Raw genomic sequence first — 57,671 nt, 5'->3', positions numbered from 1 at the left:
CGTGATGATGCGCACCTCCAGCGACGAAGGGAAGACGTGGAGCGAGGCGCTGCAGATGAGTCCCGCGGGCAAGTACACCGGCCTGACCAACGGGCGGTCGCTGCGCCTGAAGTCCGGCCGGATCCTGCTGGAGGCCTGGGAGAATAACGACAGCTACTGCTACCTCTCCGACGACGATGGCAAGACGTGGCGGGAATCAGCGCGGGTGCGCCCGGGCGATGGCTGCTGGGAGCCGGCGGCAATTGAATTGAAGGACGGGCGGGTGCTGATGCTGATGCGCACGGGGCTGGGCGCGCAATACCAGAGTTTTTCGACCGACGGCGGGGAAACGTGGAGCGACCCGGAACCCTCCGGGCTCAAGGGCCCCGCCGCGCCGGTGTGCATCACGCGCACCCCCGCGGGCGGCCACCTGCTCGCGGTCTGGAACCACAATCCCGATTCGGACCGGCGCAACCCTTTCACCTCGGCGATTTCGACGGACGAAGGGGCCACGTGGACGCACTTTCGGAATATCGAAGAGGGCCCGGCGGGAAGCTGGGCCTACCCGGCGATTACCTGGGTGGATGGGAACGCGCTGCTCACGTATTTCAGCTACGCGGGCAACGGGCTCCCGCTGGAACTCAAGATCCTGCCCGAGGCGTGGTTCTACGAGTAAATAGATACCCTTGTCGCGCCATTTCCGTTTCGGTACACTACGCGCGTTCAATTCGCAGACATAAAAGGAGCAGCACGATGATCGAAACGTATGCGCCCGGGGTCCGGGCTCCGGAGGCCGGCGCGGCCTACTGGCTGGTGGGGCACAAGTACGTATTCAAGGTTCGCGGCGCGGACACGGGCGGCGGGATGGCGATGGTGCATGCGACCATCCCCCACGCGCCGGGCGCGCCACCCCACATACACACGCGGGAGGATGAAGTCTTCTACGTCCTGGACGGCGAGATCACGGTGATGCTGGATGGCCAGGTATCGAAGGCGGGCCCGGGGAGTACGGTCATGCTGCCCAGGAACGTGAAGCACACGTTCTGGAACGAGAGCGGCGAGACCGCGCACATGCTCATTCACTCGACGCCGGCCGGTCTGGAGGAGTTCTTCGCGGAGGCGGGGGCGCCGGTGGGGGCCGAAGATACGGGGCCGCCGGAAATGACGCCGGAGATGATTGAGCGGCTGTTCGAGACCGCGGAGAAGTACGGTATTATTATTGATCGCCCGGAGGGGCCGATGGGCTGATTGCTGCGCGATCGGGGTGCAGCCATTCATAACGCGTTGGGTCACCCGTTAAGGATGAAAATGGACGGCGGCTTCGCCGCCTGGCAGGCGGGGACGCCTGCGCTCCCAGCCTTGGACGCTTCCTTTTTTGGGCATGCTGTATCTTGGTTTGCATGAGGCGCCGTATTCATTACACCGGTGCATTACAAGGGCTATGGAGCGGGCCTTCAGCCCTGAATCCCTGACGACCCCCTATTCCTGGGCCTTTGGCCCAGGCTGGGATGAAGCAGGCCTTCGGCCCTGAATCCCATTTCTTCGGCGCCGAAGGCGCAGATCAAATCAGCCTGGGCCGAAGGCCCAGGTAAAAGGACGACAATCTCGGCCAGGGCTGAAATCCCGTATCATCCAAACCCATTCCATGTGGCTGCTGAGTGGAAGCCCGGTCGTGAATTCTCGACGCCGTCTGCTGGGGCGGTTTCGGCGGGTCAATCCGCCGTCTCCCCCACCACCGGCGCGATCTGTTCCGGGGTGGTGACGCCGGGCGGGAGTTCGAGTATCTGGATCTTGCGGAAATGGATCTCCGCGCCTTCGGACTCCAGGCAAAGATATCCTTTTTTCACCGAGGACTGGCTGACGCCGTTCACGAATTTCCCGTTGACCGAGAGTTTCACCACCCCGTCGACGGCTACGACTTCGTAGTAATTCCACTCGCCCTTGCCGAGGCAGCGGTTCTCGATGGATTTGCTGCGCTCGCCACGGGGGTTGTCGGGCACGGTTGTCAGGCCATTGGCGCCGAACAGCTCGCCGTGCACATAGGCTATCGGGCGCGGCGTACCGTCTTTTTCCGGATTCAGGAAGGGCCATTCGAGCTCCAGCATCTGCACTTCCATCCCCTTGGGCAGGCGGCGCCCCTCGGGCACCGTGCCCTCGCTCCAGATGAATACGCCAGAGTTGCCTCCGGCCTCCATGTGCCGCCACTCGATGCGGAGGATGAAGTTCTCGTACTGCTTCTCGCTCCGCATGACGCCGATGGGCTGGCCCGCGCAGATGAGCAGGCCATCCTCCACACGCCACGTTTCCGGGCTCGTGTTGACGTCCACCCAGCCGGTGAGATCCTTCCCATTGAACAAATCGACGAATCCATCCGCTCCGGTCGCCTCGGCAAGTGCGGGATTCGCCGCAAGTAGCGGCAGGGCAAGACAGATTGAGAACAATATTCGGTACATGGCGGGGAATCTCCGTGTTGGCTGCTATGTCGGCAGGGTAACACCGGGACCCCTCCCGAACCAAGCCCGCTCACGGCCTTCCGGACTCCCGGGCGGCGCGCCAGTGATCGAGCACGGCCTCCAGCGCGGGATCACGGCCGGCGCGGTAGTCCGCGAATGACGGAACCGCCTCCAGTTGCACCTCAATGCGGTCACGGGTGTCGAGTGCCTCTCCTTCCTGATGAAAATGCGTGGAAATGCTGCCTTCGAGCCCGGTTTCCGGTAACTTGAACGGGGTGTACTGCCCGTAGCTGTTCGGCTTGCCACTGCCCGGCTCGCCGGCCAGGACCACCCCGGTGTGGCGCTCCAGACGCGCCACGAGCATCAGGGCCGACGAGAAGGTCGCGCGCCCGGTGATGGCGTAGAGCCGACCCCGGCGCGCCAGATCGGGACGGCGCCGGATACGCTCCACGAGCGGATCGACCAGCGCGATCCGCCCGCCGACATTGTGGCGCACATCGAGGATGAGGCAGGCGTCCGGCCTTGAATCGAGATCCGCGAACAACCCGTCCAGAAACTCCTCAAAGGGCTCTCCGGGCATGTCGTCGAACCAGTTGAACTGGAAGAAGATCGCGTTTTCCGATGCGAGCGTCTCGTACCAGAAGAACTCGTTGCGCCTCCGCAGGTGTCGAACCTCTTCCTCCGGCGTCCGCTGGCCTTCGCGCCACGTCTTGTATGCAGCGAAATCCCGCCCGCGAAAGGTCTCCTCGAACGATCGGCCATCGGGGCCCAACAACGTGAACTCGGCGCGGTCGCGTTCGCGCGTGATTCCCGCCGCGTGGAGCACCAGGGGCTGCCGCAACATCAGCGGAACCTGGCGCAACACCTCCATCTCGTTGTCGAGGCTGATCCAGGGGCGAAGCCGCTCGCGGACTTCTTCCAGCGGGACACCGTCAATCGCCAGCACCCGCGCGCCCGCGGCCCGATCATGGCCCGCCGCGGCATGGGTCAGGTAGAGGCCGTCGCTGAATTCCCAGGCATCGAAGGGAAAGTAGCGCGAGAGGTCCCGGCCGTAGTAGGTAAGCCAGGAGTGGCCGTCGCCCAGGGACGCCATGATGCGGTGCATGCCGAACGCGATCTCGAAATCGGTCAGGGCCGGTATCCGCGCGTGGAGATCGTCAAAGGCGGCTTCCAGGGCCTGACTGTCGGCGGTGTGAAACGGGTTCTGGTGCGCCACGCGGACGACCTGGCGCAATACGCGCAGATCCTTGCGCCAGGCCTCGGCGGACCAGCGCGCGGGTTGCGCTGCGGCGTCCATGGCGGCGAGGAGCGCCAACGCCAGCGCGGCGGTCAGCGCCCAGGCCGCGCGCACGAATAGCGCCGCCCCCTCCCGGCCCGCGCGCGGCGGTCCGGAAGGGGGCGTGGTGTGTTCACAACAATCCATGCGCCCTACAGCCCGCGCACCTCAAAGCCGTCCCGGTAGGAGCGGCGCAGCAGCTTGTTCGCGTCGCTGTTGTTGCTGAAGCGGCAGCGCCGCGCGTTCCATTCCAAGGCCTGTCCCGGCAGGCGGTTGGCGATATTGCCGAGCAGCACGGCCTCCGCCATGGGGCCCGCGAAATCGAAGTTGGAGCCCGTCGTCTGCACGCGGCCGAGGCAGGCGTCCACGAACTCGTGGTAGTGGCTGCGCTCCTCCAGTTGCGGGACGGGGTAGTTCTCGAAGTCCGCCACGGGGTGCAGCTGGGGCTTGCCCACGTGCGGGATGATCAGCGTGCCTTCCTCGCCGACGAGCATCGAGCCGCTGGGCGGCAATTCGTAATCCTCCGCCAGGTGGGGCGAGAGCAGCTTGTCCGGCTTGAGCCCGCCGTCGCGCCAGGTCGCGCATATGGTGCCGTAGGCCGTCATGGGCGTGCCGGGGAAGGTGTAGTTGATTACCGACCACGCCGGGTGCACCTCGTCGCTGTAGCTCTCGGCGCGGCCCAGCACCTGGAGCGGGTTGGTGATGTCCAGCGCCGAATAAACGGGGTCGAAGATGTGGCAGCCGAAATCACCCACCGCGCCGCCGCCAAAGGCCCGGTAGCGGCGCCACCAGAACGGGTGGTACTCGCCTTCCTTGAAGGGGATCAGTGGTCCCGTGCCACACCAGAGGTTCCAATCGAGGTGCTCGGGGATCGCGTCCGTTCCCGCGGGGTATTTCTTGTCGTCCGTGGTGAAAATGGCGCCGGGCCCCACCCAGGAATGCCATTCCTTCACCTTGCCGATGGCGCCCTCGCGCACCCAGTGCACCGCGGTGCGGTAGTACTCGTGGGAATGGATCTGATTGCCCATCTGGGTCACGACGCCCGCCTTGCGCGCCGCCACAGTGACCTTGCGCGCCTCGTAGACCTCGTGCGTCAGCGGCTTTTCGCAGAAAATGTGCAGCCCCTGCTTAATCGCGGAATAGGAAGCGGGCGCGTGTGTGTGATCGGGGGTCGCCACGCTGACGGAGTCGATTTTCCCCTCCTCCTGCGCCAGCATCTCGCGCCAGTCCCGGTAGAGCCGGGCATTGGGATAGAGCTCCGCGGCGCGCTGGAGGCTCACGGCGTCAATATCGCACAGCGCCACCACATCGACCATGTCGTGGCTCGCGATATTGCCCAGGTCGTGCTTGCCCTGCGCGGCCACGCCGATGGCGGCGTGTTGCAGCCGGCTGTTGGCGGGTTGTGCGAAGCTCAGGCGCGGCAGCACGAGCGGGGCCGCGCTGGCGATCGCCGCCTGCTTCATGAAAGTTCTTCGGGAAACGGTCTTGCTCATTCGGTACACTCCGCGTCAATACGCTGTAAGCCGCGGGCCGCCGTTCACGGTAACTGCACCATATTGCCGGGGCCCGCTACTGAATTGCCATACAGTGTACTGCCGCCCTTCCCGAATCGCAACGTGCCGAATTGCCTCCATAGCGGGGGGAGCCCATACATTACCGTTGCGTCGCTGGCGCCAACTCCCCAACCCAACCTCCACTTCCACACCACAATCGAATCTTTTCTTTGCTGAACGAGTGTCGCGACGAAGCACGGGATCCAGGAAGGTCTGGCGGCAACCTGTGGCGGCGCGTCCCGTCCTGTACCAACCCCCGCGATCCGGCGGCCCGACGCCACCGAAGAATAACGACAATCTCATGCGCGCCTAACAGCGCCCGCGTACCCTGCACGCGGTTCGGCGGGTGCCCTGTGGGGCCTCCGCGCGATCGCCGCAATGATCTACGCTCTACGACACCGCGATTAATGTGTTGACAAATCTACGTAGAGATGGTTTAATGCTAGCACGATACGCAACGGGCGATCATAGTGGACAACATTACGACCGCCCGCGCCGACGTACCACCCGGCAGGAAAGCGAGGGCAGAACATGGGCTGATTCGTTTAAACAGGCATGCGGATCATGCGGCAGCGCGGCGGGGTGCAACCTGCATCGGCTCCACCAGGGCTCCCGGATACCCGCACGAATTCCATGTGTCCTAAAGACTAGTTTTTCGGTTTAGTAACTATGCTATCCCCACTTAATTTTTAAGGAGAATACCCATGAACCACCGACCTTTTACACCAGGCGGAAGGCGCCGGGGCTTTACGCTCATCGAACTGCTGGTAGTCATCGCCATCATCGGAATCCTGGCGGCGATACTGCTCCCCGCGCTGGCGCGCGCGCGCGAGGCAGCGCGCCGCGCAAGCTGCCAGAACAACCTGAAACAGCACGGCGTGATATTCAAGATGTTTTCGAGCGAGAGCAAGGGCGAAATGTTTCCGCCGCGCGCCGTCCGCTACGCGCAAAACTACCCCAACGGCGCGGGGATGGGCGTGACCCTCGAACGGGCGTACTCGACGGAAGACCTGTACCCGGAATATCTGACGGACTTCCACATCCAGTTCTGCCCGTCCGACGGCGATTTTCACCGCTCAAAACTCGATAACTTTCTCTGGAGCCCCGAAGGAGCCAATATGCACCGCACGATCGGGTCCGGCTGGGAGAACTCCGGCGATCCCATCATGCGGGGCAAAATCGCCCACCCGAATGGCGGGAACCGGAACTGCGATCCGTCTATTTATGACCCGGCACTGCACTGCTTCTACCACGGCGGATACTGGTCCTACAATTACTGGGCAATAGTTGTCGACGGCGCCTGGTTTCAGACCCCGGATGACGTCGCCCTGTTCTTCGGCCAGACCTACGCGGAAGGCGCGGGTGACCATGCGCTGAACACGAGCACGAGCGCCGCCGCGGGGACCCTCTCTCCCAATGCCCGCGGCCTCTATCAGAACCGCGGCCTCCCGGCCACGTTCACCATCAGCACGGGGCAAGTCGTGACGGCCCAGCCACTGCGCGAAGGCGTGGAGCGCTTCTTGATCACGGACATCAACAACCCCGGAGCCGCCGCCACCTCCCAATCCAACTCGGCGATAATGTGGGACAATTCGTTTACCACCGCGGGCGCCCTTCAAGGTTCGGGCAACTTCAATCACGTTCCGGGCGGGGCCAATATCTTGTACATGGACGGACACGTTGAATTCGCCAAGTACCCGCAGCCCGTAGGAAGTAAAGCGTATGTGATGACCACGGCGGTCCAGAGCAGCAATTTGCGCAACGCGCCGTGATCTCCTCTATAGCGTAAGCGCCGTTTTACAGCCGGGTCCGGATTTCGCCTTGATTGGCGCATCCGGGCCCGGCGGCGCGTTGTGCGGCCTGTCGCGTCAGCACCCCGGCAGCCCGCGACGATTCGCCGCCGCCGGGGTTCGCGGATTTTGATGCGTGGCCAACGGTTCCTGCCAACCCATCTGAGAACATTGAGGTGAGGCCCGCTTCGTCCACTTGCGACATCAGCCGGATCTGTCGTACGGTAGGGAGCTTAGACCGGCAACCCAACCCCCCTTTTGTGTAAGGACCCTATCGATGGCCCGTTTTACCTGCTCCTACGCCACGCTTCTCACGCTCCTGGCCGCCCTGATCGCGGGTCCGGCCTTCACGGCGGATACCGCCCTCGATCTGGCCGATTCCGCCGCCTGGACCTTCGGCAGCGACAGCGCGCGCATCGACAACGGCGAACTGGTGCTGGACGGGCGCCAGGCGATGGCCCGGGCGTTCTATCTTCCCCTCGAATGGGGCGACGGATCGCTGAAGGCGTCGTTTCAGGTCGACCCGCAGGATCATGGGGTGCTGGCCTGCGGATTTGTCGTGCGCGCGGCGGATGCGAGCCATTATTACTACGTGCATTTTGACAAGACCCAAGCCATCCTGTGCCGATCGGATAAGGGCCAGTCGTGGAACGAGATCGCGCGGGCTGGCGGCCTGGACAAGCCCGCCGGCGCGTGGCACACGGGCGAACTTCGGTTCGAGGGCGATACGCTGCGCGTTTTCCTGAACGGCGCGAAGCTTTTCGAGGCGAAGGACGCCACCCTGAAGCAGGGCCGCATCGGGTTCTACGCGAACCAGGGCCGCGCGCGCGTCAAAGACATCACCGTCAGCGGCGCGCCGGCGAATGCCGAACACGATTTTACCCTGCCCGCGCCGCCACCGCCCGATTTCACGTATGTTTGCACGGATGCCGGGGCCGGCGGCTACGAAGCCTTTCCCGATGTGTGCCGCCTGAGCGACGGGCGGCTGATGTGCGTGTTCTACGCGGGCTACGACCACGTGGCGCTGCCGAACGAACAGCTGCCGAAGGGCGGCCGGATTTCCTATTGCCTCTCCAGCGACGAAGGGCGCACGTGGACCGAGGCGCGCACGCTGTTTGATGGACCCGACGACGACCGCGATCCGTCGATTGTCCAGCTTGCCAGCGGCCGCCTGATCTGCAACTTCTTCTCGCTGCGCCGGGCCGATGGCGCCTCGCCGCCGTGGACCGGGCTGGGCACGTGGATGGTGTATTCGGACGATCTCGGCGCGACCTGGTCGGAATCGCGGCAAATCACCGCGGGCTATTATTGCAGCAGCCCCATCCGCGAACTTTCGGATGGCCGGCTGGCGCTGGGCCTCTACAAGGAAACGGATAGCCTCAGCCATGGCGCGGTCGTGTTCTCCGAGGACGGCGGGATGACCTGGGGCGCGCCGGCCGATATTGACAACAACGGGATGCCGCTCGACGCGGAAACCGATCTTATCGAGCTGAAGGACGGCACGCTGCACGCGGCCCAGCGGAGCGCGGGCGACACCATGGCCTGGTCGGAATCGCGGGACGGGGGAAAGACGTGGAGCGTCTCGGCGCCCTACGGCTTCCCGGGCCACGCGCCGTACCTGCACCGCACGCTGAACGACGTGATCCTCCTGGCGCACCGCCTCCCCCAGACCAGCCTGCACTACAGCCTGGACGAAGCGGACACCTGGAGCGAGAACGTGTTCGTGGACGATTTCATCGGCGCTTATCCTTCCATGGTGAACCTCAAGGATGGCACGGTTCTCATCGTCTACTACGAGGAAGGCGCGGGTTCCAATATCCGGGCGAAACGCTTTCTCGCGAATTCCAAAGGCATCCACTTCATGCCGGTGGATCGGGGCGTGGTCCCAGGCGCGACGCTGGTGGATTACGCGCGGATCTGGGATGAAGCGCCGCACAACGCCTTCACCAACCTTATCCGCTTCCAGGATCGCTGGTTCTGCGTCTTCCGCGAAGGCCAGGGGCACGTCTCGGCCGACGGCGCCCTGCGCGTCATCACCTCCGAAAACGGCGAAACCTGGACCTCCGCCGCGCGGATTACCTCGGAAACGGCGGACCTGCGCGACGCCCAGATATGCATCACGCCGGACAACCGCCTGATGCTCACCGGGGCCGCCGCGCTCCACCAGCCTGCGGACGCGCGGCACCAGACCATGGCGTACTTCTCCGAAGACGGCTTCACCTGGACCGAGGGCGTCCCCATCGGCGAGAAGGACCTGTGGCTGTGGCGGGTCACCTGGCATGGCGACACGGCCTACGGCATCGGCTATTCGACGGGCGACAAGTGGCCCAGCCGCTTCACGCGCCTTTACAAGAGTGACGACGGCGTGAACTTCGAGGTGCTCGTGGACAAGCTCCGCGACAACGAGTACACGAACGAGAGCCAGATCGTGTTTGCGGAGGACGGTACCGCCTGGTGCCTCCTGCGGCGCGACGAAAAGGCCCCGCGGGAAACCACGGGGCTCTTCGGAACGGCCCAGCCGCCCTACACCGATTGGACCTGGCGCGACACCGGCGCGCGAACCGGTGGCCCCGCGATGATCCAGATCCCGGATGGCCGCCTGGTGGCCGCGGTGCGCCTCTACGACGAGCGAACCCGCACCTCGCTCTGCTGGATCGACCCGGACACGGGCAAATTGACGGAGTTCCTGGCCCTCCCGTCCGGCGGGGACACCAGCTATCCGGGTCTCGTATGGCACGATGGCCTTCTCTGGGTCAGCTACTACGCCTCCCACGAGGGCAAGACGAGCATCTATCTCGCGCGCGTCCGGATCGACTGATCGCGGCCCGGCGCCGGAAAAATTGTGCTTGCGTCCGCGTTTCGGGCCGTGCTATACCCATGAAAAGCAGCGCGACAGGCAGCCCCCGGTTTGGCGGCGCCCGCTGGAGGGGCAGGCAGGTGTCCGCGCCTGGTCATGGAGGTTGCCGTTGACAACTCAGCCCTTTACCAGCGGATTCGCGCGGTGGGCCGCACTCGCCCTCCTCGCCGCCCTGGCGCTGCTCGGACCGGCGCACGCGCAGCCTCCCGGTTCGCCAGGCCGTATCAACCTGACGCCGGAGGAGCGCGCGTGGGTGCAGCAGCACCCCGTGTTGCGGAGCGCCGCCACGCCCGACTGGCCGCCCTTTGACTTCGTAACGAGCGGCGGCGAGTACCGCGGCATCGACGCCGATCTCCTGCGGCGTTTCGGGGAAATGGCCGGTTTCGAGATCGAGCCGGTCACCGCGCCGTGGCCCGAGCTTTACCGCATGCTGCGGGAAGGCGAGCTCGATCTCGGCCCCGGCATGCAGGCATCGCCCGAGCGCAGGCGCTTCCTGGCGTTCACCGACCCGATTCTGGATTTCCCGCACGCCATCTACCACCGCACGGGGGAAACCGGGATCCAGCGCCTCGAAGATCTGGCGGGACGCCGCGTGGCGGTGGAGCGCGAATACTACGAACACGAATACTTGCGCGCAAACCACCCGGACTTTCAGCTTGTCGAGGTGGACAACTCGCTGGCCGCGCTGCTCGCGGTTTCCCGGGGGGAGGCCGACGCGTACGTGGGCAACGTGGCCGTTTCGTCCTACCTGATCGATCACAATGTGCTGCCGAATATCGAGATAGGGCCGTACGCCGACCTGGGGCCGCTCCAACTCTCGATCGGGGTTCGCCGGGACTACCCGATCCTCGTCCAGATTCTGAACAAGGCCATCGCGGCGCTCCCCGCGCATGAAAAACGCGAGATTATCCGCCGCTATATCACCACCCCCGAGCGTATCCCCCTTACGGAGGCGGAGCACGCGTGGATCCGGGAACACCCGGTGATCCGGCTGGGCATCGACCCGGAATTCGCCCCCTTCGAGTACGCCGGGGAGGACGGGACCTATCTGGGCATGGCCTCGGACTATGTCCAGCTGCTCAACGCGCGTCTCGGAATCAATATGCAGATCGTACACACGGAGGGTTGGGACGAGGCTGTACGTTTGACCCGGGAGCGCGAACTGGATGTGCTTCCGTGCCTGGGCCGCAGCATCGAGCGCGATCAATTCCTGGAATTCTCGCGGCCCTACCTCGCCTTTCACCGCGTTATCATCACGCGCCTCGACAACCCCTTTGTGGGCGGGCTGGAGGACCTTCACGGGTTGCGGGTCGCCGTGCAGCAGAACACGTCGCACCACGCCTTTGTCACGGAGCAATCCAGCCTGTCTCCCGTGCTTCATCCGACCTTCCGCGAGGCGCTGACGGCGGTGGCGCGGGGGGAGGCGGACTGCGCGATCGGCAACGCGGCCACCACCGCCTACTGGATCAAGCGGCTGGGCCTCTCCAATCTCCGGCTCGCGGTGCCCGCGGGTGAGGGCGTGGAGGAGTTGCACTTCGGCGTGCGGAAGGACTGGCCCGAGCTCGCGCGCATCCTCGACAAGGGCATCGCTTCCGTCACGGAGGAGGAGGCCCTGGAGATCCGGCAGAAGTGGATCGACATCGAAATGCAGACGGGCCTCGACATCCGCCGCGCGATCGGCCTCCTCGCGGCCATCGTTGCGGTGTTCCTGCCGATACTGGGGCTCATTTCCTACCACAACCGGCGGCTCCACCGGGAAGTGGCGGCCCGTATCAAGACGGAATCGGCGCTCCGCGAGAGCGAGGAGAATTACCGGACACTGGTCGAGAATGCCCACAGCATTATTCTGCGGATGACGCCTGCGGGCGAAGTTCGGTTCCTGAACCGGTATGGCGAACAGTTTTTCGGCTATCCGTCGGGCCAGATTATCGGCCAGAACATCGTTGGCACCATCGTCCCGGCGACGGATCACCGCGGGCGAGATCTCGCTTCGGCCATGACGCAGCTTGGCCGGAACCCCGACGCCTTTTCCGTCCACGAGAATGAAAACATCACCCGCGACGGGCGCCGGGTCTGGATCGCGTGGACGAACTGCCCGCTCTACGACGCCGGCGGCAGCGTGCAGGAAATCCTTTGCGTTGGCAACGACGTAACGGAGCAGCGCCGCGCCGCCGACACCCTACGGCGCTACGAATTCATCGTGAACACGGTTCGCTCGATGATGAGCGTTATCGACTCCAATGGCTGCTACGAAGCCGTCAACGACGAATGGTGCGTTGCCACCGGCGTGCCGCGCGAGACGGCCGTGGGCAAGTCCGTCGCGGACATCTGGGGCGAGGCAGCGGCCCGAAACGGCATCATGCCCCGGCTCACCCGCTGCCTTCAGGGGGAGCGCGTAGCGTACGAGTCCGCGATTGAACTTCCGGCGCGGGGGGAATGCATTTGTGAAGTTACGATGTACCCGTTTACGGATACGTATGACTTCAGGCCGCGCGCCATTGTCGTCGCGGACGATGTAACCGACCGCAAAGCGGCGGAGGCGCGCCTCCGCGAGGCCATGCAGGCCGCGGAAGCGGGCAACCGGGCGAAGAGCGCCTTTCTGGCGAACATGTCGCACGAGATCCGCACGCCGATGAACGCGGTGCTCGGCTACACCCAGCTCCTCCAGCGCGTCCCCAACCTCTCCGCGGACCAGAAGCACGCGCTGGTGGCGATTCGCCGGAGCGGCGACCATTTGCTCGCGCTGATCAACGACATTCTGGAGCTTTCCCGTATTGAGGCGGGACACGTCCAGATTGAGCCTGTGTCGTTCAATCTGCCCTTGATGCTCCAGGACCTTGAGATGATGTTCCGCGTTCGGACCGACGCACGGGGCTTGCTGCTGGAGGTGGATATCGCGCCCGAAATCCCCTCCTGTGTCCGCGCCGACCTCAATCGTATCAAGCAGGTGCTGATCAACCTGATCGGCAACGCGATAAAGTTCACGGAACGTGGCCGTATTACCGTACGGGTGCGGCGCGCCCCCGAGTCCATGGCGCCGTCCGGCGGAATTCCGCTGCGCTTCGAAGTGGAGGACACCGGCTGCGGGATCCCGGTCGAGGCGCTGGAATCCATCTTTGGAAGCTTCGAGCAGGCCGAATCCGGCGATGCGCGCCAGGAGGGCGCGGGACTCGGCCTGGCGATCAGCCGCAACTTTGCCCGGATCCTGGGCGGCGACATTACCGTCACATCCGCCCCCGGTTCGGGCAGCCAGTTCGTGTTTTCCGTTCCGGTGGAGCCCGGCGACGAGGCCGAAATCGTCGATGAGGCCCCCGCCGCCGCCGTGAAGGCCGTCCGCAACGCCAACGGCCCGGTGCGCGTGCTCGTGGTGGACGACCGCGACACCAACCGCGATCTCGTCTCCCGTATGCTTACCCCGCTCGGATTCCGCGTGGAAGCCGCATGCAACGGGCAGGAAGCGCTCGACGCCTACACCGCGCGCCGTCACGACATCGTGCTCATCGACCTCGTCATGCCCGTCATGGACGGGCGCGAGGCGATTCGCCGCATCCGCGCGCTTCCGGAGTCCGGACCGCGCGCCTGCGTCATCGCCCTCACCGCCAGCACGCTCGCGGAGGAACGGGAAACCGTCCTGGCCTACGGCGCGGACGCGTTCCTCCGGAAGCCCTTCCGGATCGACGAGCTCCTCGAAGAAATGCGGATTCATGCCGGAATCGAATACGACTACGAAGATGCGCCTGAACCGGGCCGCGCCGCCGCGCCCGCGTATGCCATGGCGCAGGCGCGCGAAGCGATTCGCAACCTGCCCGGCTCGCTCGCGGAACGCCTCCGCCACACGGTCTGGCGCGGGGCCATCAACGAGGCGCTTGCGCTGCTTCCCGAACTTCAACAAGAAGACACGCGCCTCGCGAATCTGGTACAAGAGTATACGGAGGGCTTCGTACTCGACGAATTGAGGCCCCTTTGGGACGAGGAAACTTCCGAATGAAACACGCGCTGCGCGACATCGACCCCACCCAGTATGACATTCTCATCGTGGACGACAACCCGGAAAACCTCAAGGTTCTCGGCAATTTCCTGGTCGAGCAGGGTTTCAATGTCCGCGCCGCGCGTGACGGGAAGCAGGCGCTGGACAGCGTGGAGGCCGAACCGCCGGAGCTCGTCCTGCTGGATATCCACATGCCGGTGCTCGACGGCTACGAGGTGTGCCGCCGCCTGAAGGAGAGCGAAGCGTTTTCCGACATCCCGATCATTTTCCTCAGCGCCCTGGGCGAGACGTTTAACAAGGTGCTCGCCTTCGAACTCGGCGCGGCCGACTATATCTCCAAGCCGTTTGAATTGGAAGAGGTCCGCGTCCGCGTCAACACCCAATTGATGGCGCACCGGCTACTGGCGGAGAACCGGGCCGGGTTTCGCGCGAGTTTCGAGCAGGCCGCCACGGGAATTCTCCACGCGCACCTGGACGGTTGCGTCTTCGCGGCGAACCGCCGCTTCTGCGAAATGCTCGGCATCCCCAACGAGCGCCTGATCGGGCGAAACGCGCCCGACCTCCTGGGCTCCGAACTGGGCGCGGCCCTGGCCGAGGATCTTGCGCAGCTCCGCGACGGGGCCGCCGAGTCTCCGGCGCGGAATGTCCGCTGGAGCCGCCCCGAGGGCGAAAACTGCTGGCTGCGGACGCGGTCTTCGCGCATTGTGATCAGCGCGAACCGCGATCCCTACGCCGCCGTCTTCGTGGAGGACGTCTCCGACCAGCGCCGCGCCGACGAGGATCGCGCGCGCCTGGCGGCCGCGCTCGAGCAGGCGCCCGACGCCATCGCCATTGCGGACGCGGACGGCGCCATCGTTTACGTTAATCACGCCTGGGAACAGGCCCACGGTGCGGCCCGGGACGAGCTCCGCGGCCAGCGGCTGCCGCTATTCAGCGAAGATCCGGAGCACGCCCCCGTGCGCGAGGCCCTGGCGCAAGAAGGCACGTGGCACGGGCGCACGGCGCGGCAGCTGCCCGCCGGCGCGCGCATTACCGAAGAGCACCACGTCTCGGTGGTTCGCGGGAGCCAGGGCGAAATAGAAAGCTACATTGCCGTGTCGCGCGACATTTCCCTCCAGCTCCGGCTGGAGGATCAGCTCCGCCAATCACAGAAAATGGAAGCTATCGGTACGCTCGCCGCCGGGATCGCCCACGATTTCAACAACCTGCTCGCGGCGATTTCGGGGTTCACCGAGCTGGCGCTTGAGGACTTGCCGCCGGGCACGGAGGTCAGCGCGAATCTGCGCGAAGTGGCCGGCGCGTCCGAGCGCGCGCGCGAGCTGGTGCGCCAGATTCTGGCTTTCGGACGCCAGTCGGAATTCAAGATTCGGACGATCCACCTGAACGACGCCATCGAGGACGTCATCCGGCTGCTCCGGCGAACGATCCCGCCCACGGTTGAGATCCGGTCGGATCTGGACGAATCCTGCCCGCCGGTACTTGCGGACGCGACGGCGATACACCAGATTCTCATGAATCTTTGCACGAACGCGTACCACGCCATGGAAGAAGCCGGCGGCGTGCTTGGCATCCGGCTCTCGCACGCGTGGATCGATCACGACCAACTTCAGGGCCATCCGGAGCTGGAGGCCGGCCGCTACGCGCGGATCGACGTAAGCGACACGGGCCACGGCATGGAGGAACACGTGCGGCAGCGGATCTTCGAGCCGTACTTCACCACGAAGCACCAGGTAGGCGGCACGGGGCTCGGGCTGGCAACCGTCCACGGCATCGTGAGCGACCTGAGCGGCGCGATACACGTCTACAGCGAGGCCGGGCTGGGATCCACCTTCTCGATCGTGCTCCCCATTGCCCCCGCGGGCGCGGAGGGCGCCGAATCGGCGGCGGACGACACGGCCCGGGGCGGCAATGAGCACGTTATGTTCGTGGACGACGAGGCCAGTATCTGCCGCTTCGCGGAGAAGGCATTGCAGCGTCTGGGCTACCGCGCCACCACGGTGTCGAACCCGGCGCGCGCGCTGGAATTGCTCCGCGCGGCGCCGCAGGGCTACGACGTGATCATAACCGACGAGATGATGCCGCAGATGCGCGGGTCGGAGCTGCTCGCGGCAGTCCGCGAGATCAATGCGGAGATTCCGGTGATTCTCTATAGCGGGTTCTCCGGCGCGCAACACCGCCGCCCCAACACCGATGAACTGTTTAACGCCCATGTCATGAAGCCCATGGTTACCTCGGAGCTTTCCAAGGCGATCCGGACTGTGCTGGACGGGCGCGCCCAGGCCAGCTGAGCGCCGCGTGCTCGGCTTCATGTTCGGTCAGACCAGAATGCTCTTTACCACGTTGCCATGCACGTCGGTCAGGCGGAAATCGCGGCCCTGGAACCGGTAGGTCAGCTTCTTGTGGTCGATGCCCATCTGGTGCAGCAGCGTCGCGTGGAAGTCGTGCACCGTCACGACGTCCTGAACGGCCTTATAGCCGAGTTCGTCGGTGGCGCCGTGTGTGATGCCGCCCTGGATCCCGCCGCCCGCCATCCATATGGAGAACCCGTTCATGTGGTGATCGCGGCCGGGCCCGCCTTTGTTCCCCTGCACCATCGGTGTGCGGCCAAACTCGCCGCCCCAGATAATGATCGTGTCCTCCAGCATGCCCCGCTGCTTCAGGTCGTTCACGAGCGCCGCGGTCGCCTGGTCGACGTCCTTCGCGCAGCCCTGCATATAGTGCTTGAGGTCGTTGTGGTGATCCCAGTCGCGGTGGTAGAGCTGGATAAAGCGCACGCCGCGCTCGGCCATGCGCCGCGCGAGCAGGCAGTTGAACGCGAAAGTGCCGTCGGCGCCCTGCGTGCCGTACATGTCGAGAATATGCTGGGGCTCGTCGGAGATATCGACCAGATCCGGCACGCTGGTCTGCATGCGGAAGGCCATCTCGTACTGGCTGATGCGTGTGGCGATTTCGCCCTCATCCACGTGCGCGTCGTGTATACCGTTCAGCGCCTGGACCGCATCGACGATATCGCGCTGCTGCCCGTGCGTAATGCCGTCGGGACTGCTCACGTAGTGCACCGGATCGCCCGTGGAATTGAACTTCACGCCCTGGAATTTGCTGGGCAGGAAGCCGCTGTGCCACTGGCGCGAGGAGAGCGGCTGGGGGCTGCGGCCATCGCCGAGCGACGTGAGCACAATGAAGCCCGGCAGGTTTTCGCACTCGCTTCCGAGGCCGTAGAGCAGCCAGGAACCCATGCTCGGGCGCCCGGAGATGGCCGTCCCCGAGTTCATGAACGTGTGCGCGGGGTCATGGTTGATCTGATCCGTCTGCATGGAGCGAATAATGCACATGTCGTCGGCAAGCGTGGCGATATTGGGGAGAAGCGAGGAGATCTCCTGGCCCGATTTCCCGTGTCGCGCGAAATCGAACTGCGACCCCATGCAGCGGAGCTCGGCGCCCTGCAATTGCGCGAGCTGCTCGCCCTTGGTGAAAGATTCCGGCATGGGCGCGCCGTCGAGCTTGCGCAGGGCCGGCTTATAGTCAAAGGTCTCCAGGTGCGAGGGACCGCCGGCCATGTAGAGGTAGATAATGCGTTTGGCGCGCGGCTTGAAGTGCGTCGGATTGGTGATCCCGGTCCAGCGGTCCGGGGCCGTGGCGCCCGCGGACAAGACGCCCGGATTAAGCAGCGACGCCAGCGCCATCGTGCCGATGCCCTTAGCCGCCCGGCCGAGGAATTGGCGGCGGGTCTGCTGGAGCACGTAGGTTTGAAGAGGGTCCATGATTGCACTTCCGTTCATTGATGACTTAATTGCCGGCGGCTCGGGTTGCGCTGTACTCACGATTCCAGAATGGGCAGCGTTCTGATTCGGATGCGGGCCTCATCAATCACAACAACACACCCACGTTCCAGTGACTCCTCCAACGCGGCCAGATTAGCGAGAATCAGTTCCGCCTGAACCAGGGGACGGTGAGTCGCCACCTTCCGCAACAGAATCAGCGACGGTTCGGTTGCCTGATAGGTCGCGAGAAGCGTCCCAAAATCCGTATCGGCGGAAACCAGTACCCGCTGTTCTATTGCTGCTCGTTCGAATATCTCCAAGTCGGTGGCTTCCGCCATTCCCACGTCCCGGACATGCACACAATCAAAGCCTCTCGCACAAAGCACACCCGCAACTTTGGGAGAAATCGCGTTGTCAATTAAGAACCTCACGGGGCCAGTATTGGCAACTCGCGCTCTCGAACCGCCTCCGCCGCAAAGTGAAGCGCCTCGTGAATGTCCGCGATTTCCAAGTCTGGATAGGCGTCCAGAATCTCTGGATCCGACATTCCATCCGCCACCATGGAGACCACCGTGGAAACGGGGATTCTCAATCCCCGTATGCAGGCCACGCCACCCATCTGTTCGGGATTGATTGTTATTCGCGCAAATTTCATATCAAGAAACCCCAGGTCGACTGGAATATATTGTACTCAATACCGATAAATCATCTCGTGTGTATTCATGATGGTCCGGCTCACCGAGCTCCAGGCTGCAAGCTGGACCGGGTCGACGCCCGCGGGGGCCGGCTTCTCTCCGATGGCGATGAAGTCCGCCGCGGATGCCGGGTTTGCCTCGAACTGCGCCAGGTGCTTCGCGTACAGCCCCGCGAGGATTTCGTGCTCTTCGGGGACGGGATCCCGGGACAGCGCCTCGCGCCAGGCCCAGCGGATGCGATCGTCGGCCGTGTCCCCGCCTTCCAGGAGGATTCGCTCGGCGAAAACGCGCGCCGCCTCAACGAATATGGGATCGTTAAGCAGCGTCAGGGCCTGCTGGGGCGAGTTGGATATGGTGCGCTCGGCGGTGCATTCCTCCCGGGTTGGAGCATCGAAGGCCAACAGGCTCGGATGGAGATAGGTCCGCTGCCAGTGGGTGTACACGCCGCGGCGGTACAATTCTTCACCTGTGCTCGGCTCGTACTCGCGCGTCGGAAAGTTCAGTTCCTTGTAATAGCCCGCGGGCTGGTAGGGTTTCGCGGCGGGCCCGCCCATCTTCTCCGACAGCAGGCCGCTCACCTTCAAGGCGTTGTCGCGCACGAACTCGGCCTCCAGGCGAAAACGCGACTGGCGCGCGATCAGGCGGTTGGCCGGGTCGATGTGCTTGAGCGCGGCGTCGGCCATGGAGGACTGCCGGTAGGCGCTGCTCGTGACGAGGAGCCGGACCATGTGCTTGACGTCCCAGCCGCTGTCCATGAAGGCAATCGCCAGGTAGTCGAGCAATTCGGGATGCACGGGCCACTCGCCCTGCGAGCCCAGGTCGTCGAGGACGCGTGAGATGCCCGTGCCAAAATAGAGCTTCCAGAGGCGGTTCGCGAAGACACGCGCGGTGAGCGGGTTGTTGCGATCCGTCAGCCAGTTCGCCAAATCAAGCCGGTCGGGACGCGCGCCGGTGAGCCACAGCCCGCCCAGAAAGGCGGGCGCCGCCGGCTCCACCACCGCGCCGGACTCGTCCATCCAATTGCCGCGCGGCAAGACGCGCGTGACGCGGGGCTCCATGGTTTCGGTGATGGCGCTGCTGTGGATCTGTTGCTCCAGGCTGAACTTCCGGCGCTCCGCCTCGCGCAGTTGCTTATTAAGATCGTCCGTGGTAGCGGGGCTTTCGCCGCCTTCAACGCTCTCCCCCTCCTCGAAGGTCTCCAACAAGGATTGCAGGCTCGCCAGGCGATCGAGCACCGCGTCGTGCTCCACTTTCTGCTCTGGTTCCGGGAAGAGCAGGTACGGCGGGAAGGGGCCCTCGTTGCCGGCTTCGCTCTGTACGCCTTTTTCCTTGATGTCGGCGAAGAACGCGCTGAAGCGGTAGAAATCCTCGATGGTGAAGGGGTCGAACTTGTGATCGTGACACTGCGCGCAGCCCATCGAAGAACCGAGCCACACCGAGGCCGTGGTCCGCGTTCGGTCGGCGGCATAGCGCACGATGTAGTCCATCTCCTGCGCGCCGCCCTCGCGGGTGACCATGTTGAGGCGGTTGTAGCCCGTGGCGATGATCTGCTCCTTCGTAGGGCGCTCCAAGAGGTCGCCCGCCAGTTGCTCCCGCGTGAACTGATCGAAGGGCATGTTGCTGTTGAAGGCGGCGATGACATAATCCCGGTAGGGCGCGACGCCGCGCACCTGATCGCCGTGGTAGCCCACCGTGTCGGCGTAGCGCACGAGGTCGAGCCAGTAGACCGCCAGGCGTTCTCCAAAGTGCGGCGAGGCCAGAAGACGTTCAACGAGCTTCTCGTAGGCGTCGGGCGCATTGTCGAGCAGGAAGGCGCCCACCTCGGCGGGGGTCGGGGGCAAACCGATGAGATCGAAGTACAGCCGCCGGATAAGCGTCTCGCGGCCCGCTTCGGGAGATGGGCGAAGCCCTTCCTGATCCAGCCGCGCAAGCACGAAGCGATCGACGTCGTTGCGCGGCCAGGCGGCGTTTTCGACGTTGGGCAACGGGTGCGCGGCGGGCGGGATGTACGCCCAGTGCGCCTCGTATTCCGCGCCCTGCGCGATCCAGCGCCGCAAAAGCGCCTGCTCGCGCTCCGAAACATGCCGGTTCGATTCGGGCGGCGGCATCTTGTCGCCGGGGTCCTCCGCGAGAATGCGGTGGATGATTTCGCTCGCATCCGGATCGCCCGCCGCTACCGCGCGAAAACCGCCCCGGTCCGCGACGGCCTCGCCGCGCACATCGAGGCGAAGCCCCGCCTCGCGGGTGTTCCGGTCGGGACCGTGGCATTGGAAGCAATTGTCGGAGAGTATCGGGCGGATATGCCGGTTAAACTCCACCCGATCGGGCAGCGGCTCCTCTCCCGAAGCGGACGCGGCGCTCCACAGCAAGGCCGCCACCAAAACGACATGCCGCATTGCACGCAAGACCTTAATCAAAGCACTGTCTCCCGGGAAATGTCTGCCAACCCTGACTTCCCGCTACTACACCAGAGGGAGCGGCTACGGATCAAGTGAGGGCCATTGCGGGAAATCGCGTCCTATGGGTGGACGGCCGGGAACTACGCCGCGCCCATGAGTTCACCAAAGGCCGCGAGCGATCCGCCAATCATCAAGAAGGGAACAATCGCGCAGATGGTGGAACACACGTTGGAAATGAAGAGGAAGGCCAGGAGCCCGCCACAGCCCAACTCGTATCGGCTACTGACGATGACAATGGCTGCTATCCAGCCGACAAACGGGATTAGTGATACGAGATAGGCAAGAAAGAAGGTCAGCGCAAGCGATAGCACGTTTTGCAGCAGGTCGTCGGACGGCAGTTGATTGAGCACGACCAAGGCCAGGTACCCGCCAAGAATGTGGCCCACGTAACCGCAAATAATTACAGCCAGTATGGCGCCGATACCAATGAGCCCGGCGACGGAATCCGGGTCGAACGCCTGCCCTTGCTCGCTCTGCGCGGCACTTCCCGGGGGCGGTTCCGGCGGCGCTTCATACATCAGGGGCGGCACGATCAGAATGGCCAGCAGCACCACGACGCCCAGCCCGATAAGGCTGTACTTGAGCCATTCGGACCCTTCTTCCACGGGTGTATAGGGGTGCGCACGGCGCGGGGGCGCGTCGCCCAGAATATCACTTGCCCCGGTGAGCCCGAGGTCGGCCAGTGCAGTGGATTCGACATCACCGCCCGCCGTCTGGCCCGCGGTGATCTTCGCCTTGAGCTTCTGCGCCCGGGGATCTTGAAACTGGGCTATCAATTGTTCGCAGATTGGGAGCGCATCCCTGTCCCGGCCCAGCTTCTGGAGGCACAACGCGGCTGGATAGAGGACATTCCTGGCGTTGGGGTACGCCCGGTTCAGTTCATCGAGCAGGCTCAGGGCTTCCTCGTAACGGCCCGCGCGGTAGAGCTGGTCTGATTGCTGGAATTTCTGCTTGCTTTCCTGAGCATCCACGGAAAATCCTCCCCGTGCGGCGTCGGCTCCCAATAACACCCTACACGCCTGTTCGTTTACACCATACCGCCGGGCGTTTCAAATTATTCGCCCGGGGAAAAAGATCGCGCACTGAGCAGCACAGCCGTTCCAAACGTCCAGGCAGGCGAGGGCCGAGGCCGTACTCCATACAGGTGGTTTCCGGCCACATACCCAGCCGAGGGGAATGACGGCGGTCCACCCGCGCCCACTTTTCCTGTATTTCAGCATCCTGGCGTGACGCGACTGCCGCGCCGGGCACTCGCCCGCCAATCCACGCGCCTGCCCAGAGAAGTCGGCCGCCGGGCGCGCCGATTAGCGTGCCCGGCGGCGGCTTCGCGCCTCTCGTTCACGCTACGCGATCATTTTGTGCGGATCGATCACAAACTTCTTCGCGGCGCCCTTGTCGAAGTCCTGGTAGCCCTTCGGGGCCTCGTCCAACGAAATGGTTTCCACGTTACACGCCTTCGCGATCTGGATCTTGTCGTACAGGATGCACTGCATCAGCTGACGGTGGTACTTCATCACCGGGCACTGGCCGGTGTGGAAGCAGTGCGACTTGGCCCAGCCCAGCCCGATGCGGATGCCCAGGTTGCCGACTTTGGCGTTATCATCGACGCCGCCCGGGTCGCCCGTGACATAAAGCCCGGGAATGCCGATGGAACCGCCCGCCCGCGTCACTTCCATCACCGCGTTCAGCACCGTCGCCGGCTGCTCCTTCACGTGGCCGTCCCCATGGCCGCGCGCTTCAAAGCCCACGCAGTCCACGGCGGCGTCGACCTCGGGCACGCCGACGATCTGCTCGATCTGTTCGGCGAGCGACGCGCTCTTTTTCAGATCCACCGTCTCGCAGCCGAAGCTGCGGGCCTGCGCCAGGCGCTCGTCGATCATATCGCCCACGATGACGCAGGCCGCGCCAAGCAGATGGCATGAGGCCGCGCACGCGAGCCCGACCGGACCCGCTCCGGCGACATACACGATCGTGCCGGGTCCCACGCCCGCCGTCACGGCGCCGTGGTAGCCCGTCGGGAAGATGTCCGAGAGCAGCGTGAGGTCCTTGATCTTGGCCAGCGCCTGATCGCGATCGGGGAATTTGAGCAGGTTGAAGTCCGCGTAGGGCACCATCACGTATTCGGCCTGGCCGCCGACCCAGCCGCCCATGTCCACGTAGCCGTAGGCCGCGCCGGGGCGCGCGGGGTTTACGTTGAGGCAGATGCCGGTGCGCCCTTCCTTGCAGTTGCGGCAGCGACCGCAGGCAATGTTGAACGGGACGGAAACGATATCCCCCGCCTTGATGAATTCCACGTCGCGCCCGCATTCAATGACTTCGCCGGTAATTTCGTGGCCGAGGATGAGCCCCTCCGGCGCCGTGGTCCGGCCCCGAACCATGTGCTGGTCGCTGCCGCAGATATTCGTCGATACAATCTTCAGGATGACGCCGTGCTCGCATTTGCGATTCCCCAGCGCCAATTTGGGGTAGTCGATGCTCTGCACTTCGACCACGCCCGGCTTGATATACGCAACGCCTCTGTTTCCTGCCATGACACGCCTCTCCTCTCAACTCGGTTCAATACACAGCCTCGCTGCGATCAACGCGAACAGGCATGGCTGCCCGCGTTCCGCCGGCACAGCCTGCACCTCGGCCGGGCAAACCCGGCTCCAACCGGCGGACGCAACCCAGCAGCCATTATAGAAGGAGCGCGGGGCTTCGTCAATCAGTACCCGCGCACGTCCCAGGGCAGTCGCATTTAAACTCGATCTCGGGATATGGGCGTAAACTTGAGTCGATTTGGAACCTTGAATCAACGATAGTGAGCGTTTTGGAGCGCCGGCATCTGTGCCGGCAAGGTCAGGGATTCGCCGCAGGCGAAATGCCAGCGCTCCAACACGCGCCCTTTCTAACATTGAAGGTGGTTCATGTGGCGCTCGGCTCGAGTTGAAAGTTTAAATGCGATTGCCCTGGCGAACGTCCAGCGCACGTGAAACGGACGCGCAAAAAACTGCTTGATCCGGACGCCCGGTTGCCGTATTCTGCTTCCATGGTAGTGGAGAGACCCTACATTGGGCGAGGGCAGTGGAGTGCCGTCTCATGGCGGCTGATTTGCCTTATTGCCCCTTTCGCCACCGCAATTGTGCTCGCCTGCGCGGGCTCCGCCGCTCAAGCGGGCGCGATGCCTTCCGCGCCCGCCGGGGACACGGAGTTCTTCGAGCGCAGCGTGCGCCCGCTCCTGGTTGAAATGTGCCTGAGCTGCCACGGGCCGGATGACCCCGGCGGCGGCCTGCGCCTGGACGCACCGCCGGCCCTCTCCACCGACGCCCTGCGCGAAGTGCTTCAGAATCGCTCGCCGTCGCACCCGCCGGTGGAATTGAGCGCCGCCGAACGCGAGACCTTCCTCGATTGGATCGGGCGCGGCGCGCCGTGGCCCGCGCGCGCGAAAAAAAGTTACCAGCGCCTCAGCATGGATGAACTCATCGCGGTCGCCCGCCGGAACCATTGGGCATTCCGGCCCGTCGCCGAGCCCGCGCTGCCCGCGATCGGCGATACGGCGTGGCCCCGCTCCCCGATCGACACCTATGTCCTGGCGCGACTTGAAAAGGCGGGATTGTCGCCAGCGCCGCGCGCGAGCCGCCGCACCCTGGTCCAGCGGGCCTACCACGACCTGATCGGGCTTCCGCCCACGCTGGCCGAGATCGAAGCCTTCGAGAATGACCCCGCCGCCGATGCCTATGATCGGCTGATCGCCAGGCTGCTCGAATCGCCGCACTTCGGCGAGCGCTGGGGCCGCCACTGGCTCGATGTGGCGCGCTACAGCGACACCAAGGCCTCCGCCTTCAATGATGATCGCCTCTTCCCCTTCTCCTACACCTACCGGGACTACGTTATCCGCGCATTCAATGTGGATCTCCCCTTCGATCAGTTCATCCTCCACCAGCTGGCGGCGGACAAGCTGGAACTCGGCGACGATAAGCGCCCCCTGGCGGCGCTGGGTTTCCTCACGCTCGGCAAGGTGAGCGGCGCGAGTATTCACGATCGCATCGACGACCGGATCGACGTGGTCACGCGCGGATTCCTCGCGATGACCGTCAATTGCGCGCGCTGCCACGACCACAAGTTCGACCCGATCCCCACGGCGGATTACTATTCGTTGTATGGCGTGTTCCGCAGTTCGCGCGAGCCCGAGCGCCTTCCGGTTATTGCGGCGCCCGACACGAGCTCACCGGCGTACCGGGATTTCGAGCGGCGCCTCGCCGAGGCGGAAGCCGCGCGGGACGATCTTGCTGTGGCCCTGCGCGCCAAAGCGCTCGAAACGGCTCGCGGCAAGGCAGCCTCGGAGGCCGAGGCCCTCGAAAGCGTCCAGGGCAACGGGTTCTTGAAATACATTGACCAGCCCGACCGCGTGCGCCTTCGGCAGCGCGACACCGCCGTGGATAGGATTCGGAACACCCATCCGGCGCGCCCCGACAGCGCGATGGCCCTGGAGGACGCTCCCGAGCTGTACGACCCGGTCATCTTCGTGCGCGGCGACGCGGGCATCCCCGGCAAGGCCGTGCCCAGACAGTTCCTGGCGGTGCTCGACGCGGACCGCACGCCGTGGACCGAAGACAGCGGGCGCCTGGAGCTGGCCCGGGCCATTGCGAGCAAGGACAACCCGCTCACCGCGCGCGTATTCGCCAACCGCGTCTGGATGCACCTTTTCGGGGCGCCGCTGGCGGGCACGCCGAGCGATTTCGGCCTTCAGGGCGAGGAGCCAACCCACCCCGAACTCCTGGACTATCTCGCGGCGCGATTCATGGACTCGGGCTGGTCCACAAAAACGTTGATCCGCGAGATCATGCTTTCCAGCGCCTACCAGCAGTCGAGCGACGCCAGCGATGCGGGGCAGGCGACCGACCCGGAGAATAAGCTGATCTGGCGGCAAAATCGCCGCCGACTGGGATTTGAAGTCATGCGTGACCGGCTGCTTGCCGCATCGGGAAATCTCGACCTGCGCATGGGCGGGGCCGCGGACAATATTACGGAGCCGCCCTTCGCCAACCGGCGAACGGTTTACGCGGAGGTGGATCGGGAGGCGCTGCCCGCGATGTTCCGCATATTCGATTTTGCGACACCGGCCACGCATACGCCGGTGCGATTTGAAACCACGGTCCCGCAGCAGGCCCTCTACCTCATGAACAGCCCGTTCGTCGCGGAGCAGGCCCGCCTGGCGGCGGCCCTCCCGGAAGTCGCGTCGAAGGAAGCGCCCGCCGAACGCGTGCGCGCCCTGTACCAGGCGATACTGGCGCGCGAGCCCGTGCGACGGGAGGTGGAGCTTGGCACCTTCTTTGTCGACGGCCAGGACGTGGCCGATGTCCATATTCCCGAGCGCCAGCCCCCGCGCTGGCTGTATGGCTACGGCGCGATCGACGAGGCTACCGGCCAGGTTACCTCCTTCACCGAATTTCCCCACTGGACCGGCGAAGCCTACCAGGGCGGGGAGACACTGCCGGACGCGGCGATCGGCTATGCGATGCTCAACCGGCTCGGCGGCCGCCCCGGCGGGCCGCAACACGCCGTGATCCGCCGCTGGATCTCCCCCGCCGATTCCCTGGTATCCCTCGTCGGCGAACTCTTCCATTTCTCCCCGGCGGGCGATGGCATCCGCGCCTACGTCATTTCCAGCCGCTCGGGCATCCTCTGGCAGGGCGACCTTCAGGACCAGATGCTCCCCACGGTGGTGGACGACAGCGAGATCCGCGCGGGCGACACCATCGACCTGGTGGTCACCTGTAAGGAAGACGACCAGGAGGACCATTTCCGGTGGCACCCGCGCATCTACCTTACGGGCGAAAACGCCAGCAGCTTCGCGCGGCAGGACTGGATTTCGCGGTTCGACTTTGAGGGGCCGCCCCCGGCGCCCGCCGTGCCCCTGCAGCCGTGGGAGCAATACGCGCAGGTGCTGCTGATGAGCAACGAATTCATGTTTGTCGATTGACGCGGGACGGGACGGAACCATGCACCACGAACGGACATTGAACGACTTCATTTTAAACCGGCGCGACTTCCTCCGCCGGACGGGCATGGGCTTCGGCGCGCTCGGTCTCGCGACACTCGCGGGCCCTAATCTCGCCGCCGCCACGAAAGGCCCGATGGCCGCGCAGTCCCCCCATTTCGCACCCAGGGCCAAACGGGTGGTCCACATCTTTTTGAACGGCGGCATGTCGCAGGTGGATACCTTTGACCCCAAGCCGATGTTGGCGAAGTACGATGGGAAGGACCTCCCGGGCGCCGAGACCCTGATGACGGAGCGCCCGACGGGCGGCGCCTACGCATCGGAATTCCCCTTCAACCAGCATGGCGAGAGCGGCATCCCCGTAAGCACGCTTTTCCCCCACACCGCGCGCTGCGTTGACGACATGTGCATCATCCGCTCGATGTACACCGACAATCCGGTCCACGGCCCCTCGCTCCTGCTGATGAACTGCGGCGACGCGCGCCTGGCCCGGCCCAGTGTCGGTTCGTGGGTCACCTATGGCCTGGGGACGGAAAACCAGAATCTCCCGGGCTTCATCACCATGTGCCCCGGCGGCTACCCGATCGCCGAGGCGCAAAACTGGCAGTCGGGCTTCCTCCCCGGCAATTACCAGGGCAGCTACATCGATTCGCAGCACACGGACGTCGAGAAGCTCATCGAAAACATCAAGAACCATTTTGCGACGTCGCGCGGGCAGCGCCGGCAACTCGATCTGCTGGGCGAACTCAACGAAATGCACCGCAGCGCCCGCGAGGGCGACAGCGCGCTTGAATCCCGCATCCAGTCTTTTGAATTGGCCTACCGGATGCAGCTGGACGCCACCGATGCGTTCGATATCGGGCAGGAACCCGAGCATATCCGCGAGATGTATGGCAGCACCGAACAGTCACGGCAACTCCTGATCGCGCGGCGCCTGCTCGAGCGCGGGGTCCGCTTCGTGCAGCTCTGGCACGGCCCCGGACAGCCGTGGGACAGCCACGACGATATTGTGGACTCCCACAAGCGCCTCGCCGGACAGTGCGACCGGGGTATCGCCGCGCTCATCACCGATCTCAAGCAACGCGGCATGCTGGAGGACACGCTCATTCTTTGCACCGGCGAATTCGGGCGCACGCCAACGGTGGAGGTGCAGCGCGAAGGCATCAACATCGGCAAGCCCAAGGGCCGCGATCACAACCACTACGGCTTCACCGCGTGGATGGCTGGCGGGGGCGTCAAGGCCGGACACATCCATGGCGCCACCGACGAGTTTGGTTTTAAGGCCATCGAAAAGCCCGTCCACGTGCACGACTTGCACGCGACGATGCTCCACCTCCTCGGCTTTGACCACGAAGCGCTCACCTACCGCTACGCCGGTCGCAACTTCCGCCTCACCGACGTGCACGGCAACGTGGTGCACGACATTATCGCGTAGCCCCCGCGAGTTTTTTGCTCCAGAAGGCCCGCGCCCGGTCGTGGTCCATCAACACTTCGGCTTTTTGACCTTCCGGCAGTTCCAGGGCGGCCTTCCGCCTATCGATCCAGTCCAGGAAGAACTCGACCGATTCGCGGCGCACTGGTTGCCCTTCACCGCCGATTTCCACATACCACGGCGCGGTGGATGCGAAGCGAAAGGTGTGGTCCAGGTCCGCAATCGCCCGAACGAGGAACCAGCCGCTGCGATCGAATGTCATGGTCGCCCCGGCGGCCATGAACGCTTCCGGGCTGAACTCCTGTTCGACGTTTCCGTCTCGAATCAGCTGAATGGTGCGCACCGGATCGTCCGAATCCAACACGCCGGCCAGCGCGATGGAGACTGGCGCGCCGCCGGCGCCCCGAAACACATGGCCCGGCCATTGGCCGTCCGCCGTCACGCGCAGGAGGGGCCCGTTGGTCACAAAGGAACGTCCGGCCCGGAGCCCTTCCCACCAGGCGGCGTGCTCCATCGGCCCGTCGAGCTGCACATAGACGCGGTTGTAGCCCACCGGATTGGGAATGACGCCGGAAGCGCTCCCCGCCGACGGCGGTATTCGCAGTCCGGCGTTCAACACGTGGTAGTAGATTTCCTGCGTCCAGAGGCCCCCGCCGTACGCGGGCGGCTCGGTCTCGCTCGGCCGCGGCCGGCCCCAGGCCTCGTTGTCCAGCATCCCGTGGCGCCACATGTGATTGTTGGCGATGCCGATGGAGTCTACGAGGCCAAGTCCGATTCCGATCGGCGCATCCCACCAGAAGGGCTTCTCGAGATCCACCCAGCCGCCACGGGATTTCACCGCCGGCAGGAAATGCGTCTGGCTCGGGTACTCTCGATCCGCGCCCGTTATATCGACCGGGGACTCGAGGTTGAAGAACATGAACGCGCCGCCCCCCCGCTCGTCTTCGCCGGCCATGAGATGGCAATAGCGGTCGCCGTCGAAATTCAGGAGTACCGGGTCCGGAAGCGGGCGATCACGCCAGAGGTTTCTCTCGTTCCACCAGGTGATTACGGGCGCCACATGCAGATCCTCCGCCCGCATGATGGCTTCCATGTCCTCCGGGGGTCGATGCACGTGCAAATCGCCGGACCACCAGCCCTCGGACTTCATATTGGCGAGGCGCGACAGCCGGACGCGAACCGCGGCCCCGCCCCCACCCTCGGAGAGCGTGATCCGGCCCACCGCGCGCCTGAATTCGGGTCCGCGCTCGATCGTGAAGTCGTAGACCCCGGGTTCCAGCGCGAGCTCCGCGGTTCCCGGGCAGGAGAAATGGTTCTTGAAGGCGGGCAGGCCCGGCGGGGCGAAAAGTGTGTCGCTCCCATCGCTCACGTGTATCCGGCAGGGAAGCAGGCCACCGTCCGCGCCGCGCACCTCAAAATACAGGCGCACCGGCTCCGCCGCCACAGCGGGCGGGAGTAGAATGGCGCCCGCGATTAGCAGTCCCGATACTCCACGCCCGATATCCATCGCTTGTCCTCCATTCCGTCCTGGCGGTTCGCCACAATCGTGGCGCGAATGCGTTCGGTTGGATTATGATCAGCCGTCTATCCGCAGAAAGGATACCCCATGCACATTCGCCCGTTCGCCTTGATGATCGCCCTCGGCGCATTTTTCGTTTCGCAGAGCGCTTTTACCGGGGATTGGCCCGAATTCCGGGGACCCACAGGCCAGGGGCATGCGCCCGAGGCGAATCCGCCTCTCGAATGGGGCCCGGATCGGAACATCGCGTGGCGCACGCCCCTCCCCGGCAGCGGATGGTCTTCACCGGTGCTCCAGAATGGCGTAATCTACCTGACCACCGCGCTTCTCGACGATCAGGAACAGCCGACCAGCCTGCGCGCCATCGCGCTGAGCGCAGAGGACGGCGCGCTACGCTGGGACGTGGAAGTGTTCCCCGTAAGCGGGCGCGCACCGAAGCACCCGAAGAACAGTTTCGCGAGTCCAACGCCGATCGTGGCGGGAGACCGGGTTTTCGTGCACTACGGACCGCTGGGAACCTCCTGCCTCGACCTCGAGGGCCAGGCCGTCTGGCGCCAGTCCGAACTGTCCTACAAGACACCCCACGGCAACGGCGGATCCCCGGCCCTGCATGACGGCAGTTTGATCATCAGCGCCGACGATGCGGGCGCCCCGTTTATTGTTGCGCTGGACGTGCAGACTGGAGGGATCGCCTGGAAAACCTCCCGTGAAACCGAGGCGGCGAACAAGTTTTCCTTCAGCACACCGTTGATTCTTCAGGAGCCCAACCGCGCGCTGGCCGTGAGCGCGGGCAGCGGCATGGCGGCCGCCTACGACACCGCCACGGGCCAGGAAATCTGGCGCGTGCGCTATGGCGACGGTTTTTCCGTTGTTCCCCGGCCCGTGTTCGCGCATGGCCTGGTCTACGTCACCACCGGCTTTGCCCGGCCCTGCGAGGTCATCGCGGTGCGCACCGGCGGGCAGGGGGACGTCACCGATTCCCACATTGCCTGGCGCCTGGGCGAGGGCGCGCCCCACACGCCATCGATGATAGTTTCCGGTGAGGCGCTGTATTTCCTGAGCGACAAGGGCGAACTCTCACGCGTGGACGCGCGCACGGGCGAATTGCACTGGCGGGAGCGCCTCGACGGCAACTACTCGGCCTCGCTCGTCCTGGCGGCGGGCCGCCTCTACGCCACCAGCGAGGACGGCGTCACCACGGTTCTTGAGGACGGCCCCGCGTTTCGCGCCCTGGCGCGAAATGACCTGGGCGAGCGCACCTTCGCGTCGATCGCGCCGAGCGGGGACGCCATTTTCCTGCGAACGGAGGAAGCGCTCTACCGGATCGAGAACCGGTAGCCCGGGGCCGGCCATTCACGAAATCAGCGTGCGCAGCAGCGGGTTGGGGAATCGTCGTTCCAGGGTGATGGCGTAGAAGGTCTCCACCAAATCCGGAATACATGCCACTTCCACCATCAGGCCCGTGCGCAGCTCTTCCCGCACCACGATCGGCGGTACGATTGCCAGCCCCGTGTCTTCTCGTACCAGAAGACGCAGCATCGCCATGTCGTCGACCTCCGCGGCGAAATGCGGGCGGATGCCGAGCCGGTCCATCATCGCGTCAAGACCGGTCCGAATGCTGCTCTCGGCGCTCGGCGCCACCAGCGGTTGCTCCGCCAGCAACTCCTCCAGCGGGGCCTTCGGAATGCGGCGGGACTTGTGGCGCACCAGGCTGACGGGCTGCTTGTCGATCAGGTGCGCGATCCACGGCGTGGCAGCATCGCGGGCCGGGGCGTGGTTTGAGAGCAGGACATCGATCACATGCGCCCGTAAATCCCGCAGCAATTCACCAAAATTGCCCGAGCGAAGGATTATCTCCACGTCATCGCGGTGTGTAAGCGGCTTGAGAAACTGGATCTGAAAATTTCGCGACAGCGTGGCCAGGGCGCCCACACGCAATACACGGCGCGCCGCCTCCCCGCGGTGCGCGAGCGTTCCCAGCAGTTCGTTTCCTATCGCGAAGATTTCGTCCGCGTGGTCCAGCGCAATCTGCCCCGCTTCCGTGAGGATAAGCTGCTTGCCGCGGCGCTCGAACAGGGCGTGGCCGAGGGAGGCCTCCAGTTTCTGTATCTGAATCGAGAGCGCGGACTGCGAGACGTAGAGTTGCTCCGCGGCCCGCGTGAGATTGCCCTCGTGGGCCACGGCCCAGAAATAACGCAGGTGATTGTAGTTTAGACGCGACATACAATCATTCTACAAAACAGAACGATATGTTTCAATCTTTGAATTTTATTAATGATTACCAATCCGGGTAAACTTTCGCCAGTTTTATGGAAGGCAGCCCGTATGAATCCAATCATCCTCATCATGACCCTCGCCGGACCCACCCTGCTGGCCAGCGTAGCCCTGTTGGCGCGCTTCAGTGGCGGCGGGCCGCGAATTGTGTTGTTCGCGAGCCGAATCGCCACCGCCGTGGCGTTGTTGGTCGCCCTCGGCAGCGCCGCCTACACCGCGCTCGCCGGTCCGGCCACGGGGCACATCACCGGTTGGGGGCCGTTCTCCCTGGCCATCCGGCTGGACGCGCTCAGCGTGACGATGCTCTTGCTGGTGGCGTTCATCGGCGCCGTGGTGGTCCAGTTCAGCCGGAACTACGTGGACGGTGACCCGCGTCAGGGGTGGTTCACCGGGCGGCTGTGCCTTACCCTGGGAACGGTGCTGATTCTGGTTCTCGCGGGTAGCCTGTTCCAGCTTGTGTTGGCCTGGATCGGGACGAGCGTCGCGCTCCACCGCCTTCTGCTCTACTATCAGGACCGTCCGAGCGCCGTCCTGGCGGCCCGCAAGAAGTTTATCTGCTCCCGCATTGGCGACGCCTTCCTCGTGCTGGCGGCGATACTGCTCTACGCCGCCTTCGGCACGGGCGATATTGCGCAGATGCTGAAGATGGCCCGGGAAATGTCCGAATCCGGCGAAGCGCCCACATCCGCGGTCGCCGCCGCGTTATCACTGGTCATGGCGGCCCTGTTCAAATCCGCGCAGTTTCCCGTTCACGGGTGGCTTACGGAGGTCATGGAAACGCCGACCCCCGTGTCGGCGCTGCTTCACGCGGGCATCGTAAACGCGGGCGGATTTCTGATGGTTCGGATGGCCGATGTCTTGGTCATCTGTCCGCCGGCGATGTACCTTCTGATTGTCGCGGGCGGCGTGACCGCCCTCGTCGCGACGGCGGTGATGCTCACCCAAACCAGCGTCAAGGTGGCGCTGGCGTGGTCCACGATCGCGCAGATGGGTTTCATGCTGCTCCAGTGCGGCCTGGGCGCATTTTCCGCCGCCGCCCTCCACATTGTGGCGCACTCGGTCTATAAGGCCCATGCGTTCCTCTCGGCGGGGAGCGCGGTCGACGCCGCGGCCGCCCTGCCCGCGACCGCCCCCTGCCGCGGCCCGCGCCCCGCGGTTCTGGCCGCAGCGGCGCTGATCGCAACCCTGATATTCCTGGCGTGCGGCGCGCTCTGGGGCGTCTCCCCGCGGGAAAAACCCGCTATCGTAGCGCTCGGCGCGGTGCTCATCATGGGCCTGACGCATCTCCTGGCCCGGGGGCTTGCCGGCGCCAACGGCGATCACTTCCCGGCGCGCTTGCTGACCGGCGTGACCCTGCTCTCGATGGCCTACTTCGGCCTGCAAGCGGGGGCATCCTGGATCCTGAACGGGGTTGTGCCCGCCGCGGTCCCGCTCGATACGTTCGGCCTGGCCGCCACGGCCACCATTGTCCTGCTGTTCGGCGGAATCAGCGTTGCCCAGCTCTACGCGGCCCACTGGCTTCCCCGCTTTCCAAGTGTGTATGTGCACCTCGCCAATGGCCTCTACGCCAACACCCTCCTGAATGGCCTGATGCGCTCCCCGAGTTTTGCGGCTGACGCACGAAACTAGTTCCCGAAAGGTCTGAAATTGATTGACGCCACCCCCACTGTGCCTGTTGCCACGACGACACCGCCCCCCGCCACACCCCGGATTCGGAAGGCGGTGCGGCGCGCGGCGAATGCCGTGGCGCCCTGCTGGCCGCTGAAGGATTTCGTGGCCGTAAACCCCTTCCTCGGCGTGATCGACCGGTCCTTCGGTGATGCGGCGGAGACCCTGGCGCGCGCCGCGGGGGCCCGCCTGTTCATGCCGCGCAGTTTCTACGCCGAAGCAATTTCATCCGGTCGAATCTCCACCGAGGACCTGGCCAATGCGCTCGCTATGGAACCTGAAGCGGCGCGCGCCGTCGGCGACCTGCATGCCCTACGGGTCGCCATCCTGCGCGACAATGCCGCCGGCGCGCCCCCCGCGCCGCTACCAACCGTCAGCGCGGCGGCGGCGGACTGCACCGGCGCGCCCTGGGTTGAGTACGTGACGGAACACGTATCCCGCTGGGCAGGCCGGTATTTCGACGAAGGCCAGGCCCTGCTGCCCTCGCCCTTTCGCAATCTTGCGCCTTATGCGGCCTGGCGCGCCGAGGCGATCCACGACCGGACGCCGGCGCTGCTCGGCCTGCCCGGTTTCCGGGGCGCGGCCGCATTCCTTCCGGAGACGCCCGAGGACCTGATCCACCAGGCGGTTCACGTCCTGGGAATTCCCGAGGACGGCATGGAACGTTATTTTCACCGGCTCCTGATGACGCACGGAGGCTGGTCCGCCTACGTCCGTTACCTGGACTGGCAGCGTGAACTTCGCGGCGAGAAGCCCGAAGTACTGGCGGAACTCCTCGCGATCCGGCTGGCCTGGGAGCTTATCCTGTACACCGGCCTCGCTGGCCAGGGAATTCAGGAAACCTGGCGCGACCTGCGCCCGGGCTTGTCCGTCTCCGGCGACGAAGGCAAGAACGCGTTCGCTTTCGAAGTCATTTTGCAGCGAGCCTACGAGCTCGGCTGGCAGAAGCAGATTGTCGCGGGCTTCAAGCCCCAGTCCGCCGCCCGCGCCGCGGACCGGCCCGCGATCCAGGCCGCGTTCTGCATTGACGTCCGCTCCGAGGTATACCGGCGCGCTCTGGAAGCAACCGGAAGGGATGTCGAGACCATCGGTTTCGCCGGTTTCTTCGGCCTCCCCATGGCGTACAAGCCCCTGGCCCAGCCGGAAGCCCGGCCCCAGTGCCCCGCCTTGCTTGCGCCGCGCTTCACGGTATGCGAGACCCTGGCGAACGCGGCCCCGGGAGAAGAAGCGGATACCCGGCGGCAGCACCGCGCCTGGCGCAGGGCCCAGCTGGCATGGAAGTCGTTTAAGCTCGGCGCGGTTGCCTCGTTTGGCTTCGTGGAAACCCTCGGAATTTCGTTCGCGGTTAAGCTGGTCACGGACTCGCTGGGCCTTACGCGTACGACGCCGCGCCCGGAAGGAGCGGGGCTCCCGGCGGCTCTCCGCAAACGTCTGACGCCGTGCCTGGCTCCCGCAAACCAGGGCGGTCAGCCATACGGTCTGGAGCCCGACACGCGGGTCGAACTCGCCGCCGGCATCCTGAAGGCCATGGGGCTGCGCGAAGACATCGCGCGGATCGTGATGTTGGCCGGACACGGTTCCACGTCGGTAAATAATCCCCACGCCGCTGGACTCGATTGCGGGGCCTGTGGCGGTCACAGCGGCGAGGCCAACGTACGCGTCCTGGTATCCCTCTTGAATGACCCGGAAGTCCGGGCGGGCCTCAAGACTCAAGGCGTTGAGCTGCCCGCGGACACGGTATTCGTGGGCGCCGTTCACGATACCACCACGGACACGATTACGTTGTTTGACACCGGCCTGGTCCCCGAATCCCATGCGGACGACCTTCAGACGCTCCGTTCGCGGCTCGAAGCGGCCTCCCGCAAGGTGCGGCGTGAGCGTGCGCCTCGGCTGGGACTTGACGCGCACCCGGCGCTGGAACAGGCCCTGACGCGGCGGGGCCGTGACTGGAGCCAGGTGCGCCCGGAATGGGGCCTGGCGGGTTGCGCGTCGTTCATCGCCGCGCCCCGGCGCCGCACCCGCAATCTGGACCTTGGGGGTCGGGCCTTTCTCCACTCGTACGATTGGAGCCAGGACGAGAACTTTGGTATTCTTGAGTTGATAATGACCGCTCCCCTGGTGGTCGCAAGCTGGATCAACCTGCAGTATTACGGCTCCGCCGTGGACAACCGGGTATTCGGAAGCGGGAACAAGACCCTGCACAATGTTACGGGCGCCCTTGGCGTGTTCGAGGGCAATGGCGGGGACCTGCGGGTCGGCCTGCCGTGGCAGTCGATTCACGATGGCGAGCGCCTGATGCACGAACCCTTGCGACTCACTTCGATTATTGAAGCGCCCGTGGAAGCGATGGGGAGCGTTATTGAGAAGCACGAAAACCTGCGCAATCTCCTCGATCATGGCTGGATATGCCTCTACGCCATGGATGAACAGGGCGTAGTGCGGCATCGCTACGCCGGCGATGGGCGCTGGGATGAGGTCAAAGCCTCCGAAGGGCTTCGGGTCGTGGCGGCGTAAAATCGGTGGTGAGCCTGTTCGGCGGGCGCCAGATTCGACGGCGCGCGCCCGGCGGTACGACAGGAGTATGGATTGTCTATTCAGGATGGAAAAATAAGGCTGGGCATCCTTGGCGGTGGCCAGCTTGCCCGTATGATCGCCCAGGCGGCCCTGCGCGATGGCCTTCAGCCCATTGTGCTCGCGGCGTCGCGCGAAGAGCCCGCCGCCATCGAAGGCGTTCAGTGGGTCTGCGGCGCGCTGAATGATCGGGACGCCCTGAACCAGCTCTTCGCCCGCGCCGATGTAGTCACAATTGAAAATGAGTTTCTCGATGTTCCCCTGTTGCGCGGTGTGCTTGAAGCCCATCCTGATGTGGCGCTGGCGCCGGGTCTGAAGAGCATCGCAACCGCCCAGGACAAACTCGCGCAAAAGGAACTCTTCGCGCGGCTTGAACTCGACTCGCCCGCGTACGAAGTTGTGGAAACGACCGCCCTGGCGCAGGAGCTTCCGCGGCTTCGCCAGCGTTTCCCCGAGGGCTTTGTGCTTAAATTCGCGCGCTTCGGCTACGACGGGCGGGGTAATTTCCCCGTACGCCCCGGCGCCCCGATTCAGGAGTCGGACCTGGCGCAGTTCTGCGGCGCGGCGGACGCGGTCGGCTCGACGATCTATGCGGAACAATTCGTCGATTTTACCGCCGAACTCGCCATGGTCGCCACCCGGACGCGCGAGGGACGCTCCCAGTGCTTCCCGCTCGTGGCAAGCGTGCAGGAGCGCGGAATCTGCCGGGAAGTTTCCGGGCCGGCGTTGCGGCTCGGCGTGGAGCCCCGGCTGGCGCGGGAAGCCGCCGAAGCGATTACGAGAATTGCCGATGACCTGGACTTCCGCGGGACCCTGGCCGTCGAATTCTTCCTCAGCCGCGACGGGCAGCTCCTGATAAACGAAATGGCCCCGCGCGTTCACAATTCGGGCCATTACACCCTCTACCGGGACGAGCCGAGCCAATTTGACCTGCACGTCCGGGCCGTGATGGACGACGTCGTCCCGGCGCCGGCCGTCGAGGCCCTCGCCGCGATGCGCAACATCCTCGGCCCGCCGAACATCGCGCCCAGCCTACCCTGCGCGAGGCCGACCCTCCCCCCACCCGACGGGATCGAGCTGCACTGGTATGATAAACGCACCGTATCCCCCGGCCGAAAAATGGGGCATCTTACCGGGCGCGCCGCCACCGCCGCCGAACTGAAACAGCTCCTCGCCGCCATGCGCTCCTACGAGGACCGTCTCTGGTCCAACCTCGCCGCCATGCGCCAGGCAGGTTGAGCCCCCAAAGGACCTTACTGAATATGCACGCCTACGATCTCCCCCACCTCGCCCAGCTCGAATCCGAAGCCCTATTCGTAATTCGCGAAGTAGCGGCCATGCACGAGCGGCCGGCCCTTCTTTTTTCGGGCGGCAAGGACTCCATCGCCCTCGTCCGGCTGGCGCAGAAGGCGTTTTATCCCGCGCCAATTCCGTTCCCGCTGGTCCACATTGATACCGGGCACAATTTCGAGGAAACCATTCGATTCCGCGATTCGCTGGTCGAGGACCTCGGCGCAACCCTGGTTGTCGGGCATGTGCAGGAGACCATCGACGCCGGTCGCGTCCAGGAAGAGCGGGGCCCGAGGGCGAGCCGAAACCTGCTCCAGACCGCCACCCTGCTCGAAACCATCGAGCGGCGCCGGTTCGACGCGCTGTTTGGCGGCGCGCGGCGCGATGAGGAAAAAGCGCGGGCGAAGGAACGCTTCCTGAGCCACCGCGACGAATTCGGGCAATGGGACCCGAGAAACCAGCGGCCCGAGCTCTGGAGTCTGTTCAACGGGCGCAAGCACCCGGGAGAACACTTCCGCGTGTTCCCGCTGAGCAACTGGACTGAGATGGACGTCTGGCAGTATATCGCGCGCGAGGAACTGCGCGTCCCCGAGATCTATTTTGCGCACCGCCGCCCAGTTTTTCAGCGCGACGGGCTCTGGATGGCCGATTCGCCCTGGCTGCAACGCCTCGAAAACGAGTATGTCGAAGAGCGTGTCGTTCGCTTCCGCACGGTGGGCGATATTACCTGCACCGGCGCCATTGAATCGAACGCCAGCACCCTCGAAGAGATCGTGCGCGAGGTGGCCGCCGCGCGCGTCACGGAGCGGGGCGGGCGCGCGGACGATCGCCGTTCGGAATCCGCGATGGAAGACCGCAAGAAGGCGGGGTACTTCTGAGTGCGGCGGCCGTTGCGCTTAAGACAGGTTCCCCCATCCCCGCGAGCGTGGACATCCAGGGTCGCGATCACTCAAGCTCTTGAAACCCCAGCCGGAGAAGCTATGTTGCTCAAGGAACTGGATCAGGTGGACAACAGTCAGATGGGGCTGCTGCGGTTTACGACCGCGGGCAGCGTGGACGATGGGAAGAGCACCCTGATCGGGCGCCTGCTCTACGACTCCAAGTCCATCTTCGAGGACCAATTGGACGCCCTCACGCACACCAGCCGCCTGCGCGGGGAGGATGGGCCGAACCTCGCCTTGCTCACCGACGGCCTTCGCGCGGAACGCGAACAGGGCATTACCATCGACGTCGCCTACCGCTATTTCGCCACGCCACGCCGCAAATTCATTATTGCCGATACCCCGGGCCACATCGAGTACACGCGCAACATGGTGACGGGCGCGTCGACGGCCAATCTCGCCATTGTCGTGCTTGATGCGCGCAAGGGTATTGTGGAGCAGACCTGCCGCCACGCGTTCATCGCCTCGCTGCTGCGCATTCAGCATCTCGTGCTATGCGTGAATAAAATGGACCTCGCCGGGTACAGCGAGGAACGATTCGAGGAGATCTGCCGGGACTTCCGCGCCTTCTCGAGCAAGCTGGCGATTCCCGACATCCGCTATATCCCCATTTCCGCGCTGCAGGGCGACAACGTCGTGGAGCCCTCCGCGAACATGCCGTGGTATGGCGGCCCGACGCTCCTGTACACGCTGGAAACGGTGCAGGTAAGCGCGGACCACAACCACGTGGACGCGCGATTTCCCGTACAGTACGTGATCCGGCCGCGGTCTGACGCCTTTCACGATTTTCGCGGCTACGCCGGGCGCGTCCACGGCGGCGTGTTCAAGCCGGGCGACGAAGTGCTTGCCCTGCCTTCCGGCCAGCAGAGCCGGATCCGCGCCATCGAGCAGTTCGACACCCCGCTGGAGGAGGCGTTCGCGCCGATGTCGGTGACGATCCTGCTTGAGGACGAAATCGATCTCGGCCGCGGCGACATGCTCGTAAAACCCGCCAATCAGCCGAGCACCGGCCAGGACCTCGACCTGATGGTCTGCTGGCTGAATCCGAAGCCCCTGCAGCCGGGCGGGAAGTACGCCCTGAAACACACCACCCGCGATGCGCGTTGCATTATCAAGCAGGTACACTACAAAATAGACATCAACACCCTGCACCGCGTTCCGGATGACATCGCCATCGGAATGAACGATATCGGTCGAATCCAGATCCGGGCGTCGCAACCACTCATGTATGACCCCTACGCCAGAAACCGCGCCACCGGCAGCCTTATCCTGATCGACGAATTCACCAACGAGACCGTTGCCGCCGGGATGATCCTGTAGGCCGCGCAAACGCCCCAGAAGCGAGAGACACATGGAAACCACACCGCCGGCGCGCGTCGCCATTATCATGGGCTCCAAGTCCGACCTGCCCGTCATGCAGGAAGCGGGCGACGCCCTCGCCACGCTCGGCGTAGCCTATGAGATGGCTGTGGTCTCCGCGCACCGCACCCCGATTGAAATGGCCGAATTCGCGCTGAAGGCCGCGGATCGCGGCATCCGCGTGATCATCGCGGGCGCCGGCGGGGCCGCCCACCTTCCCGGTATGGTCGCGGCCCACACGCCCCTGCCCGTCATCGGCGTCCCGGTGCCTATTGGACACCTCAGCGGGATGGACGCGCTGCTTTCCATCGCGCAAATGCCCCGCGGCGTGCCGGTGGCCACCGTCGCCATCGGCGGCGCCTTCAACGCCGGCCTGATCGCGGCCCAAATCCTCGCGGCGGGGGGCGAGTCTCCCAATCTCGCGCTCCTGGAACGGCTCCATGAGTACAAGGAATCCCTCCGGAAGAAGGTTCAGGAGATGCAAATAGAAACGCCGCCACAGGCCTGAGCCCATGGCGGCGAAAACGCTCCGCAGCCGGATCAATAGGTCCGGTCGGATTTCTTTGTCAGCTTGAGGATGGCGTCGGGGCTGTTCGTGAGCACGTACACCGCGCCGTCCGGCCCGGCGACCACCTGGCGCACGCGACCGGCGTTTTTCAGGATGACCTCCTCGTGCATGACGCGGTCCTCGTCCACCTGCATCACGGCGACCGATTCATACTTAAGGGCGCCGACCAGCAAGGCCCCCTCCCACTCGGGGAACTGGCTACCGGAGTACACGTCCATCCCGCAGACGGCGATCGACGGCAGCCAGTAGAAGCTTGGCTGCTCCATTCCTTCCTTCCGCCGGATCGAGGAGACTTCGGTGCCGTTGTAATTCCGACCGTACGTGATCACCGGCCACCCGTAGTTCTTGCCCGCCCGAATCGCGTTCAGTTCGTCGCCGCCCATCGGGCCGTGCTCGTTGGCCCAGAGCAGGCCGTCGCCGGAATGCCACGCCAGGCCCTGCGGGTTCCGGTTTCCGTAGCTGAAAATCGACGGCATCGCGCCGGGCGTGTTCACGAAGGGGTTGTCCGCCGGAATGGATCCGTCGCGGTTCACGCGGTGCACCTTGCCGTTCGGCACGCTCAGATCCTGCGCCATATCCTGCGATCCGCGATCCCCGATCGAGAAGTAGAGGCGTCCCGCGTCATCAAACACGATCCGGCAACCAAAGTGCACCCGCCCCGTCAGATAACTCTCGCGCGGCGCCTCGAAGACCACCTGCTCGTTCGTCCAGGCGCCATTCTCAACCTTACCCCGCACAATCCGCGTCATCGAGGGAACACGTTCAGACCCGCCGGTCAGGCCGTGGCTGTACGCGAGATACACCCAGCCGTTTTCCGCGTAGCCCGGATCCACAGCCACCTCCAGCATGCCGCCCTGGCCCTCGACCACCACCTCCGGTGTCCCGGATACCGGTTTCGGATCAAGCTTCCCGTCCTTCACGATCCGAAGCGGGCCGGGCCGCTCGGTCACCAGCGCGGTACGCTCATCGGGAAACGCGATGCCCCAGGGAATCTCCAGATCGGTGACCCACTGCTCGACGTCCACGACATAGTCCAGGGTCTGAACCTCCGAAGGCGGCGCAGGTCGCGTGACCCCGCGTTCTTTTTCCGCATTCAGGATGAAATCCGTGATCGCCTCAATCTGGGCATCGTCCAGGGTGGACTCGTAAGCCGGCATGCCCAGGTGCGTAATGCCATGCTTGATATTCCGCGCCACGTATCCCTTCCCTTCACCAAACTGCCATACGCCGTCAAGCATGCTCTGCGCGTTGCCGCCCTGTAGCTCGGCGCCGTGGCATTGCGCGCAGTACTGGCCGTAGAGGGCTTTCCCATCGGGTCCGGGCTGTGCGAAGGCCCCGTACGCGGGCAGAAAGAGGCATGCGACGATGGCGGCGAATAGAATTTTTCTCACGATTTACTCCTGTTTGTGTAGGTTTGAGTTGATCACGAGCCGATCACAGGCGATCCGAGCCGCAAACGGATCGGCGCACGACGCCACTGCTGCCGGGCGCGCCGCGAGCATCAATTATAGGGGATGCGACGCATTGCCTTCCATGACGCGATCCGTCTACGCTGTATTCGCCGGACGGCAGAAAGTCAATTCATGAAAGGAAACACCGATGAACCGCCGAGCCTTCCTCGTCACCAGCGCCGCCGCGAGCGCCTTCCTGGGCGCGCCGCTTCGCGCCCCCGCCCAACCCGCCGGGGGATTCACCACAATCTCTTACAACGTGCTGGCCTGCCGGGGCTATCCCTACCTGGACACCGACACGGAACGCGGAGCCCGGGCCGCCGCTCAGATGGCGGACCGCGTCGCCATGGAGTTGGCGCTGTATTCGCCGGACATCGTGACGTTTCAGGAGTCACCGGCGGAAGCGGTCGCCGAACAGATTGCTAACGCATTGGGCCTGTCGCATGCGTGGTTTCCCGGGGGCTTTCCGGGCACGATAATCAGCCGTTTTCCGATATCGAACAGTGTCAATCATTCCAAAACCGACGATAGCCATCCAGCGGATTTGTTCACGCGCCATTTCTGCCAGGCTTCCCTTCGCCACCCCGACGGCGAAATTACGCTATTCAGCGCACACCTACACCCCAGCGATGCGGCCGTGCGGGAGCGAGAAGTAACCGCGATACTCGAAGCTATGAAACCCGCGCTGGACGCGGGGGGACCGGTCCTATTCCAAGGCGATTTGAACCACGCGCCCGACGGGCCGGAATACGCACGATGGGAAGCCGCGGGGCTGGTCGACGCCGCCACCCGCGCAAGTGACGCGCCCGGGATGACCATCCGGAGCGACAAGCCGTCGCGGCGCATCGACTACATCTGGGCGGGCGGCGCGCTGGCCTCCCGCATTCGCGATTGCCGGGTGCTGTTCGAAGGCGCGTTTCGGACGAATCCGGACGACCCCGGTTCGTTCGCGCTGAGCGACCATCTTCCCGTGTTGGCCCGGTTTGCGGATTAACCCGGTGTAAGCCCCTCCGCGATCATTTTTTCCTGAACATCCTTGTGCCAGGCAGTCTTGTAGGCCTCGAAGCGCCCGTCTTCGCCGGAGGGTTTCGTGCGCTCGCGCAAATCCGCCATTTCGGCCTCGTCCATGGGCGTGAAGGCTTTCGCCACGGCCAGATTCTGCTTTAGTTCTTCCATGGACTGCATGCCGGAGACCACAGTGGACACGGGCAGGGACATGGCGTAGCGCAGGCACTCGGCGACGGACGCCGTTCCCGCCTGCATCACGCCGCCGCCCGCGAGCGTTTTCATGGCGATGATGCCCATATTCTTTTCCAGGGCCAGCGGGAGCACCTTCTGCTGGAAACTCCAGAAATGGTAGTCGAGGACGCTCATGGGCATTTGCACCGCATCGAAGGGGAAGCCGCGATCAATCATTTCGAGGTGTATGCTGGTCAGGTGATGTCCGGTAAAGCCGATGTACCGGATCTTGCCCTCCTCCTTCGCCTTCAGCAGGTATTCGAGCACGCCTTCGGTGTACACCTGCGCCGGGTACTCTGGTCGAACCACCTCGTGCACCTGCCACAAGTCAATCATATCCACGTCGAGCCGCCGCAGGCTCTCTTCCAGGTATTTCCGGGCCAGATCCGCGTTCCAGGCCTGCCCCTTTGTCATCAGGAAGACCTTGTCGCGGTAGCCATCCTTCAACGCCTGGCCCATGAGGGTCTCACTGCGCCCGCCATGGTAGGCCCACGCGTTATCGAAGAAGTTGACCCCCTCGTCGACCGCGGCGCGCATGATGGCGATGGACTGCTCGTCCGTGACGTCCTTCATGCCGATGTGGGCGCCGCCCACGCACAGCAGGGACACCTTCTCCCCGGTCTTTCCCAAGTCGCGGTAGGGCATGCCCTCGCGCTTCTCGGCCCAGGCGGGCGCACCCAGGAGCGCGGCGCCGGCCAGCGAGGTTCCAAGAAAGCTTCTGCGGTTCATCGACATCGTTTGTACCTCCTGAGTTGAACGAACATCCTGGGGCACCGACGGTATCCAGCTGCAACCGGCACGTAGAGCCCATATTGGCTTGCGCCACGCTAATCACTATAGCATAGCCATCGAATCCGGGTTTCGGGGGAAAAAGTCGCCGTTGATTCATTTTCGGCGCGCCGCGAATATAGTGGCAGCGCCCCTTCGAGCTGGCCGCCGGAACCAGGCAGCGCCCGGGACAAAGTCCATGCATAGCCATTCAATCGCCCTAGTTTTCCGTGTCGCCGCAGTCGCGGCCAGTGCTATCATTTTCGTGGGCTGCCCCGCCACACCCGATCGAATCCGTCACACCCTGGAGCACGACGGGCGCGAACGTGGGTATTTGCTTTATGTCCCCCCCGCGCTCCCGCCCGATCAGACTGTTCCCCTGATCCTGGCCCTGCACCCCTTCGCCGGCACGGGCGACAGCTTCGCCATTACGACGGGCTTCGACCTGATCGCCCGCGAGGAGGGCTTCATCGTCTGTTATCCGGAGGGGGTAAGCTTTCTCTGGAACGGCGACCCCACGGACGAGTCCGGTAAACAACTCCTCGTAGAGGACGCGGACGATGTCGGCTTTATCGGCGCGCTGCTGGATCACCTCCTCGCCGAGTATCCCATTGATCCCGCGCGGGTCTACGTGTGCGGCGCGTCCAATGGTGGCCTGATGGCCCAGCGGCTCGCGTGCGAATTGTCCGATCGCTTTGCCGCCGCCGCGTCGGTCATGATCACGCTGCCCGAGGGCTTCGACAACGCATGCGCGCCGGAATCCCCAATCCCCATGCTGATCCTATTTGGGACGGAGGACCCCTTCTTCCCGTGGGAAGGCGGAGCCGTTCAGCAGGGCCCCGCGAACGCCCGCACCTACCTTTCGGCCCGCGAGGCTATCGGGTACTGGGTCGAATCGAACCGCGCGGTGAGTCCCCCCAATATCATGCTGTGGCCTGACGCCGACCCAAACGACGGGACACGCGTCCTTGTCGAACGCTACCGCGCCGGACAGGACGGTGCGCCCGTCCACTTCTACCGGATCCATGGGGGCGGGCACACGTGGCCCGGCAGCGCGCCATCCTGGATCGAGACGCCGGCCGGCGTCGGGCGCACGTCCCGGGATATCGACGCCAGCCGGGCGATTTGGGAGTTTTTCGCGCTGCATAGCCGGTAGTTGGCGGCCTTCGGCGGGACGGTCTCGCATCGGGGTGTGCGAACGCGCGACGGCTTGCAATTGACCGCCGGAAACCGTTACGGTGCGGCTGTTGAGCCGCACTTCGGCCTGAAGCGAAGTGATTGCCCGTTTGCGGCAATCCCGACCATGGAACAATGCATGATGAAGTATATCGTTCGCCCCCTCTGCGCGCTGTCGCTGCTTTTCGCGGGATCCGCCCTGGCCCAGGAGGCCCTGGAAAAATCCGAAGTCCTGCCGGTTTCCACGGAACCGCGACACGTCCGCATCACCTGGATGGAAAACCCGCAGCGCGAGGCCGTCATATCCTGGTCGACCACCGCGCCCTGCACCGGTAACCGCGTTTCCTACGACACCCAATCGCGGGGCGGCGATCTGGACGCCTACGCGATGCACGTGCGCGACGTTCACAGCGGCGAGTTCACCCGAACCGAAGACGACCTGGCCTATGGCGAGCCGCCGCTCTACTACCACCACGCCTATCTCTCCGGGCTGGAACCCGCCAAGGCGTACTTCTTCGTCATCTCCAGCCAGGGCCAGCACTCCCGCGAATACCATTTCATTACCGCGCCCGACGACGGCCGCAATGTCAGCATTCTCTTTGGCGGCGATTCGCGCATCGGCGGATCGGAACCATACCTGCACAAGGACCGGCGCGGGATGAACCAGCGCATGAAGGCCCTGGCCGAGGCGGACGGCGACATAATCGCGTTTTGTCACGGCGGCGACTTCTACCAGCGCGCCGAACTGCGCTACATGCGCCCCTGGTTGACCGACCACGAGCTGACCATCACCGACGGCGGCAGGATCATCCCGATCGTCCCCGTACGCGGGAACCATGATCGCGCGATCGGGTTCGAAGAGATGTTCTGGTGGCCGGAGCGCGCTCACGACTATTACTACGTTACGCAACTCACCGGCGAGATCGCCCTGGTCACGTTGAACACCGAAATCAGCCTGGCGGGCGAGCAGCGCATCTGGCTCGATGCGCAACTCAAGGAGCTGCGACCGAAGAACCGCTGGCTCTATGCTCAGTACCACAAGCCCTCCTATCCCAGCGTCCGCGGATGGACCGATGGCGAGGACCGGCGCCATTACTTCGTTCCGCTATTCGAGAAGTACAACGTGGACATCGTCACCGAGTCGCACGATCACGCCCTGAAGCGCACCCTGCCCATCCGCGATGGCGGCCCCCACGAGCAAGGCATCACCTATATCGGCGATGGCGGCCTCGGCGTCCCGTTGCGCACCCCGGATCCGGCGCGCTGGTACCTGCAGAGCCCCGGCCTGGCCAAGTCGGAATTTCACGTGCATCTGCTGGAATTCACGCAGGAGAGCCTCCGCGGACGGGCCTACGGGATGGAAGGGGAAATCCACGACGACTTCACCATCCCCGTGCAGGTTCTGGAAACAGTCGCGGCCGAATAGCGGGAAGACACCATGCGCGCAATTGATTCTGGCCCACCGCGCGCTTTTCGCGGCGGCCCGGCCGGCGTGGCCGTGGCCAGTTGGCTGCTGCGCTTGGCGGTTCTGGGCTACGCCATCGGCATGGTCTCCGCCGTGCAGCGCAAGCTGGGCAGTGGCCTCGGGACGTATTTTTTCCTGGAATGGGGCTTCACCCACCCACAGGTCGCCCCCGTGGAACGGCTGGCCGCCTGGCTGCTGCTGGCCCTCGCCATCGCCGCGCTGCTCCGGCCCCACTGGGCGCTCGCACTGCCTATCGCGCTGCTGGTCACCCTCGAAGCCGCCGCGCAATACTTCAATGCCGGCTTCCCGTTTTCGCAGTGGACGCTCTACGCCCATGCCCTGCGCTACGGCGCGCCCGCCGCGCTTGCCGTGCTCTACATCGGACTCCTGAGCCGCGGCCTCGGGCCGCACCGGCATCTCAGCCTCACCGCCTGGCTGCTGCGGGCGGCCCTGGCTACCGTGTTCACGGTGCACGGCATCGAAGCGCTGATGCAGCACCCCCGCTTCATCGACTATATCATCGGCACGGCCTACAATTTCACCGGGCATTTTCTCTCGGAATTCGTAACAGTTCAAATCATGCGCGCCATCGGGGTGGTGGATATTCTCGTGGCCGTGCTGGTGCTCGTACGCCCCCGACCCGCCGTCCTCTATTGGATGGCCTTCTGGGGACTCGTCACCGCACTGGCGCGCGTTACGACTTTTGGCGTGGGACACCACCACGAGGTCCTCGTCCGAAGCGCGCATTTCCTCGCGCCGCTCGCGGTGCTGTGCATCCTGAGCGCGATTCCACGCGATCGAGGTGTACAAGACCATGCGCCCGGCGCAGCGAGTTGACATGGAAAGCTGCGGCATGCCGATAAATGGCATCCCCCTCTTCTTCTACGGCACCCTCCGCACCGGAGAACCCGGCCACGCCCTCGTCGCGCCGTTTCTTGAATCCGTCAAGCCAGCCCGAATTCCCGGGCGGCTTCACCGGCTTCCCGCAGGCTACCCCGCGCTACGCATCCCACCCGAGGCGGTGCTGGCGGAGGGAACTGCGGATCCGCTGGCCGACGCGGCGCTCGCATGGGTCGTCAGGCGGGCCGAGGTGGTGACGCCGCCGGGCGACTGGACGTGGGTGGAGGGGGAACTCGCGGTGTTGCGCGACCCGGCGCACGCCCTCCCCCGGCTCGACCGTTACGAGGAATTCGAGCCCGGCGGCCCTTCACTGTACCAGCGCGTATTGGCGTGCGTGGAAACGCCCCTCGGGCCCGAGGCGGCCTGGCTCTACGTGAAGCAGGACCTTCCCGAACAGCCCTGAACACCCCGCAGGGCCTTTCGGAATCGCGGGCGCCTACTGCGCGGACGTGCCGAACAGAACAGTGAGAATGGCCTGCGCGGTGAAGACAAAAAACTGAATGATGCTGGCGAATATGCTGACTACAAGCTCGAGGAGACCCACGGCGAGAAACCCTTACGATTGGACTGAGCCCCTGCCACAGCGCACCCGCAACGGGCATGGCGCGCTGAAGGACCCACCCTGATCATACACGACGGGAGCCCGTTACCGCAATATGTGGGGGTAGCCGTCGGCGCGGCACAAAACTTAGTGGCTGGGTTGGGTGGGTAACCCTACAAAGGCTGGCATTAATGTGGCCGGATTTGCAGGTTCCAGATTCGCGTTACGTCTTGTATTCGGCGCTCGTCATCACGAACGATGTAACGAACAAGCACATTGGTATCCAGAGCAAACAAGAAGGCTACTTTCCAGCATTCTCTGCAATTGCCCGATCCATATCTTCAATGGTCTTCGTTGGGCCGGAATACGGAATGAGCCCCTTCAATGACTCAACGGGGCGCGTTCTGGGGCGAAGAAGCCAGCATCCGTCGTCGCGCTGCTCCAGTATCAATCTGTCTCCCTGCTTCAGGTGCAGGGCATCCAGAAATTGCCTGGGCAATGAAATTTCCCCATTCCGCATGATGGTGCATTCCATACTCGCGCCTTTCCGGATGAACGATGTCTCTCCTACCTACCCAAATCATTGTAGTCCGAATATCGCCCAGGGTCAATCAGCCCCCGTCGCGATCCCTGCAGCACACGCCGATAAATGTAATGCCGTGGGGCTTTCCTCAATGCTTTAACCCGGGCAGGCCCGGGAGATCAACGTAATCAATTGATTTGTACCATTTCAGGCTACTTCACCACCAAATTCACAATCTTCCCCGGCACGTAGATCTCCTTGACGAGTGTCTTGCCGTCGATCTGGGCCTGCACCTTTGGCTCGGACTTGGCGGCGGCGAGAATCGTTTCTTTGTCTGCGTCCCTGGGTACACTGATGGTCGCGCGGGGCTTGCCGTTGACCTGCACCGGAAGCTCGATGGCGTCTTCCACGAGCAGGGCCTCGTCCCAGCCGGGCCACGGCGCGTAGGCGAGGGTGCCATCGTGCCCGAGTCGCCGCCAGACTTCTTCGGCCAGGTGGGGTGCGAAGGGCGCGAGCAGCAGGATGAACTCCTCCAGGACCGCGCGGTCGATCGCGGGCGCCTTCATTGCGGCGTTCACGAATTCCATCATGCGCGCAATGGCCGTATTGAACAACAGCCCCTCGATGTCGTGGCTCACGGCCTTGATCGTCTTGTGGAGTTCCTTGCGCATCGCGGGGTCGCCCCCCCGCTCCACGATCCGGCCGTGCAACGCGCCGCTCTCCGTATCGATGTAAAGCGACCAGACCCGCTTGAGAAAGCGGTGCACGCCCTGCACGCCTTCGTCGGTCCAGGGCTTGTCACGGTCGAGCGGGCCCATGAACATTTCGTAGAGCCGCATGGAGTCCGCGCCGTAGGCCTTCACCACGTCGTCGGGATTCACGACGTTGTAGCGGGACTTGCTCATTTTCTCGATCTGAGTCTGGACCGGCGCGCCGGTCGCCTTCACGACGTACCCCTCGCCGCGTTTCTCGACCTGATGCGGATAGTAGTACTTGCCATGATCGTCCTTGTAGGAATAGGCGAGGATCATGCCCTGGTTGAAGAGCTTCTGGAAGGGCTCTTTCGTGTGGACGTAGCCCGCGTCGTAGAGCACCTTGTGCCAGAAGCGGGAATAGAGCAAATGCAGCACCGCGTGCTCCGCGCCGCCGACGTAGAGGTCCACCGGCATCCAATAGTCCTCCGCCTCCTTCGACCAGGCCGCCTCGTCGTTCAGCGGATCGCAGTAGCGCAGGAAATACCAGCATGAACCGGCCCACTGCGGCATGGTGTTGGTCTCGCGCATGGCCGGCTTACCCGTCTCCGGGTCCGTCGTGTTCACCCACTCGGTAGCCCGGGCCAGGGGCGGCTCGCCGTCCGCCGTCGGCTTGTATTCGTCGAGTTCCGGCAGCGTCAGCGGCAGGTCCGTCATCGGCACGGTCTTGATGGTCCCGTCCTCGGTCCGGATCAGCGGGAATGGCTCGCCCCAGTAGCGCTGGCGCGAGAAGAGCCAGTCGCGGAGCTTGTAGTTCACCGTGCCCTTGCCGATGCCCTGCTCGTCGAGCCACTCGATCATGGTCTGCTTGGCGGTGGGCACGTCCAGGCCATCGATGAACGACGAATTCACCAGCGTGCCGTTCCCGGTGAAGGCCTCTTTCGAGACGTCGCCGCCGGAAATCACTTCGACAATCGGCAGGTCGAAGGCCTTCGCGAATTCATAGTCGCGCGTATCGTGCCCCGGCACCGCCATGATCGCGCCGTACCCGTAGTCGGCCAACACGTAATCCGCAATCCAGATCGGGATGTCTTTGCCATTCACCGGATTGATCGCCAGCGCGCCCGTGAAGACGCCGGTCTTTTCCTTGTCCTCGCGCATGCGGTCCTGCGCGCTCTTCTTCGAGGCCGCCTCGATGTAGGCCTCGACCGCCCCGCGCTGCGCGTCCGTGGTGATCTGGCGGACCAGCGGGTGCTCCGGCGCGAACACGCAGTAGGTCGCCCCGAAGAGCGTATCGGGACGCGTGGTAAACACGGTAAACACCTCCCCCGAACCCACCACCATGAAATCCACGTCGGCGCCGGTGCTCTTGCCGATCCACTCGCGCTGCATCGCCTTGATGCCCTCGGGCCAGTCCAGGCCTTCGAGGTCCTCCAGCAGGCGCTCGGCGTACGCCGTGATCTTCAGCATCCACTGGCGCATCATGCGCTTCTCGACCGGATCCCCGGTCTCCACGTACTTCCCGTCCTTCACCTCCTCGTTCGCCAGCACGGTGGCCAGGGCCGGGCACCAGTTCACCGGCGCCTCCACCTCGTAGGCCAGGCCGCGCTCGAAAAGCACCTTGAAGATCCACTGGGTCCACTTGTAGTACTTCGAATCGGTGGTGTTGATCTCGCGATCCCAGTCGTAGGACAGCCCGAGCGCCTGGATCTGCTTGCGGAAGTTGTCGCAGTTCTTGTTCGTGATGATCGCCGGGTGCTCGCCCGTGCGGACCGCGTGGCGCTCCGCCGGCAGGCCGAACGCGTCCCAGCCCATCGGGTGCAGGACGTTGTAGCCCTTCATCCGCTTGTAGCGCGAGACGATGTCGGTGGCGGTGTAGCCTTCGGGATGCCCCACGTGCAGGCCATCCCCGCTGGGATAGGGGAACATGTCGAGGCAGTAGAATTTCGGCTTTTCCGGGTCGATCTCGGACTTGAAGGTCTTGTTTTCAAGCCAAAAATCCTGCCACTTCTTCTCAATTTCCTGGTGATTATAGGCGCCATTCGACATGGTTCAGATACAACTCCGCCGGTAGATGAATGGGAACAAATCGGAGCCCGCACTATACCACACCGCCCGCCACCCGTGCACGGCGCGGCGCGGCGCGGCAATAGCATATAAATTCGTGTACGAGCCAATCGCCATTCGAACCACTGGAAACTCAGAAAAGGGCGCGTATTGGAGCGCTGGCATTTCGCCTGCGGCGAATCCCTGACCTTGCCGGCAGAGATGCCGGCGCTCCAGCGTGCTCACTTTCCTTGATTCAAGGTTCAAAATCGACTCAAGATTGCGCCCAATTGCCATGATCGGGTTTAGGTGCGATTGCCCCGGCGGCGGACCACCGAAAGGCATCGCGCCCCATCCATCGAGACAATCCCAACGGAGGGGGGTGCGCACGAACCTGCCTTTCCGGGGACTTCGCGTCCGGAAAGGCAGGATCGCGCGGCACATACCGTTTCTCTCCGGATCACCAGGCGCGTACCCAGCCCCTCGTTCCCACGGTCTCCGTGGGAATGCGTTCCGTTCCGCTCCGCGGAACAAGCGTGCGAATATCACATCCCCCTCCCCCCCTCGTTCCCACGGTCTCCGTGGGAATGCGTTCCGCTCCGCTCCGCGGGACAAGCGTGCGAATATCACATCCCACTCCCCCCCTCGTTCCCACGGTCTCCGTGGGAATGCGTTCCGTTCCGCTCCGCGGGACAAGCGTGCGAATATCACATCCCACTCCCCCCTCGCTCCCACGGTCTCCGTGGGAATGCATACCGTTCCGCTCCGCGGAACAAGGGCACACGGAGCAGCCGATAGTGTAGAATAGGGACAGGCCGAGAGAAATGCGGAATGAAGCACCTGACGCCTTGAAGGCCTGTCTCGGCCAAGACAGGCATGAACAACAGGATCGCGGACATTCGTGTCCGCGGTAAAGGAAGCTCGGGACATAAAGAGAGACGCAATTCGTCTGGAATCGAAACGTGACGCCCCAAGGAGCGGAATGCATTCGGGGCGTGGGTCTCTTCACGTGCGCATCGATTACGAAATGTCTTGCGCTCGTCCTGCCGCGGACAGGAATGTCCGCGATCCTTTGCCGCGCTTCCTCGCATGTTAACGGGCGGTTTGCGCTGTTTCCACGCGTCGCTGCTTCAAACGGCTAGAATGTTACGAATAATCAACTATTCGTGGAGAATTTCGTGACACAGCAAGAAGTACTGACCGTGCTCAGAACACACAAGCAGGCGCTTCGGGAACAATTCGGACTCAAGAGCCTTTCGCTGTTCGGATCGGCCGCTCGGGATGAAATGCGGTCGGATAGCGACTTGGATATCCTGGTCACTTTTGACGGCCCGGCCACCGCGTCCCGCTACTTCGGGGTTCAATTCTATCTTGAAGACTTGCTGGGGCGCACCATAGATCTTGTCACCGACAAGGCGCTCCGGCGCGAGCTGCAGCCCATCATAAACGCAGAAAGAATTGACGTTCCGTAATCCCCCCGGGAGCACCGCATGCCCGCAACCGTAAAGACCCTCTGTGACGCCATGGAAGCGTGGGCCCCGGCGGCCCTGGCGTATGACTGGGACGCCGTCGGCCTGCAAACGGGCCAGCCGTCCCAGCCGGTGCAGCGCGTACTTACCTGTTTGACGATCACGGAGGACGTCGTGCGGCGGGCGGAACGCTGGGGCGCCCAGATGATCGTGGCGCACCACCCGCTCGTCTTCCGGCCGATGAAGAACCTCCGCACGGACGATCCGCACACCGCGCTGTGCCTGCGCATCGCGGCGGCGAACATCGCCTGTTTCGCGGCGCACACCAACCTCGACGTCGTGCCCCAGGGCGTCAACACGCTGCTGGCGGACGATCTCGGCCTGCTGGAGGTCGCCCCGCTCATCCCCGCGCCGGGCGCCGGCCAGGTCAAGCTCGTTACCTTCGTTCCCGAGACCCACCTGGCCGTGGTCCGCGAGGCCCTGGCGAACGCGGGGGCCGGCCAGATTGGCGCGTATTCGGAGTGCAGCTTCAGCACGGCGGGCACGGGGACCTTTCGCCCCGACGACACGGCCAACCCCTTCTCCGGGCGCGCCGGCGCACTGAACGAGGAGCCGGAGCGCCGCCTGGAGATGCTGCTGCCGCGCGTCAACGTACCCACCGCGATCCGCGCGCTCCGCGACGCCCACCCCTACGAAGAGCCGGCCTATGACATCGTCCCCCTCGAAAATCGCGACCCCCGCTTCGGCCTCGGCGCGCGCGGTGTCCTGAAGTCCCCCATGCCCCTGCGCGCCTTCGCGGAACACGTTCGCGCGGCGCTCAAACTCCAGCACGTGCGCTTCGTGGGACAGCCGAACACGAAAGTCCGGACGGTCGCGGTCTGCGGCGGGGCCGGCGGCGGCGAGATTCCCCGCGTGCCCAGGGATATCGATGTCTACGTCACGGGCGACCTGAAGTATCACGAAGCCGACAGCGCCCGGGAACGCGGCCTGGCCCTGATCGACGCGGGCCACGTGGGCACCGAGCGCAACATCGCCACAAAAATTGCCCGGTACCTGCGCAAGGCGGTACCGGGCATCGAAACCAAAGCGGTCTTGGAGCCGGAGATCTTTACCGCGATCAACGGCGCATAGCGCGCGGGCTATTTCACCGCTTTCCGGCGCTCCATCAGCTCGCGGTAGGTGGTGAGGATGATTCCCTCCTCCTCGATGACCTTCTTCACCGCCGGGCTCAGCACCATCTCCAGCTCCGCCTCGCGCTTTTTGCCGGAACCGGAAATCGCTTCAAAATTCGGGCTGTGCCGCGTCGCGTGCAGGATAATCTGCGTGATGCCCGGCTTCAGCTCGCGCAGGTTCTTGATCAGCGCCTCGGTCATCTCCTCCGGATCGTTCGTGTCCGCCGTCGAGGTGTACAGATAATCCAGTACCGGAAGGCCCCCTTCCCACACCATCTTCGCCGCCGCCTGAATCCGCGGCAACATCTGGCGCTGCACTTCGTTTTCCGCCTCGCCGCGACCACTGATCATCATGATCGGGATCTGCTTCTCGATCCCCACCTTGATGTAGCGCTCGAAATACCCGGGATTGTAGAAAAGCGTGCCCATGTGCGAGTCGAGGTGCGTGATGGGCATCCCCATCCGCTCCGCCAGTTCAATCTGCGCGCGAATTTCCGTCTCCACTTCGTCCGCCGTCGCGTGCTGGTACACCTCCATGACGCCCCGGTGCATGTAGCCGTCCTTGTCCACCAGCCCGGGAACCGACGCCGCCCCCGCCACGGGCCGCCACCGGTAATGCTTCCACTCCGACGTGAGCGTCAGGTGCAGCCCGTTGTCCAGCTCGGGATTCGCCAGCATGTAGTCGCGCCATTCCGGAACCCAGGAGCACGGCATCATCACGCTGTTCGAACTGAGCACGCCCTTCTCGTAGGCCTCAATGGTGCCCAGATTCGCCTCGTGCGACATGCCCGTATCGTCGTTGTGCACAATCAACACTCGGTCTGTCACCTTCCAGCCCAGCCGCTCGCCAAAGGTAGGCTCCGCACCCGCCACAAGCGGCAGGGACAACGCGGCCATCATCAAACATAGAAACGCACTTTTCATCGATAACAGGTCCTTTTTGGAATGGTTCCACGGGGTTACAATGCGCGTTAGACCCGCCCGACACCACCTGGGTTTCTGTCCGTCACCGCGGCTCCGACCATTCCGGGCCCCGGAGACGTCGTGCACCAGCGAATCGGCTACCCTGCAAGCAGAATATCCAATGTAACTGATGTCCGGCCAAACAGCCACCCAACAAGCAGGCTGGAATGGCATCGCTGCTCATTTTTTTCATTGACAGAGGAGCTATAGTCTGATAAACAACATATAGTGGCAGTGTAATGCGGCACGATAGCCAAGACCTGTGAATTGCATTTGGCATTGGAATGCGATCGGGGATTCGATGCGCCGTCGAACAAGAAGCAATAGGAGTAATCCCAGGCTGCATTGGGTACTAGCCGGTCTGGCGGGAATGGCCAGCGTCATTTTCCTCCTGGTGACGTACAGCGTCCCGCGTATTGAGGATGCTCCCGAGGAATTTGAGGGGGTGGCGAGCCCCGCGCAGCCCGAGTTATCACCCCCCGCTCAAGTGGAGGTTCTTCCTGCCCCGGAGCCGCCTCATGAACCTTCCGGACCTGAGGGCAACGCGTTTATTCGGCTGACGGTGCTCGCGCGCGACGGCAACCCCGAGTCGGGCGCGTCCGTGGAGGCAATCCATTATTCCCCCTCTGACGCGAGAGGCGCGCCTGCGCCCTCCGCCCGGCACGACGCCGTCACGGATGCGCGTGGCGCCGCCCTATTCGAGGGCCTGGCCACCGGCACGTATCTGTTGGAGGCGCGGAAGGACGACCGCGCCGCCCTGGCGATGGTGAATATTTCAGATCCCAACGGCGGGGCGGTGGAGACCCTGGTCCTGGCCCCCGCATCGAAGATTGCCGGACGCGTCACCGATACCACCGGAGAGCCGGTTCCGGACGCGTCCGTGGCTGTGTTACGGAAGGATCACCGGCCCTTCGAATTGGATGGCGCCCGGCTGGCGGTTACCGTGGGGCCGGATGGCGCCTTCACGTTTGAGGCGCTTCCTCCCGGCTATTATGAATTTGTGGCGGAGGCTACAGGTTATGCTCCCGCGTATAGCGAGCCTGTCCAACCCGGCGCAAAATCGGTTACTCTGGTCCTGGGACCCGGCGGCCGGATCCAGGGCGTGGTGCGTTCCGCCGCCGACGGGAGCGCCGTTCCAGGTTTTCCGGTGGGCGCCAGCGCGCTGGGCGGTGATCATGAAGTCCCCCCTGTGCGTAGCGATGCCGCCGGCCGCTTTGTTCTGGACGGGGTCAGTGAGGACACTTATGTTGTGTACGGCGCCAGTGATAACCTGGTGCTGGCGGGCGAACCTTTGCGCGTTCCGGTCGACTCAGGCGCGCCGGGACTCTCGGTGGAGTTGTTCGTGGAGGCCGCCGTAACAGTTTCGGGAAAGGTCTTTGAAGAAGCTACTGGGGAAGGTCTTGCGAATGTTGTGGTCGCCACAATTTTCAATGTCGAGTTCGCGGGCGTCAAAAAGACCGTCACGGACGGCGGCGGAAACTACACCCTTACCGGGATCCCCGCGCGCAGCGGTGTATTTGAGTTCGTGCATGCGCGCGAATCGCATCAGATAAACGCCGAAATTCCTCCCGATGCCGATGGGTATACGTTGGACTTCGCCTGGCCCAGCTCCACAACGCTATCAGGCACGGTTATTGACGCGGCGGGAGACCCCGTGCCGGGCGCCGAAGTGCGCGCGTGGACCCCTCTGTCGGATACTCCCGAGGATTATTGGACCGCCAACGGACAAACCGACGCCCATGGAAAATTCCACCTCGCCAAATGCCGCGCATCCGATGAAGTCCACATGAAAGCGATTGGTGGCTCCGGGGAGAGCGCGATTCTCGGGCCGATTGCGTTGACCGCGGCTGGCCGCTCGGATATTGTACTCCAGCTCGACGATTCGCCAGGCGCCTCGATTGCCGGTTTCGTCACAGACGCGCACGGCGCGCCGGCGCTCGCTCGCCTGCGTCTGCGGCGGTATGAGGAGCAGGAAGAAGGCCCGCAGGTCCGGCGCAACGCCTATACCGAAGCCGATGGGTTCTTTTACCTTGCCGGTTTGCCCGCGGGCGCCTATTTCGTCGAGATCGGGCCGTACCACAATCCTGGCGCTGGCGCCGGAACCCCGCAGCCCGCGGGCGAAATCACGCTGCGGCCCGGCGAACACCAGAGTGGCCTGCGATTTACCATCGAATACGGCGCATCCATATACGGTGTGATTACTGACGAGAGCGGCGTTCCGGTGCCGCATGCAAGCGTTGCGCTCACCGTTCAGGACGCACCCGGCGCGCGCTATACGGGACAGACCGACGCCTTCGGGCGCTTCGAGCTGCATTCGATACCCGAAGGGGAACACCTGCTCGCCGTCTCCCGCAACGGATACGGCTCCATCACATACCGTGGCGCCCGCGCGGGCGACACCATCGATCTGGTGCTTCCGAGTCAAGGCAATGCCATTGAGACCAAGCCCGGCATTGAGTGGGAAGAGACCGAAACCGTATACCGGCCCATCCAATCGCGCGAATGAGGCAACGTAGAGCCGCCTCCCGCCCCCCACCGCCCGGGTTTCCCCCATTCACCGCGGCTCCGACCATTCCGGGCCCGTCTTCTGGACCGCATCGCGCCAGGCGGCCCACCGCGCGCGGAGTTGTTCGAGGGTGTCGGCGTGGGCGGGGTCCTTCGCCAGGTTGACGAGTTCGTGCGGGTCCGCGTGCATGTCGTACAGCTCCTCAATCAGGGGCTCGCTGTCGGGGTAGCGGATGTATTTCCAGCGCCCGGTGTGCACGCCCTCGGTCGCGGGAATGCCGGGGACGCGATCGCGGATGTAGTGGTGCTCGTAGTACCATTCGCTCCGCCACGGCGGCGCCTCGCCCC

At 64.3% G+C, this 57,671-nt stretch carries 40 protein-coding genes and 1 pseudogene (2 of these 41 running past the window's edge); 24 read left to right on the top strand and 17 right to left on the bottom strand.

What is annotated here, in order from left to right:
- Positions 1–655 carry the 3' portion of an exo-alpha-sialidase gene (locus tag KF886_13175; GenBank protein MBX3178307.1) on the top strand. 389 nt of this gene lie to the left of the window's left edge, so 655 of the gene's 1,044 nt are visible here — the last part of the coding sequence; the start codon falls outside the window, past its left edge; the stop codon is at positions 653–655.
- Positions 656–732: 77 nt separating this feature from the next.
- Positions 733–1,227 carry a cupin domain-containing protein gene (locus tag KF886_13170; GenBank protein ID MBX3178306.1) on the top strand — a complete coding sequence of 165 codons (495 nt, stop codon included), beginning with the start codon at positions 733–735 and terminating at the stop codon, positions 1,225–1,227.
- Between the two features lie 464 nt (positions 1,228–1,691).
- On the opposite strand, the gene KF886_13165 is transcribed toward KF886_13170, so the two are convergent.
- The 3 genes from KF886_13165 to KF886_13155 form a co-directional block, all read right to left on the bottom strand.
- Positions 1,692–2,432: a DUF1080 domain-containing protein gene (locus KF886_13165; GenBank protein ID MBX3178305.1), complete on the bottom strand. Its 741-nt coding sequence runs from the start codon at positions 2,430–2,432 to the stop codon at positions 1,692–1,694.
- Between the two features lie 70 nt (positions 2,433–2,502).
- On the bottom strand, positions 2,503–3,855 hold the full coding sequence (locus tag KF886_13160; protein MBX3178304.1) for a hypothetical protein: 1,353 nt from the start codon (positions 3,853–3,855) through the stop codon (positions 2,503–2,505).
- Positions 3,856–3,860: 5 nt separating this feature from the next.
- A complete protein-coding gene (locus KF886_13155; protein ID MBX3178303.1) occupies positions 3,861–5,201 on the bottom strand; it encodes a Gfo/Idh/MocA family oxidoreductase in 1,341 nt (446 codons plus the stop codon).
- Positions 5,202–5,965: 764 nt separating this feature from the next.
- Here KF886_13155 and KF886_13150 point away from each other — a divergent pair.
- The 5 genes and pseudogenes from KF886_13150 to KF886_13130 all read left to right on the top strand — a co-directional run bounded on the left by KF886_13150 (position 5,966) and on the right by KF886_13130 (position 16,184).
- Positions 5,966–6,076, top strand: a pseudogene (locus KF886_13150) (type II secretion system protein).
- A 156-nt stretch (positions 6,077–6,232) separates the two neighbouring features.
- The gene (locus tag KF886_13145) at positions 6,233–7,033 is read left to right on the top strand and encodes a hypothetical protein (GenBank protein MBX3178302.1); all 801 of its coding nucleotides are present in this window, start codon (positions 6,233–6,235) and stop codon (positions 7,031–7,033) included.
- A gap of 295 nt (positions 7,034–7,328) precedes the next feature.
- Positions 7,329–9,869, top strand: a complete 2,541-nt coding sequence (locus KF886_13140) for an exo-alpha-sialidase (GenBank protein MBX3178301.1) — start codon at positions 7,329–7,331, stop codon at positions 9,867–9,869.
- A 148-nt stretch (positions 9,870–10,017) separates the two neighbouring features.
- Positions 10,018–13,896: a transporter substrate-binding domain-containing protein gene (locus KF886_13135; GenBank protein ID MBX3178300.1), complete on the top strand. Its 3,879-nt coding sequence runs from the start codon at positions 10,018–10,020 to the stop codon at positions 13,894–13,896.
- A complete protein-coding gene (locus KF886_13130) occupies positions 13,893–16,184 on the top strand; it encodes a response regulator (protein ID MBX3178299.1) in 2,292 nt (763 codons plus the stop codon). Before KF886_13135 ends, KF886_13130 begins: the two co-directional genes overlap by 4 nt.
- 27 nt (positions 16,185–16,211) lie before the next feature.
- On the opposite strand, the gene KF886_13125 is transcribed toward KF886_13130, so the two are convergent.
- The 6 genes from KF886_13125 to fdhA form a co-directional block, all read right to left on the bottom strand.
- A complete protein-coding gene (locus KF886_13125) occupies positions 16,212–17,657 on the bottom strand; it encodes a DUF1501 domain-containing protein (protein ID MBX3178298.1) in 1,446 nt (481 codons plus the stop codon).
- A gap of 56 nt (positions 17,658–17,713) precedes the next feature.
- Positions 17,714–18,088 (bottom strand): DUF5615 family PIN-like protein, encoded by a 375-nt coding sequence (locus tag KF886_13120; protein MBX3178297.1) that lies wholly within the window; start codon positions 18,086–18,088, stop codon positions 17,714–17,716.
- Positions 18,085–18,312, bottom strand: a complete 228-nt coding sequence (locus tag KF886_13115; GenBank protein MBX3178296.1) for a DUF433 domain-containing protein — start codon at positions 18,310–18,312, stop codon at positions 18,085–18,087. The genes KF886_13120 and KF886_13115 overlap by 4 nt, the downstream gene beginning before the upstream one ends.
- 36 nt (positions 18,313–18,348) lie before the next feature.
- On the bottom strand, positions 18,349–20,748 hold the full coding sequence (locus tag KF886_13110) for a PSD1 domain-containing protein (GenBank protein MBX3178295.1): 2,400 nt from the start codon (positions 20,746–20,748) through the stop codon (positions 18,349–18,351).
- Between the two features lie 143 nt (positions 20,749–20,891).
- Entirely contained in the window at positions 20,892–21,815 is a 924-nt protein-coding gene (locus KF886_13105) for a tetratricopeptide repeat protein (GenBank protein MBX3178294.1), read from the bottom strand.
- A gap of 339 nt (positions 21,816–22,154) precedes the next feature.
- Positions 22,155–23,342 (bottom strand): formaldehyde dehydrogenase, glutathione-independent, encoded by a 1,188-nt coding sequence (fdhA, locus tag KF886_13100; protein MBX3178293.1) that lies wholly within the window; start codon positions 23,340–23,342, stop codon positions 22,155–22,157.
- Between the two features lie 629 nt (positions 23,343–23,971).
- On the opposite strand from fdhA, the gene KF886_13095 reads away from it, so the two are divergent.
- Positions 23,972–26,773 carry a DUF1553 domain-containing protein gene (locus KF886_13095; protein MBX3178292.1) on the top strand — a complete coding sequence of 934 codons (2,802 nt, stop codon included), beginning with the start codon at positions 23,972–23,974 and terminating at the stop codon, positions 26,771–26,773.
- A gap of 19 nt (positions 26,774–26,792) precedes the next feature.
- On the top strand, positions 26,793–28,226 hold the full coding sequence (locus tag KF886_13090) for a DUF1501 domain-containing protein (protein MBX3178291.1): 1,434 nt from the start codon (positions 26,793–26,795) through the stop codon (positions 28,224–28,226).
- Here the strand turns inward: KF886_13090 and KF886_13085 are convergent.
- Positions 28,216–29,730 carry a CehA/McbA family metallohydrolase gene (locus tag KF886_13085; GenBank protein MBX3178290.1) on the bottom strand — a complete coding sequence of 505 codons (1,515 nt, stop codon included), beginning with the start codon at positions 29,728–29,730 and terminating at the stop codon, positions 28,216–28,218. The genes KF886_13090 and KF886_13085 overlap by 11 nt on opposite strands.
- 99 nt (positions 29,731–29,829) lie before the next feature.
- Here KF886_13085 and KF886_13080 point away from each other — a divergent pair, with 99 nt between their 5' ends.
- Positions 29,830–31,080: a PQQ-binding-like beta-propeller repeat protein gene (locus KF886_13080; GenBank protein MBX3178289.1), complete on the top strand. Its 1,251-nt coding sequence runs from the start codon at positions 29,830–29,832 to the stop codon at positions 31,078–31,080.
- A gap of 15 nt (positions 31,081–31,095) precedes the next feature.
- Here the strand turns inward: KF886_13080 and KF886_13075 are convergent, their stop codons facing one another.
- Complete coding sequence (locus tag KF886_13075; GenBank protein ID MBX3178288.1) at positions 31,096–31,965, bottom strand: LysR family transcriptional regulator; 870 nt, start codon at positions 31,963–31,965, stop codon at positions 31,096–31,098.
- A 102-nt stretch (positions 31,966–32,067) separates the two neighbouring features.
- Between KF886_13075 and KF886_13070 the strand changes: the two genes are divergently transcribed.
- From KF886_13070 to purE, 6 genes are all read left to right on the top strand, one after another.
- The gene (locus tag KF886_13070; protein ID MBX3178287.1) at positions 32,068–33,645 is read left to right on the top strand and encodes an oxidoreductase; all 1,578 of its coding nucleotides are present in this window, start codon (positions 32,068–32,070) and stop codon (positions 33,643–33,645) included.
- Positions 33,646–33,684: 39 nt separating this feature from the next.
- On the top strand, positions 33,685–36,198 hold the full coding sequence (locus KF886_13065; protein MBX3178286.1) for a DUF2309 domain-containing protein: 2,514 nt from the start codon (positions 33,685–33,687) through the stop codon (positions 36,196–36,198).
- Between the two features lie 72 nt (positions 36,199–36,270).
- A complete protein-coding gene (locus KF886_13060; protein MBX3178285.1) occupies positions 36,271–37,494 on the top strand; it encodes an ATP-grasp domain-containing protein in 1,224 nt (407 codons plus the stop codon).
- 23 nt (positions 37,495–37,517) lie between these two features.
- Positions 37,518–38,423 carry a sulfate adenylyltransferase subunit CysD gene (gene cysD / locus KF886_13055; GenBank protein ID MBX3178284.1) on the top strand — a complete coding sequence of 302 codons (906 nt, stop codon included), beginning with the start codon at positions 37,518–37,520 and terminating at the stop codon, positions 38,421–38,423.
- Between the two features lie 141 nt (positions 38,424–38,564).
- Positions 38,565–39,806 (top strand): 50S ribosome-binding GTPase, encoded by a 1,242-nt coding sequence (locus KF886_13050; protein MBX3178283.1) that lies wholly within the window; start codon positions 38,565–38,567, stop codon positions 39,804–39,806.
- 31 nt (positions 39,807–39,837) lie between these two features.
- Positions 39,838–40,353, top strand: a complete 516-nt coding sequence (gene purE, locus KF886_13045) for a 5-(carboxyamino)imidazole ribonucleotide mutase (GenBank protein ID MBX3178282.1) — start codon at positions 39,838–39,840, stop codon at positions 40,351–40,353.
- A 32-nt stretch (positions 40,354–40,385) separates the two neighbouring features.
- Here purE and KF886_13040 read toward each other — a convergent pair whose 3' ends face one another.
- Positions 40,386–41,804 (bottom strand): PQQ-dependent sugar dehydrogenase, encoded by a 1,419-nt coding sequence (locus KF886_13040; GenBank protein ID MBX3178281.1) that lies wholly within the window; start codon positions 41,802–41,804, stop codon positions 40,386–40,388.
- 208 nt (positions 41,805–42,012) lie between these two features.
- Here KF886_13040 and KF886_13035 point away from each other — a divergent pair, with 208 nt between their 5' ends.
- Positions 42,013–42,858 carry an endonuclease/exonuclease/phosphatase family protein gene (locus tag KF886_13035; protein MBX3178280.1) on the top strand — a complete coding sequence of 282 codons (846 nt, stop codon included), beginning with the start codon at positions 42,013–42,015 and terminating at the stop codon, positions 42,856–42,858.
- On the opposite strand, the gene KF886_13030 is transcribed toward KF886_13035, so the two are convergent.
- Positions 42,855–43,832, bottom strand: a complete 978-nt coding sequence (locus KF886_13030) for an aldo/keto reductase (protein MBX3178279.1) — start codon at positions 43,830–43,832, stop codon at positions 42,855–42,857. The two genes, KF886_13035 and KF886_13030, sit on opposite strands and share 4 nt — an antisense overlap.
- A gap of 238 nt (positions 43,833–44,070) precedes the next feature.
- Here KF886_13030 and KF886_13025 point away from each other — a divergent pair, with 238 nt between their 5' ends.
- The 4 genes from KF886_13025 (at position 44,071) to KF886_13010 (ending at position 47,815) form a co-directional block, all read left to right on the top strand.
- On the top strand, positions 44,071–45,027 hold the full coding sequence (locus KF886_13025; GenBank protein MBX3178278.1) for a prolyl oligopeptidase family serine peptidase: 957 nt from the start codon (positions 44,071–44,073) through the stop codon (positions 45,025–45,027).
- A gap of 159 nt (positions 45,028–45,186) precedes the next feature.
- Positions 45,187–46,473, top strand: coding sequence for a metallophosphoesterase family protein (locus KF886_13020; GenBank protein MBX3178277.1), 1,287 nt, complete (start codon positions 45,187–45,189; stop codon positions 46,471–46,473).
- A 12-nt stretch (positions 46,474–46,485) separates the two neighbouring features.
- Complete coding sequence (locus KF886_13015; protein ID MBX3178276.1) at positions 46,486–47,349, top strand: hypothetical protein; 864 nt, start codon at positions 46,486–46,488, stop codon at positions 47,347–47,349.
- 16 nt (positions 47,350–47,365) lie between these two features.
- A complete protein-coding gene (locus KF886_13010) occupies positions 47,366–47,815 on the top strand; it encodes a gamma-glutamylcyclotransferase (protein ID MBX3178275.1) in 450 nt (149 codons plus the stop codon).
- A gap of 439 nt (positions 47,816–48,254) precedes the next feature.
- Here the strand turns inward: KF886_13010 and KF886_13005 are convergent, their stop codons facing one another.
- The gene (locus tag KF886_13005; protein MBX3178274.1) at positions 48,255–48,488 is read right to left on the bottom strand and encodes an AbrB/MazE/SpoVT family DNA-binding domain-containing protein; all 234 of its coding nucleotides are present in this window, start codon (positions 48,486–48,488) and stop codon (positions 48,255–48,257) included.
- 200 nt (positions 48,489–48,688) lie between these two features.
- Positions 48,689–51,217, bottom strand: coding sequence for a leucine--tRNA ligase (leuS, locus tag KF886_13000; protein MBX3178273.1), 2,529 nt, complete (start codon positions 51,215–51,217; stop codon positions 48,689–48,691).
- 1,175 nt (positions 51,218–52,392) lie between these two features.
- Here leuS and KF886_12995 point away from each other — a divergent pair.
- Positions 52,393–52,686, top strand: coding sequence for a nucleotidyltransferase family protein (locus tag KF886_12995; protein ID MBX3178272.1), 294 nt, complete (start codon positions 52,393–52,395; stop codon positions 52,684–52,686).
- An 18-nt stretch (positions 52,687–52,704) separates the two neighbouring features.
- The gene (locus KF886_12990) at positions 52,705–53,814 is read left to right on the top strand and encodes a Nif3-like dinuclear metal center hexameric protein (GenBank protein MBX3178271.1); all 1,110 of its coding nucleotides are present in this window, start codon (positions 52,705–52,707) and stop codon (positions 53,812–53,814) included.
- Positions 53,815–53,822: 8 nt separating this feature from the next.
- On the opposite strand, the gene KF886_12985 is transcribed toward KF886_12990, so the two are convergent.
- The gene (locus KF886_12985) at positions 53,823–54,779 is read right to left on the bottom strand and encodes a polysaccharide deacetylase family protein (GenBank protein ID MBX3178270.1); all 957 of its coding nucleotides are present in this window, start codon (positions 54,777–54,779) and stop codon (positions 53,823–53,825) included.
- Positions 54,780–55,188: 409 nt separating this feature from the next.
- Here KF886_12985 and KF886_12980 point away from each other — a divergent pair, with 409 nt between their 5' ends.
- Positions 55,189–57,324, top strand: a complete 2,136-nt coding sequence (locus KF886_12980) for a carboxypeptidase regulatory-like domain-containing protein (GenBank protein ID MBX3178269.1) — start codon at positions 55,189–55,191, stop codon at positions 57,322–57,324.
- Between the two features lie 48 nt (positions 57,325–57,372).
- Here KF886_12980 and KF886_12975 read toward each other — a convergent pair whose 3' ends face one another.
- Positions 57,373–57,671: the final stretch of a sulfatase gene (locus KF886_12975; protein ID MBX3178268.1), read on the bottom strand. It continues 1,123 nt past the right edge of the window; only the last 299 of its 1,422 coding nucleotides appear in the window; its start codon lies off the right edge, out of view; the stop codon is at positions 57,373–57,375.

Source organism: Candidatus Hydrogenedentota bacterium, assembly GCA_019637335.1.
In the GTDB taxonomy this organism is placed as follows: Bacteria; Hydrogenedentota; Hydrogenedentia; order Hydrogenedentales; family JAEUWI01; genus JAEUWI01.
The sequence above is the reverse complement of the archived record's forward strand: the minus strand, read 5'-3'. Positions and strand labels throughout refer to the sequence as shown.

Bases quoted from the DNA above. Each gene is read 5' to 3' on its own strand.
- KF886_13170 (MBX3178306.1), top strand. From the start codon at position 733: ATGATCGAAACGTATGCGCCCGGGGTCCGGGCTCCGGAGGCCGGCGCG.
- KF886_13165 (MBX3178305.1), bottom strand. From the start codon at position 2,432: ATGTACCGAATATTGTTCTCAATCTGTCTTGCCCTGCCGCTACTTGCG.
- KF886_13160 (MBX3178304.1), bottom strand. From the start codon at position 3,855: ATGGATTGTTGTGAACACACCACGCCCCCTTCCGGACCGCCGCGCGCG.
- KF886_13155 (MBX3178303.1), bottom strand. From the start codon at position 5,201: ATGAGCAAGACCGTTTCCCGAAGAACTTTCATGAAGCAGGCGGCGATC.
- KF886_13145 (MBX3178302.1), top strand. From the start codon at position 6,233: ATGGGCGTGACCCTCGAACGGGCGTACTCGACGGAAGACCTGTACCCG.
- KF886_13140 (MBX3178301.1), top strand. From the start codon at position 7,329: ATGGCCCGTTTTACCTGCTCCTACGCCACGCTTCTCACGCTCCTGGCC.
- KF886_13130 (MBX3178299.1), top strand. From the start codon at position 13,893: ATGAAACACGCGCTGCGCGACATCGACCCCACCCAGTATGACATTCTC.
- KF886_13125 (MBX3178298.1), bottom strand. From the start codon at position 17,657: ATGGACCCTCTTCAAACCTACGTGCTCCAGCAGACCCGCCGCCAATTC.
- KF886_13115 (MBX3178296.1), bottom strand. From the start codon at position 18,312: ATGAAATTTGCGCGAATAACAATCAATCCCGAACAGATGGGTGGCGTG.
- KF886_13110 (MBX3178295.1), bottom strand. From the start codon at position 20,748: ATGCGGCATGTCGTTTTGGTGGCGGCCTTGCTGTGGAGCGCCGCGTCC.
- fdhA (MBX3178293.1), bottom strand. From the start codon at position 23,342: ATGGCAGGAAACAGAGGCGTTGCGTATATCAAGCCGGGCGTGGTCGAA.
- KF886_13095 (MBX3178292.1), top strand. From the start codon at position 23,972: ATGCCTTCCGCGCCCGCCGGGGACACGGAGTTCTTCGAGCGCAGCGTG.
- KF886_13090 (MBX3178291.1), top strand. From the start codon at position 26,793: ATGCACCACGAACGGACATTGAACGACTTCATTTTAAACCGGCGCGAC.
- KF886_13085 (MBX3178290.1), bottom strand. From the start codon at position 29,730: ATGGATATCGGGCGTGGAGTATCGGGACTGCTAATCGCGGGCGCCATT.
- KF886_13080 (MBX3178289.1), top strand. From the start codon at position 29,830: ATGCACATTCGCCCGTTCGCCTTGATGATCGCCCTCGGCGCATTTTTC.
- KF886_13075 (MBX3178288.1), bottom strand. From the start codon at position 31,965: ATGTCGCGTCTAAACTACAATCACCTGCGTTATTTCTGGGCCGTGGCC.
- KF886_13070 (MBX3178287.1), top strand. From the start codon at position 32,068: ATGAATCCAATCATCCTCATCATGACCCTCGCCGGACCCACCCTGCTG.
- cysD (MBX3178284.1), top strand. From the start codon at position 37,518: ATGCACGCCTACGATCTCCCCCACCTCGCCCAGCTCGAATCCGAAGCC.
- KF886_13050 (MBX3178283.1), top strand. From the start codon at position 38,565: ATGGGGCTGCTGCGGTTTACGACCGCGGGCAGCGTGGACGATGGGAAG.
- purE (MBX3178282.1), top strand. From the start codon at position 39,838: ATGGAAACCACACCGCCGGCGCGCGTCGCCATTATCATGGGCTCCAAG.
- KF886_13035 (MBX3178280.1), top strand. From the start codon at position 42,013: ATGAACCGCCGAGCCTTCCTCGTCACCAGCGCCGCCGCGAGCGCCTTC.
- KF886_13030 (MBX3178279.1), bottom strand. From the start codon at position 43,832: ATGAACCGCAGAAGCTTTCTTGGAACCTCGCTGGCCGGCGCCGCGCTC.
- KF886_13025 (MBX3178278.1), top strand. From the start codon at position 44,071: ATGCATAGCCATTCAATCGCCCTAGTTTTCCGTGTCGCCGCAGTCGCG.
- KF886_13020 (MBX3178277.1), top strand. From the start codon at position 45,187: ATGATGAAGTATATCGTTCGCCCCCTCTGCGCGCTGTCGCTGCTTTTC.
- KF886_13015 (MBX3178276.1), top strand. From the start codon at position 46,486: ATGCGCGCAATTGATTCTGGCCCACCGCGCGCTTTTCGCGGCGGCCCG.
- KF886_13010 (MBX3178275.1), top strand. From the start codon at position 47,366: ATGCCGATAAATGGCATCCCCCTCTTCTTCTACGGCACCCTCCGCACC.
- KF886_13005 (MBX3178274.1), bottom strand. From the start codon at position 48,488: ATGGAATGCACCATCATGCGGAATGGGGAAATTTCATTGCCCAGGCAA.
- leuS (MBX3178273.1), bottom strand. From the start codon at position 51,217: ATGTCGAATGGCGCCTATAATCACCAGGAAATTGAGAAGAAGTGGCAG.
- KF886_12990 (MBX3178271.1), top strand. From the start codon at position 52,705: ATGCCCGCAACCGTAAAGACCCTCTGTGACGCCATGGAAGCGTGGGCC.
- KF886_12985 (MBX3178270.1), bottom strand. From the start codon at position 54,779: ATGAAAAGTGCGTTTCTATGTTTGATGATGGCCGCGTTGTCCCTGCCG.
- KF886_12980 (MBX3178269.1), top strand. From the start codon at position 55,189: ATGGCCAGCGTCATTTTCCTCCTGGTGACGTACAGCGTCCCGCGTATT.